43 protein-coding genes, 1 tRNA gene and 1 pseudogene (1 of these 45 running past the window's edge) are annotated in these 46,094 nt (G+C 68.4%); 30 read left to right on the top strand and 15 right to left on the bottom strand.

The window, feature by feature from the left end:
- Positions 1-652: 652 nt before the first annotated feature.
- A complete protein-coding gene (locus Q0480_RS15795; RefSeq protein WP_299134343.1) occupies positions 653-1,258 on the bottom strand; it encodes a TetR/AcrR family transcriptional regulator in 606 nt (201 codons plus the stop codon).
- A 130-nt stretch (positions 1,259-1,388) separates the two neighbouring features.
- Here Q0480_RS15795 and Q0480_RS15790 point away from each other — a divergent pair, with 130 nt between their 5' ends.
- The 11 genes from Q0480_RS15790 to Q0480_RS15740 all read left to right on the top strand — a co-directional run bounded on the left by Q0480_RS15790 (position 1,389) and on the right by Q0480_RS15740 (position 14,506).
- Entirely contained in the window at positions 1,389-2,708 is a 1,320-nt protein-coding gene (locus tag Q0480_RS15790; RefSeq protein WP_299134341.1) for an aspartate aminotransferase family protein, read from the top strand.
- 8 nt (positions 2,709-2,716) lie between these two features.
- On the top strand, positions 2,717-3,727 hold the full coding sequence (locus Q0480_RS15785; protein ID WP_299134339.1) for a phosphotransferase: 1,011 nt from the start codon (positions 2,717-2,719) through the stop codon (positions 3,725-3,727).
- Positions 3,728-3,881: 154 nt separating this feature from the next.
- Positions 3,882-5,060: an MFS transporter gene (locus tag Q0480_RS15780; RefSeq protein WP_299134338.1), complete on the top strand. Its 1,179-nt coding sequence runs from the start codon at positions 3,882-3,884 to the stop codon at positions 5,058-5,060.
- A 27-nt stretch (positions 5,061-5,087) separates the two neighbouring features.
- A complete protein-coding gene (locus Q0480_RS15775) occupies positions 5,088-6,197 on the top strand; it encodes a class II histone deacetylase (RefSeq protein WP_299134336.1) in 1,110 nt (369 codons plus the stop codon).
- Complete coding sequence (locus tag Q0480_RS15770) at positions 6,197-7,282, top strand: helix-turn-helix domain-containing protein (RefSeq protein ID WP_299134335.1); 1,086 nt, start codon at positions 6,197-6,199, stop codon at positions 7,280-7,282. Before Q0480_RS15775 ends, Q0480_RS15770 begins: the two co-directional genes overlap by 1 nt.
- A gap of 51 nt (positions 7,283-7,333) precedes the next feature.
- A complete protein-coding gene (locus Q0480_RS15765; RefSeq protein WP_299134333.1) occupies positions 7,334-8,740 on the top strand; it encodes an aldehyde dehydrogenase family protein in 1,407 nt (468 codons plus the stop codon).
- Positions 8,741-8,932: 192 nt separating this feature from the next.
- Positions 8,933-10,369 carry an APC family permease gene (locus Q0480_RS15760; RefSeq protein WP_299134331.1) on the top strand — a complete coding sequence of 479 codons (1,437 nt, stop codon included), beginning with the start codon at positions 8,933-8,935 and terminating at the stop codon, positions 10,367-10,369.
- Positions 10,370-10,397: 28 nt separating this feature from the next.
- The gene (locus Q0480_RS15755; protein ID WP_299134329.1) at positions 10,398-10,697 is read left to right on the top strand and encodes an aldehyde dehydrogenase family protein; all 300 of its coding nucleotides are present in this window, start codon (positions 10,398-10,400) and stop codon (positions 10,695-10,697) included.
- On the top strand, positions 10,694-12,679 hold the full coding sequence (locus Q0480_RS15750) for a tyramine oxidase (RefSeq protein ID WP_299134328.1): 1,986 nt from the start codon (positions 10,694-10,696) through the stop codon (positions 12,677-12,679). The genes Q0480_RS15755 and Q0480_RS15750 overlap by 4 nt, the downstream gene beginning before the upstream one ends.
- Before the next feature lie 435 nt (positions 12,680-13,114).
- Entirely contained in the window at positions 13,115-13,894 is a 780-nt protein-coding gene (locus tag Q0480_RS15745; RefSeq protein ID WP_299134327.1) for a LuxR C-terminal-related transcriptional regulator, read from the top strand.
- Positions 13,895-14,020: 126 nt separating this feature from the next.
- Positions 14,021-14,506 (top strand): 2,4'-dihydroxyacetophenone dioxygenase family protein, encoded by a 486-nt coding sequence (locus Q0480_RS15740; RefSeq protein WP_299134326.1) that lies wholly within the window; start codon positions 14,021-14,023, stop codon positions 14,504-14,506.
- A gap of 52 nt (positions 14,507-14,558) precedes the next feature.
- Here the strand turns inward: Q0480_RS15740 and Q0480_RS15735 are convergent, their stop codons facing one another.
- Complete coding sequence (locus tag Q0480_RS15735; protein ID WP_299134325.1) at positions 14,559-15,053, bottom strand: 2,4'-dihydroxyacetophenone dioxygenase family protein; 495 nt, start codon at positions 15,051-15,053, stop codon at positions 14,559-14,561.
- 186 nt (positions 15,054-15,239) lie between these two features.
- Here Q0480_RS15735 and Q0480_RS15730 point away from each other — a divergent pair, with 186 nt between their 5' ends.
- From Q0480_RS15730 to Q0480_RS15720, 3 genes are all read left to right on the top strand, one after another.
- Complete coding sequence (locus Q0480_RS15730; RefSeq protein ID WP_299134324.1) at positions 15,240-16,025, top strand: SDR family oxidoreductase; 786 nt, start codon at positions 15,240-15,242, stop codon at positions 16,023-16,025.
- An 11-nt stretch (positions 16,026-16,036) separates the two neighbouring features.
- Positions 16,037-16,810 carry an SDR family oxidoreductase gene (locus tag Q0480_RS15725; protein WP_299134322.1) on the top strand — a complete coding sequence of 258 codons (774 nt, stop codon included), beginning with the start codon at positions 16,037-16,039 and terminating at the stop codon, positions 16,808-16,810.
- Positions 16,811-16,976: 166 nt separating this feature from the next.
- Positions 16,977-17,279 (top strand): hypothetical protein, encoded by a 303-nt coding sequence (locus tag Q0480_RS15720; protein ID WP_299134321.1) that lies wholly within the window; start codon positions 16,977-16,979, stop codon positions 17,277-17,279.
- Between the two features lie 619 nt (positions 17,280-17,898).
- Here Q0480_RS15720 and Q0480_RS15715 read toward each other — a convergent pair.
- Entirely contained in the window at positions 17,899-18,735 is an 837-nt protein-coding gene (locus Q0480_RS15715) for an alpha/beta fold hydrolase (protein WP_299134319.1), read from the bottom strand.
- Positions 18,736-18,952: 217 nt separating this feature from the next.
- Between Q0480_RS15715 and Q0480_RS15710 the strand changes: the two genes are divergently transcribed.
- A complete protein-coding gene (locus Q0480_RS15710) occupies positions 18,953-19,450 on the top strand; it encodes a DUF2975 domain-containing protein (protein WP_299134318.1) in 498 nt (165 codons plus the stop codon).
- A gap of 9 nt (positions 19,451-19,459) precedes the next feature.
- Positions 19,460-19,666 (top strand): annotated as a pseudogene (locus Q0480_RS15705) (helix-turn-helix transcriptional regulator); the annotation flags it as partial.
- A gap of 350 nt (positions 19,667-20,016) precedes the next feature.
- On the opposite strand, the gene Q0480_RS15700 reads toward Q0480_RS15705, so the two are convergent.
- Positions 20,017-20,090: transfer RNA gene (locus Q0480_RS15700), tRNA-Gly, on the bottom strand.
- Positions 20,091-20,125: 35 nt separating this feature from the next.
- Complete coding sequence (locus Q0480_RS15695) at positions 20,126-20,809, bottom strand: HAD-IA family hydrolase (RefSeq protein WP_299134317.1); 684 nt, start codon at positions 20,807-20,809, stop codon at positions 20,126-20,128.
- 140 nt (positions 20,810-20,949) lie between these two features.
- On the opposite strand from Q0480_RS15695, the gene glmU reads away from it, so the two are divergent.
- From glmU to Q0480_RS15675, 4 genes are read left to right on the top strand one after another with little or no spacing between them, the layout of a single operon-like run.
- Positions 20,950-22,305 carry a bifunctional UDP-N-acetylglucosamine diphosphorylase/glucosamine-1-phosphate N-acetyltransferase GlmU gene (gene glmU / locus Q0480_RS15690; protein ID WP_299134316.1) on the top strand — a complete coding sequence of 452 codons (1,356 nt, stop codon included), beginning with the start codon at positions 20,950-20,952 and terminating at the stop codon, positions 22,303-22,305.
- Positions 22,305-24,125: a glutamine--fructose-6-phosphate transaminase (isomerizing) gene (gene glmS / locus Q0480_RS15685; RefSeq protein ID WP_299134314.1), complete on the top strand. Its 1,821-nt coding sequence runs from the start codon at positions 22,305-22,307 to the stop codon at positions 24,123-24,125. Before glmU ends, glmS begins: the two co-directional genes overlap by 1 nt.
- Positions 24,126-24,128: 3 nt before the next feature.
- Positions 24,129-24,686 (top strand): pyridoxamine 5'-phosphate oxidase family protein, encoded by a 558-nt coding sequence (locus Q0480_RS15680; RefSeq protein WP_299134312.1) that lies wholly within the window; start codon positions 24,129-24,131, stop codon positions 24,684-24,686.
- Positions 24,683-25,384 (top strand): DNA alkylation repair protein, encoded by a 702-nt coding sequence (locus Q0480_RS15675; protein ID WP_366940874.1) that lies wholly within the window; start codon positions 24,683-24,685, stop codon positions 25,382-25,384. The genes Q0480_RS15680 and Q0480_RS15675 overlap by 4 nt, the downstream gene beginning before the upstream one ends.
- Before the next feature lie 18 nt (positions 25,385-25,402).
- Here Q0480_RS15675 and moaA read toward each other — a convergent pair whose 3' ends face one another.
- Positions 25,403-26,413 (bottom strand): GTP 3',8-cyclase MoaA, encoded by a 1,011-nt coding sequence (gene moaA, locus Q0480_RS15670; protein WP_299134351.1) that lies wholly within the window; start codon positions 26,411-26,413, stop codon positions 25,403-25,405.
- Between the two features lie 207 nt (positions 26,414-26,620).
- On the opposite strand from moaA, the gene Q0480_RS15665 reads away from it, so the two are divergent.
- The 3 genes from Q0480_RS15665 to Q0480_RS15655 all read left to right on the top strand — a co-directional run bounded on the left by Q0480_RS15665 (position 26,621) and on the right by Q0480_RS15655 (position 29,600).
- Entirely contained in the window at positions 26,621-28,264 is a 1,644-nt protein-coding gene (locus Q0480_RS15665) for an AMP-binding protein (protein WP_299134350.1), read from the top strand.
- A gap of 64 nt (positions 28,265-28,328) precedes the next feature.
- Positions 28,329-29,054 carry a LuxR family transcriptional regulator gene (locus Q0480_RS15660; RefSeq protein ID WP_299134310.1) on the top strand — a complete coding sequence of 242 codons (726 nt, stop codon included), beginning with the start codon at positions 28,329-28,331 and terminating at the stop codon, positions 29,052-29,054.
- A gap of 150 nt (positions 29,055-29,204) precedes the next feature.
- Positions 29,205-29,600 (top strand): hypothetical protein, encoded by a 396-nt coding sequence (locus Q0480_RS15655; protein ID WP_299134308.1) that lies wholly within the window; start codon positions 29,205-29,207, stop codon positions 29,598-29,600.
- Between the two features lie 12 nt (positions 29,601-29,612).
- Here Q0480_RS15655 and Q0480_RS15650 read toward each other — a convergent pair whose 3' ends face one another.
- From Q0480_RS15650 to Q0480_RS15640, 3 genes are all read right to left on the bottom strand, one after another.
- On the bottom strand, positions 29,613-30,455 hold the full coding sequence (locus Q0480_RS15650) for a 1-acyl-sn-glycerol-3-phosphate acyltransferase (protein WP_299134307.1): 843 nt from the start codon (positions 30,453-30,455) through the stop codon (positions 29,613-29,615).
- A gap of 4 nt (positions 30,456-30,459) precedes the next feature.
- Positions 30,460-31,245, bottom strand: a complete 786-nt coding sequence (locus Q0480_RS15645; protein ID WP_299134305.1) for a GNAT family N-acyltransferase — start codon at positions 31,243-31,245, stop codon at positions 30,460-30,462.
- Positions 31,246-31,408: 163 nt separating this feature from the next.
- Positions 31,409-31,591, bottom strand: a complete 183-nt coding sequence (locus tag Q0480_RS15640) for a DUF3553 domain-containing protein (protein ID WP_299134304.1) — start codon at positions 31,589-31,591, stop codon at positions 31,409-31,411.
- A 30-nt stretch (positions 31,592-31,621) separates the two neighbouring features.
- Here Q0480_RS15640 and Q0480_RS15635 point away from each other — a divergent pair, with 30 nt between their 5' ends.
- On the top strand, positions 31,622-32,254 hold the full coding sequence (locus Q0480_RS15635) for a histidine phosphotransferase family protein (protein WP_299134303.1): 633 nt from the start codon (positions 31,622-31,624) through the stop codon (positions 32,252-32,254).
- A 324-nt stretch (positions 32,255-32,578) separates the two neighbouring features.
- On the opposite strand, the gene Q0480_RS15630 is transcribed toward Q0480_RS15635, so the two are convergent.
- The 3 genes from Q0480_RS15630 to Q0480_RS15620 are packed head-to-tail and all read right to left on the bottom strand — an operon-like array spanning position 32,579 to position 34,665.
- The gene (locus Q0480_RS15630) at positions 32,579-33,106 is read right to left on the bottom strand and encodes a gamma carbonic anhydrase family protein (protein WP_299134302.1); all 528 of its coding nucleotides are present in this window, start codon (positions 33,104-33,106) and stop codon (positions 32,579-32,581) included.
- Positions 33,103-33,753 carry a guanylate kinase gene (gene gmk / locus Q0480_RS15625; protein ID WP_299134349.1) on the bottom strand — a complete coding sequence of 217 codons (651 nt, stop codon included), beginning with the start codon at positions 33,751-33,753 and terminating at the stop codon, positions 33,103-33,105. Before gmk ends, Q0480_RS15630 begins: the two co-directional genes overlap by 4 nt.
- A gap of 15 nt (positions 33,754-33,768) precedes the next feature.
- Complete coding sequence (locus tag Q0480_RS15620) at positions 33,769-34,665, bottom strand: YicC/YloC family endoribonuclease (protein ID WP_299134301.1); 897 nt, start codon at positions 34,663-34,665, stop codon at positions 33,769-33,771.
- Positions 34,666-34,863: 198 nt separating this feature from the next.
- Here Q0480_RS15620 and Q0480_RS15615 point away from each other — a divergent pair, with 198 nt between their 5' ends.
- The gene (locus Q0480_RS15615; RefSeq protein WP_299134299.1) at positions 34,864-35,511 is read left to right on the top strand and encodes a PAS domain-containing protein; all 648 of its coding nucleotides are present in this window, start codon (positions 34,864-34,866) and stop codon (positions 35,509-35,511) included.
- Positions 35,512-36,288: 777 nt separating this feature from the next.
- Positions 36,289-36,966 (top strand): sugar transferase, encoded by a 678-nt coding sequence (locus Q0480_RS15610; protein ID WP_299134298.1) that lies wholly within the window; start codon positions 36,289-36,291, stop codon positions 36,964-36,966.
- A 63-nt stretch (positions 36,967-37,029) separates the two neighbouring features.
- Here Q0480_RS15610 and lipA read toward each other — a convergent pair whose 3' ends face one another.
- Together lipA and Q0480_RS15600 are read right to left on the bottom strand one after the other, a co-directional pair.
- Positions 37,030-37,986 (bottom strand): lipoyl synthase, encoded by a 957-nt coding sequence (lipA, locus tag Q0480_RS15605; protein ID WP_299134297.1) that lies wholly within the window; start codon positions 37,984-37,986, stop codon positions 37,030-37,032.
- A 49-nt stretch (positions 37,987-38,035) separates the two neighbouring features.
- Positions 38,036-39,004 (bottom strand): hydrogen peroxide-inducible genes activator, encoded by a 969-nt coding sequence (locus Q0480_RS15600; protein ID WP_299134295.1) that lies wholly within the window; start codon positions 39,002-39,004, stop codon positions 38,036-38,038.
- A gap of 279 nt (positions 39,005-39,283) precedes the next feature.
- On the opposite strand from Q0480_RS15600, the gene katG reads away from it, so the two are divergent.
- Positions 39,284-41,485, top strand: a complete 2,202-nt coding sequence (katG, locus tag Q0480_RS15595) for a catalase/peroxidase HPI (RefSeq protein WP_299134294.1) — start codon at positions 39,284-39,286, stop codon at positions 41,483-41,485.
- A gap of 67 nt (positions 41,486-41,552) precedes the next feature.
- On the opposite strand, the gene Q0480_RS15590 is transcribed toward katG, so the two are convergent.
- Entirely contained in the window at positions 41,553-42,047 is a 495-nt protein-coding gene (locus Q0480_RS15590) for a hypothetical protein (protein ID WP_299134293.1), read from the bottom strand.
- A 277-nt stretch (positions 42,048-42,324) separates the two neighbouring features.
- Here Q0480_RS15590 and ppa point away from each other — a divergent pair, with 277 nt between their 5' ends.
- The 3 genes from ppa to Q0480_RS15575 form a co-directional block, all read left to right on the top strand.
- On the top strand, positions 42,325-42,870 hold the full coding sequence (ppa, locus tag Q0480_RS15585; RefSeq protein ID WP_299134292.1) for an inorganic diphosphatase: 546 nt from the start codon (positions 42,325-42,327) through the stop codon (positions 42,868-42,870).
- A gap of 171 nt (positions 42,871-43,041) precedes the next feature.
- Positions 43,042-44,220, top strand: a complete 1,179-nt coding sequence (locus tag Q0480_RS15580; protein WP_299134291.1) for an outer membrane protein transport protein — start codon at positions 43,042-43,044, stop codon at positions 44,218-44,220.
- A gap of 126 nt (positions 44,221-44,346) precedes the next feature.
- Positions 44,347-46,094 carry the 5' portion of a NahK/ErcS family hybrid sensor histidine kinase/response regulator gene (locus Q0480_RS15575; protein ID WP_299134290.1) on the top strand. Its footprint extends 1,732 nt past the window's final position, so 1,748 of the gene's 3,480 nt are visible here — the first part of the coding sequence; the start codon lies at positions 44,347-44,349; its stop codon lies beyond the right edge, outside the window.

The following is a 46,094-nucleotide window of genomic DNA, read 5'->3' as shown; positions in this document are numbered from 1 at the left end:
CACGACGCTCTTCCGATCTCGTCAGGTCCAGACCGGTGCCGTTCACCGGTTCGACCTTCACCTTGTAGGTCTTCAGATCGCCCGTGGCTGAATGCGGTCCGAACCTGACATGACAATGCTCGTGACTGATCTCGCAATCCGCCGGCGGCACGACGAACATGTCGACATGTTCTGTCCCGTCCGGATCGGTGATGGCGACGTTGAGGTTGGGGCTGTCGGCGCTGGTCGTGACGTCGCCCGGCATCTTGGGCCGGAACGCGGCGATGATCTTGGTTCCATCTTCCATCGTGCCGTCGAAATACCAGACCTCGTTATGGCCGGGCTCTGACGTGTCGCGCCGGCCGTCCTCCCACTGATGCACGATACCGGGCTCGATCCCGATCCGTTTGAAATCCTCGGGGGTGGTCATGAGGCGGGCAGTGGTCATGTGCTTCTCCTCTTGTATGTGTTGGACCGGGTTGACGCCGGTGATCGCCGCCCGCTGATCCTGCGCATGGCCGGGGCCGGGCATGACCGGAAGGTCCTCACCATCGAGAGTCCGGCAGGGCGGCGCGGAGCGTTTCGGGTGGGGACCCGGGGACGGCGCATCAGCGTTGCGGTCAGGCTTCGTCGCCGTCGCGCCCGGTCCGGGAGCGACCGTTCCGCCGGAACGTCATGCGATCGGCCGGCCCGGCGCAAGCACCGCCGCAGCGATCGACCGGATCACGCCGAGCAGGGCCGGAGCCTCGGCGGAGCCGCAGGCCACGGCGACGGCGCACTCGCGGATCGATCCGGTGAGCGCCAGCGCCAGGCGGCCCGCCGCGGCCGGCTCGTGGCCGAGGGTCACGATGTCCGCGCGGATGAAGTCCCGGAAGGCGGAGGTGGCGCGGCCGACCACGGTCTCGAGCGTCGGGCTGATCGCGGGCGACAGCATCATGTAGAAGCGGCCCACCCGCGGTTCGGCGCAGATTTCGAAAAGCACCTCGGCGAGCGCCACGATCCGGTCGACGGGGTCCGCGACCCGTGCACGCCGTGCGCTGGCCTCGGCCACCACCCGCTGCGAGATGCTGAGGTAGAGCTCGCGCAGCATCTCGTCGAGCCCGTCGCCGAAATGCGCGTAGACGGTGGTTTTCGAGGCGCCGACGCGGCGCGCGATCTCCTCCACCGTGCAGGCGGCGAGGCCGTCTTCGTCGACGAGTTCAAGGACGATGCCGAGGATCTCGGTTCGTGTTCGCAAGCGGTTGCGTTCGCGCAGGCTCGGGGCGGTCGCGGTCTCCATGTCTCGTCCTTACCCGCGACCGCCCGCCGCCGGAAGGGGAAATGCGCTGATCGGCCATTATGTGAACGATAAGTATATTTACTGAACGATACGTTCATGTATTATCCCTTCAACGCAGGAGGGATTCGCCATGGCTTCGGAGACAGCAGGTTCCATTCAGGACCCGACCCCGGCAGCGCCGGCAGCGGGCCCGTCGCTCATCGAGCGCCGGCACCGGGTGCTCGGGCACCATTCGCCGATGTTCTTCGACGAGCCGCTGGAACTGGTGCGTGGCCGCGGCGTCTGGGTCGAGGACGCGGCCGGGCGGCGCTATCTCGACGCCTACAACAACGTGCCGCACGTCGGGCATTGCCACCCGCACGTGGTGGAGGCGCTGGTGCGCCAGGCCGAGGCGATCAACATCAACACGCGATACCTGCACGAGGCGCCGGTCGCCTATGCCGAGCGGCTGGTCGCCACCTTCGCGCCGGAACTCTCGGTGGCGATGCTGGTCTGCACCGGCACCGAGGCGAACGAGCTCGCACTCCGCATGGCGCGCTTCGTGACCGGCGGCCGCGGGCTCATCGTCACGAGCTTCAGCTACCACGGCAACTCGCTCAGCCTCGCGGAGGCGACGACGGGGCTTTCCGCGCCCGAGGCGCTGGCGCCCCATGTCCGCGCGATCGACATCCCCGACCTCGCGAGCTGGACCGGCGAGCCAGCGGCGCTCCAGCGGCTGTTCGCCGACCGCGTCGGCGCGGCGGTCGACTCGCTCGTCGCCGCCGGCTTCCCGCCGGCCGCCATCCTGATCGACCCCCTGTTCTCGACCGAGGGCCTGCTCGAGCCGCCGGCGGACTTCGTCGCCGAGGCCGTCGCGCGGGTACGCGCCGCGGGCGGGCTCTACATCGCCGACGAGGTGCAGTCCGGACTCGGGCGGACCGGCGCCCACATGTGGGGCCACGAGGCCTGGGGGGTGACGCCCGATATCGTCACCATGGGCAAGTCGCTCGGCAACGGCCACCCGCTCGCCGCCGCCGTCACCCGTCCGGAGATCCTCGACCGTTTCGCGTCCCGCGCGCTCTACTTCAACACCTACGGCGGCAATCCGGTCTCGGCGGCGGTGGGGACGGCGGTCCTCGAGGTCATCGCGGCCGAGGGTCTGGTAGAGCACGCCGCCGCCGTCGGAGCGCACGTCCGGCGCGAACTCGAGGCGTTGCGCGACCGGCACGACGCCGTCGCGCGGGTGCGCGGCGCCGGCCTGTTCTTCGGCATCGAGCTCGTCGATGCCGAGGGCCGGCCGGACGCGGGACTGACCGCCGGGCTCGTCGACGCCATGCGCCGCGAGGGCATCCTGATCAGCCGCATCGGCCCGACCGGCAACGTGCTGAAGATGCGTCCGCCCATGCCGTTCGGACGGCCGGAGGCCGACCGCCTCGTCTCCACCCTCGACCACCTCCTCGGAACCCTGTGAGGCACACCATGACCGAGACGCCCCTGCCCGACGATTCCCTCGCCGCCATGACCCGCGCCGCCGACGAGGCGATGATGACCTGGGGTTTCGCCGGCGCCGACCGATCGCTGGTCAAGTTCCGCGAGAACGCGGTGTTCCGCGTCACCGGGCCGGACGGGAGGCGCCGCGCCCTCCGGGTGCACCGCCCCGGCTACCACAGCGACGCCGAACTCGCCTCCGAACTCGCCTGGATGGAGGCGCTCGCCGCCGACGGCCTGCCGGTGCCCGCCGTCGTGCCGACACCGGGCGGCGCGCTGATGGCCACGATCGGCGAGCCGGGCAGCGCCTTTCAGGTGGATGTCCTCGAATGGCTCGACGGCGCCCCGATCGGCTCGGCCGGCGAGAGCATGCGCCTCGCCGGACCCGACCTCGCGCGCGTTCAGGCCGAGACCGGCCGGCTCGCGGCGCGGATCCACGCCCACGCCGCCACCTGGGCGAGGCCCGCGGGCTTCACCCGTCATGCCTGGGATTGCGACGGTCTGATCGGCCCGACGCCGTTCTGGGGGCCGTTCCGCGCGCTGCCCGCCATCGCCGAACATCTCGCGCTAGTGGACGCGGTCTGCGAGCGGGCCCGCGCCGACCTCGCCGCCTTCGGCACGACACCGGACAACTACGGTCTCATCCACGCCGACCTCGTGCCCGACAACCTGCTCGAGGCCGGGGGCGCGGTGATGCTGATCGACTTCGACGACGCGGGCTTCGGCTGGCATCTGTTCGAGATCGCCACCGCGCTCTTCTTCCTCCAGGGGACGGAGGGCTTCGAGGCCGCCCGCGACAATCTGGTCGCCGGATACCGCTCGGTGCGGCCGCTTCCGGAGGCCGACCTCGCGCGGCTCGACCTCTTCCTGGCGCTGCGGGGTCTCACCTACCTGAGCTGGCTCGCCTCGCGCCAGGACACCGAAACCGCCCGCGAACTCGCCCCGGTGCTGGTCGGCCTCGCCGTCCGCGCCTGCCGCGCCTACCTCGACGCCGACGCCTGACCACAGCCCGACCGACGCCGACGCCCGGCCGGTCCCGCCACCCGCGGGACCGGACGGCGGCCCCGTGCCCGGTCCGACCGTCCGACCCGATCCCCTGCCAGAGGAGCCCATCGACCATGATCGCCATCGACCTGCCCGCCGGGGGGATCCCGGCATGACCTATGCCGCGTCCCGCGCCACCCGCCGCTTCGATCCGACGCTGGTCGCGCTGGTGACCTTCGCCGCGATCACGCCGCTCGTCCTGCTCGTCGCACCCGCCGTCGCATCGCAACTCGCGGTGGAGCGCGGCCTCGACCCGGCGCAGATCGGCACCTACTTCACCGTGGAACTCGGCGCCTTCAGCTTCGCGACCATCCCCTCCTACTACTGGCTCGGGCGGCTGAATGCGCGCGTCGTGGCCGTCGCCGCCCTCGCGGTGTTCTGCGCCGGCAATCTCGTCACCGCGCTCTGGATGCCGGACTATCCGCTGTTCCTCGGTCTCCGCGCCATCGCCGCGGTCGGGGGCGGCACGCTGATGGTGCTCTGCATGACCTCCGCCGGCGAGAGCGAGAACCGCGATCGGGTCTACGGCCTCTGGGTCGTCGGCCAGCTCGTCGCGGGCACCGTCGGGCTCGCCGTCCTGCCGCGCCTCTTCGACCATTTCGGCCTGCCGGCGTTCTACGTCCTGCTCGCGGCGCTCGGCGCGCTGGCGTCGCCCCTCTGCCGCGGCTTCGACGGCGACCTCGGGATGCGGGGCAAGTCCGCCGGCGTCGCCGGGGCCGCGACGCCGCGCTGGCTCGCGGCGCTGGTGATCTGCGGCATGCTCGCCTTCTACCTGTCGATCGGCGGCATCTGGACCTTCGTGAGCGGGGCCGCCGAGGCCGCCGGGATCTCCGCCGCGGCGACCGGCACCGTCCTCGCCGTCGCCACGACGATGGGGATCGTCGGCGCCGGCCTCGCCTCGTGGCTCGGCGGCCGGGTGTCCCGCCGCGGGATGGTGATCCTCGGCTACGCCATCCTGGCCGCCTCGCTGGCGCTGCTCGCGACGGTACAGGGGGTCGGCGCCTATGTCATCGCGCTGTGCGGCTTCAAATTCGCCTGGACGTTCGTGCTGCCCTTCATCCTCGCAATCGTCGCCACCCACGACGCCACCGGACGCCTGGTCGCCTCGCTCACCCTGGTGATCGGCGTCGGCCTCGCGGTCGGACCGCTCATCGCGGGCAACATGCTCAACATGGGCGCCTCGCTCACCACCGTCATCCTCACCGGGCTCGTGGTGGTCATCGCCTCCGCGGCGATGATGCTGCGGGCCGAAGCGACCCCCGCGGCCGCGACCCTCGCGAACGACGCCTGAAGCAACCCCGAGAACAGGACGCGCATCATGACCAAGACCGGCCTCTTCACCGACGAACGGACATTCTGGCACACCGGCGGCCTCCAGGCCCTCTTCATGCCGGTGGGGGGCTGGGTCCAGCCGCCGAACGCCAGCGGTTACGCCGAATCGCCCGACTCCAAGCGGCGGATCCTCTCGCTCATCCAGGTTTCCGGGCTCGCGGCGTCGCTCGACGTACGCTCGGCGCCGATGGCGACGCGCGAGGACCTCGACCGCGTCCATCCGGCCAGCTACCTCGACCGCTTCAAGGCGCTGAGCGACGCCGAGGGTGGAGATCTCGGCCAGCTCGCCCCCTTCGGGCCGGGAAGCTACGAGGTCGCCTCGGTCTCGGCCGGCCTCGCCATTGCCGCCTGCGAGGCGGTCGTGACGGGCGGGCTCGACAATGCCTTCTCGCTGTCGCGGCCGCCGGGGCACCATTGCCTGCGCGACACGCCGATGGGTTTCTGTCTGCTCGCCAACATCCCGATCGCCGTCGAGGCGATGCGCGCCCGCCACGGCATCGAGCGTGTCGCCATCATCGACTGGGACGTCCACCACGGCAACGGCACCCAGGCGATCTACTACGAGGACCCCGACGTCCTGACGATCTCGGTTCACCAGGACCACTGCTTCCCGCCGGGCTTCAGCGGCGAGGAGGAGCGGGGCGCGGGCGCGGGCGTGGGCGCGAACATCAACATCCCGCTGGTGGCGGGCTGCGGTGAGCAGGCCTACCTGCACGCCTTCGACCGCATCGTCGCCCCGGCGGTCGAGGCCTTCCGGCCGGAGCTCATCGTCATCGCGAGCGGGCTCGACGCCAACATGGTCGATCCGCTGGCGCGGATGCTGCTGCACAGCGACAGCTACCGGGCGCTGACCGGTCGGGTGATGGCGCTCGCCGACCGCGCCTGTGGCGGGCGGCTCGTGGTGGTCCACGAGGGCGGCTATGCCGAAGCCTACGTGCCGTTCTGCGGTCTCGCGGTCGTCGAGACGCTGTCCGGTGTCCGCACCGCGGTCGAGGATCCGATCCTCGGCATGGGCGTTGCCTGGCAACCCGACCCGCGCGTCGTCGCCTTCCAATGCGGCCTCGTCGACGAGCTCGCGGAGAGCTTCGGCCTCTGATGGTCGGATCCGCGACGGTGGCGCTGGTCACCGTCGCGGATCGCAAGCAAACTACTCGGGCGCCACCTGTTTCGGACGCCGAAGGGAGAGCCGCCGTGCATTTCCTGACCCCCGATACCCGAAACCCGCGGCCGGTCGAGGCCCTTCAGGACGAATTGCGGTCCGTTTGCGGGATGTTCTCGATCGAACCGCGCGAGGAGGCCCGGGGCATCGTCGCCGGCAGCGTCAACCGGCATCGCTTCGGTGGCATCGACACGGCGGTCGTCTCGCTCGACGCGGAGCGGGTCGTACGGGACGGCGGCATGGTCCGCGCGGCGCCCGGGGAGCATCTTTTCCTCCTCGTCCAGGTGGCAGGCGGCAGCCGGGTGGAACAGGGCAACATCTCGGCGGATCTCACGGTCGGGGACATGTATCTCGTCGACTCGGTCCTCCCGTCGGGGTTCCGCTACCCCGGCACTTCCACGCAGGTCTCGCTGCACCTTCCACGCAGCGAGATGCTCGGCCGCTTCGGTCGCATCTGCACCGGCGGCACGATGATCGGCCGCGACGATCCCCTGCTCGCCGCCATGCGCGCCGTGGTCGTGAAGATGGCGGACGAGCGGGCCGCCGGCTGCGCCACTCTCGGCGAGGCCTTCCTCGGGCTCCTCGGCGCCTACTTCCACTGCCGCCAGTCGCAGATGTCGTCGCAGGAACGCGCGGCGAGTGCGATCCTCGCGCGCGCGCTCGCCACGATCGACCGCCGGTTCCGCGATCCGGCGTTCGGGCCGGCGGAGCTGGCCGGACGTCTGAATGTCTCGGAACGGACGCTCCAGCGGCATTTCCAGCCGCTCGGCGAGACCGCCAGCCGACGCATCCTCGCGGTTCGCCTGAAAGCCGCGCACGCCGCGCTCGTCAGCGCCCGGGCGGAGGGAGCGACCAACGTCGCGGCGATCGCCTTCGGGAGCGGCTTCAACGACCTCTCCCATTTCTACCGCCAGTTCAGGATGACCTATGGCGTCCCGCCGGGGGCCGCGATGCGCGGGCTGGCGCTGGAGTCCAAGTCCGCTGGCGGCATACGCCAAGATTTCCCCCGCCGCGACCCGTAACCTGCCTCCTGATGCGCCGGAACACAGGGCGCCGGCAACGGAGGAAGCAGCATGATCGACGCCTGCCTGACCATCGACGGCCGCCCCGTGGGCACGGACGAAACCTTCGCCGTCCTGAACCCCGCGACCGGCGCCGCAGCCGGCCGCGCCCCGCGGGCTGGCCAGGCCGAACTGGACGCGGCGGTCGCCGCCGCCAAGCGGGCCTTCCCTGCCTGGTCCGCCCAGGACGACGCCACCCTGCGCGCGGCCTGCGAGGCGGTGACCGCGAAGCTTCAGGAACATGCCGAGGAGCTTGCCCGCGTCCTGACCCTCGAACAGGGCAAGCCGCTCAACGGTCTCGGCTCGCGCTGGGAGATGGGCGGCGCCGCCGCCTGGGCCGGCTACACCGCCAGCCTGTCGCTGCCGGTCCAGGTGCTGCAGGACACCAACGAGGGCCGGGTCGAGCTGCATCGCAAGCCGCTCGGTGTCGTCGGCTCGATCACGCCGTGGAACTTCCCGGTGATGATCGCGATCTGGCACGTGTTGCCGGCGCTGCGCACCGGCAACACCGTCGTCCTGAAGCCCTCGCCCTACACGCCGCTCGCGACGCTGCGCATGGTCGAAATCCTGAACGAGGTGCTGCCGGCGGGCGTGCTGAACGCGGTCAGCGGCGACGACGCGGGCTTCAACATCGGCGCGGCCATGTCCTCGCATCCCGACATCGCCAAGATCGTCTTCACCGGGTCGATCGGCACCGGTCGCCACGTCATGCGCTCGGCGGCGGAGACGCTGAAGCGGCTGACGCTCGAGCTCGGCGGCAACGACGCCGGCATCGTGCTGCCCGACGCCGACCCGGCGAAGATCGCCGAGGGCCTCTTCTGGGGCGCCTTCATCAACAATGGCCAGACCTGCGCGGCGATGAAGCGGCTCTACGTGCACGACTCCATCCACGACGCGGTCTGCGAGGCGCTCGTCGCCTATGCGCGGGCCATCCCGGTCGGCGACGGCCTCGACGAGGCGAGCGCGCTCGGCCCGGTGCAGAACCGCATGCAGTTCGACAAGGTCGCGCGGCTCGTCGCCGACGCGGCGGGACGCGGCAAAGTGCTTTGCGGCGGCGCGCCGGGCGACGGCCTCTTCTTCCCGCCGACGATCGTCGCGGGGCTCACGAACGGCGACCCGCTGGTCGATGAGGAGCAGTTCGGCCCGGCGTTGCCGGTGATCCGCTACTCCGACGTCGAGGAGGCGATCGCCGCCGCCAACGACAGCCCGAACGGGCTCGGCGGCTCGGTCTGGTCCTCCGACATCGACGCCGCGAAAGCCGTGGCGAAGCGCATGGAATGCGGCTCGGTCTGGATCAACAAGCACGGCGCGATCCAGCCGAACGCGCCCTTCGGCGGCATCAAGTCCTCGGGCCTCGGGGTCGAGTTCGCCGAGGACGGCCTCAAGGAATACACCTCCGCCCAGGTGATCTTCAGCTGACGACAACAGGGGAAAAGCAAGCATGACGTTCACGCGATGCCTCGCCGGCACGCTGACGACCAGCCCGCTCCCGGCGCATCCGCTCGACGGGACCACCCCGGTGTTGCTCCCGCTCAACCGGACAGCCCGGCGGGTTGAGCGGCCCTGGCCGCCGATACGCCCTGTTCCTGCTTTTGTCGCGGGGAACCACGAATGACCGCGCTTGATATTCCGGCTACGAGCAAGGAAAGCCTCGGCTCCGACCTGGGAACCATGCGGCTGATCTTCCTGATCGTGGCAGCGGCGGCTCCGATGGCCGCGGTTCTCGGTGTCGTCCCCGTGGCCTTCGCTTTCGGCAACGGCGCCGGCTTGCCCCTGACCTTCCTGGTCACGGCCGGGATCCTGGGGCTGTTCGCTGTCGGCTATTCGGCAATGAGCCGCGAGATCGTGTCGGCGGGCGGTTTCTATACCTATATCGCGCGCGGGCTCGGAGCCGCGCCGGCCCTGGGGGCGGCCTTTCTGGCAATCGTTTCCTACCTTGCCTTCGCCTGCGGTGTGATCGGATATTTCGGCTTTTTCGGGCAGCTTGCGTTGGCCGAGGTGTTCGGGATCGACGTCCACTGGATCGTCACCGCCGGCTTCTCGATCCTGTTCTGCGCCTGCCTCGGTTATCGGCAGATCGATTTCAGTTCGCGACTGGTGGCCTTGCTGCTGATCGTCGAATTCGTGCTGTTGACGGCGCTGGCGCTGGCGATCGTCGTTGACCTCGGCCTGGATGCCTTCCCGGTCGCGGCGCTGAACCCTGCCTTGATGCTGGACGGCGCACCCGGAATCGCGCTGATGCTGTGCTTTACCTGCTTCATCGGCATTGAAGCCGCCGCGCTTTACTCCGAAGAGGCGCAAGCACCAGAACACAGCATCGGCCGCGCGACGATGGGGGCGATCGTGCTGGTGGTGGCTTTCTATTTCTTCATCACCTGGGTGACTATCGGCGCGGTGGGCATGGATATCGGCGCCGTCTCGCGCGAGCAGCTCGCCGATCTCTATTTCAACCTCTCGAGCACCTATCTGGGCGGGCTGGCAACGAAGATGGTCATCGTCTTCCTTGCCACCAGCATGCTGGCCACCGGGCTGGCGGTCCACAATGTCGCGGCACGGTATCTGCTTTCGCTCGGACGCCAGGAGTGCCTGCCGGGCTTTCTGGCCCGCGTCCATCCGCGGCATCGTTCGCCACATCTGGCCAGTCTGACGGTGACGGCGATCAGCGTCGCGGCGACGTTGATCTTCCTGACGACCGGACTCGACCCTTTGCTCGGCTTCGGGGCCGTGGGCGTCGGTCTGGGCACCATCGGGATCATCGCCTTGCAGGCGCTGACCAGCCTCGCGGTGATCGGCTACTTCCACCGGCGCGGCCGCAGCAGGCTGTGGGCGACGATCATCGCGCCGCTGCTGGCGTTCGCGGGTCTCTCGCTGGCGACAGGGCTGGCCGTGGTGAATTTCGACCTGCTGGCGGGATATGAAACCGCCCTGATGCGGGCGCTGCCCGTCCTGCTTCTGCTGACGCTGGTGGCTGGCTTTGGCTATGGGCGCTGGTTGCGAGCGTATCGGCCCCATGCCTGGGAAGCGGTGTCCCGTGAATTGTCCGCCTGAACTCTTCAACCTTTCCAGAGATTTCCCAATGACCACGCAAGACCGAAACTTGCTCCAGTGCTCGCGGTTCGGCCCGGCGCTGCCGGTGATCCGCTGCTCGGACGTCGAGGAGGCGGTCGCCGCCGCCAACGACAGGCCGAACGGGCTCGGCGGCTCGGTCTGGATCAACAAGCACGGCGCGATCCAGCCGAACGCGCCGTTCGGTGGCATCAAGTCCTCGGGTCAAGTCCTCGGGCCTCGGGGTCGAGTTCGCCGAGGACAACCTCAGGGAATACACCTCCGCCCAAGTGATTTTCAGCTGACGACAACAGGGGAAAAGCAAGCATGACGTTCACGCGCTACCTCGCCGGAACCGCGCTCGCCGCCACACTGACGGCCGGCGCGCTCTCGGCGCACCCGCTCGACGGGATCACCGCCGAGGAATACCAGAAGATCAACGAGATCCTGCGCTCCACCGGCACGGTCACCGACGAGACGCTCTATCCGCTGATCGAACTCAAGGAGCCGCCGAAGGCCGAGGTCTACGCCTTCGGGGCGGACGGCCCGACGCCCGACCGCAAGGCGACCGTGCACTACACCGGCGCCGACAGTTTCCGCGAGGCGATCGTCAACATCACTCAGGGCACCGTCGAGGCCGACGCGCCCACCCCCGGGCAGCCGATGGTGCTCTTCACCGAATTCATGGGCGCGATGACCGGCGCGCTCGGTCATCCGGACATGGTCGCCGGCCTCGCCAAGCGCGGCCTGACCCCCGAGCAGGCCTTCTGCCTGCCGCTGACCGCCGGGAACTTCTTCACCGAGGAGTATCAGGGCACCCGGCTGATGCGGGTTCCCTGCTATCAGGCGCCCTCCGGCTCGAACTTCTACGCCAAGCCGATCGAGGGATTGTTCGCCGTCTACGACCTGGGGAAGAAGGAGGTGGTCCGCGTCGTCGACAACGGGGCGGCGATCCCGCTCCCGACCGACCCCTGGGGCTACACCGAGGAGGAGGTGGCCGCCCGCGCGCCCCTGCGCCCGGAGTCCAATCCCGCCACCCTCTCCCAGCCGGGCGGCCCGAACTTCAAGCTCGACGGCAGCCATCTCGAGTGGGACATCTGGCGGCTGAACTTCCGCGTCGACAAGCGGCCGGGCCTCGTCATCTCCAATCTCGACGTCAAGGACGGCGACGACTGGCGCACCGTCATCTACCAGGCGCACCTGTCCGAGGTCTTCGTGCCCTACATGGACCCTTCCGAGGGCTGGTACTGGCGGACCTACATGGACTCGGGCGAGTACGGCTTCGGCCTCTTCATGACGCCGCTGACGCCGAACGTGGACTGCCCGTCCTACGCCACCTACCTGCCCGCCCTGATCGCCGACGACTTCGGCAAGCCGCTCGAGATTCCGAACGCGATCTGCATCTTCGAGCGCGACGTCGGCGACCCGGCCTGGCGTCACTTCGAGGTCTTCGCCCAGACGCCGGAGAAGCCGCTGCCCGCCGAGGGACGGCCGGCGACCGAGCTCGTCGTGCGCACCGCCTCCGAGGTCGGCAACTACGACTACCTGATCGACTACCGCCTGAAGCAGTCGGGCCAGATCGAGATCAAGATCGGCGCGACCGGCCTCGACGCGGTCAAGGGGGTCGCGGCGATGTCGATGGACGATCCCACGGCCAAGGCCGACACGGAATACGGCACGCTGATCGCGCCGAACCTCGTGGCGGCGAACCATGACCACTACTTCAACTTCCGTATCGACTTCGACGTGGATCAGCCGAAGAACCATTTCGGCACGATGAACATCGTCCCGGCCAAGGTCCCCGACGACTTGCGCCGCCAGTCGTTCTGGAAGGTCGAGGAACGGGCGCCGCATTCTGAGCTCGATGCGCGCTACCGGCTCTCGGCCGCGGAGCCGAAGTATTTCCATATCTCCGACCCGGCCCGGAAGGGTTATCTCGGCCACACCCCCGGCTGGATGATCCATCACGGTGACGTCGCCTACGGTCCGTTCGACTTTGCCAAGGACCCGCCGTTCAAGCGCAACGCCTACATCGACTATTCGGTCTGGGTCACCCCCTACGATCCCGCCCAGCGCTACGCCGGCGGCGGCTTCGCGATGCAGAGCGACGGCAGCGACACCCTGGCCGAGTGGGTGAAGGCCGACCGGCCGCTGATGGACGAGGACATCGTCACCTGGTTCTCGGCCGGCTTCCACCACATCCCGCGCATGGAGGACTGGCCGGTGATGTCGACCGAGTGGAAGACCGTCCACATCAATCCGCACAACTTCTTCGCCAATAACCCGGCGATGACCATCCGCTCCAACCAGTGAACACGCGGGCCGGCCCCGACGGCCGGCCCCTCCCCTCCCACAACGCCTGGAACCCGGCCTCGTCGGCCGGCCGCGGCGACATGATGGGTTCGCCGCGGTAGCCGCCCAGCGTCACCGCCGGCCCCGCGGCTCCGCGCCGCATCGGAGGCTCCGCGCGCGGTCTCCTGCACCACGTCAAGGGACGCGACCGAGGCTTCTCGCCTCGCCCCGATGTCGCCGCCGCCGCGTCCGCCGACAGAACCTCGAAGAGGTCGCACCTATCACATCATCCGATGTCGGTCAGGCGGCTCTCCGCGAGTTACCGTTGCTCAGAGCCCGTGATGGATTTAGGCTTGGAGCAACAAGGGCGATCGGAAACGAATGATGCCTGTCGGGGGTTGGAAAGCCGGAAGTTGGGGTGAGACCGTGCCCGTGAACGCGAGGAGACTCGTTTCCGTGCAGAACGAGATCCTCTCCTGCACTCACGTCGATCAGATCGCGAGGAGCGTCCTCGACCCGATCGCGCACTTCGTCGGTGCCGAGAGCAGCGTCTATCTGCACTTCCGCGGCGCCGAACACGACAATCGGCTCGTTCGCTACATCTACCAGGGGCCACGACCTGACGCACCCGAGGCCTATCGCAACAGGCTTTACGACCTGGACCCGGTGGTGCGCCCTTCGCTTGACCGGACCTGCCACGTCGACAGCTTCGAGGAAACCGAGACCGGAATTCTCTCGATCCACGAAGGAATCCGCGCTTCGCGCTACTATCAGATCTTCCTGCACCCCTTCGATCTCGGGTCGATGGTCGTGCTGACGATTCCGATCGGGGCGCCGGCCGCGCGCGACCTGATCTGCCTCGGTTTCCACCGCTCGCTCAATTCCCGAGCGTTTGCCCCGACCGAACGCCATGCGCTGGCGGCGGTAGCCGCGGCGGCGAGGGCCGCCCTCGGTGTGATCTACTATCGCGACGCGGCGATCGGCAAGGCGAGCAAGATCGCCATCCCGGGAAGCGGCATGCAGGGACCGGCATGGCATTACGGGCGCAGGCTGGGGCTGACCGAACGCGAGGTCGAGGTCCTGCACGCGCTCACGACCGGACGAACCAACCTCAATATCGCCCACGCGCTCAACATCTCGATCCGGACGGTCGAGAACCACCTGAGGTCGATCTACTCCAAGGCAAACGTGAACAGCCGGACCCAGATCCTCTCGCGCATCCTCGCCAAGGACTGACCGGCCCGGCGCATCACCGGCGTTAGGTAGTCCCCGTCATTCCTCCGCGCGGCGCGCCGTGCGAAACCGGCGTTTCTTCGAGAAGCCGCCGATCGACGGCGGCCAGCCAGCAAGGGAGATGCCAGCTTGAACAATCTGCTTCCCGTTACCGAACGCGACGCCAAGGTGAACGACCTGATCACCTACCCCTATCCAAAGTTCCACGACATCGATTCGATCGACTGGAAGCCCTGGGTCATGGAAGGGGTCGAGTACAAACTCGTCAGCGTCAACACCCGCAGCAACGGCTTCACGATCTATCTGAAGGTCGCGCCGAACACGATCGCGCCCGTCCACCACCATCTCGGCTCGATCGAGCTGCTCGTGCTCGAAGGCGACATCACCTACGACGGCAAGGACATCGGCCGCCCCGGCTCCTACATGTTCGAGCCCGCCGGCGACATCCATCAGCCGCGCACCACCAAGGGATGCATCCTGTTCTGCGTCTTCGAGGGGCCGATCGCGGGCCTCGACGACGACGGCGTCATCCTCGGCATCGTCGACGGCAAGACGATGCGCGCCATGGCCGAGGGGCACGGCTCCGGCGCCATTCTCGACCAGACCAGCGTCTGACCGACGCGCGGTACCCCCCCGGCCCGAGACCCGGGCCGGGGGGCAGGCGGGATCAGCTCACGGTATAGTCGATCACCCGCGTCAGCGCGGCCGCGTCGTTGGCCTGCGCCAGCTTGAGGTGCAGATGGGCGTCGGCCACGACGGCGAGCTGCCCGTCGTCGGTGTAGCCGCCGATCGGACCCTGCGAGATGACGAACATCAGGCATCCCTCCGGCGCGAACGGCTCGTGCACGGTCCCCGCGGTTTCGCAGGTGTAGTAGCCGGCATGGCCCTGATCGTCCTCCTCGTAGTAGAAGCCGCCCTTGAGGATCAGGACCTCGAGATTGGCGACGTGCCAGTGCGGGGTGGCCTTGGTCCCCGGATCGACGTTCAGCAGGAAGGTGAACGCCCCCGTCGCCAGGTTGCAGCTGAACAGCTTGAACTGCGTTCCCGGCATGAGCCAGTTCGTCCAGGGAATGAGGTCCGGGTCGATGAATTCCTTCCGGTCGCCCTTGGCGGTGATGCCGGGGTTTTTCATCCAGTAGTCGGGACCGATCATCTTGGTCATGCTTTCCTCCTGAGTGCCGTGGCGATTCGCAAACCGCCTTGGTGCCTGCCTTCGTGGCGCGGGCGAGCGTAGTCGCCGGGGAGGTCCGGCGGCATAGGTGCTTTCCGCTATGGCGCCGGTCCCCGCCTCGGGCGATCCAGCCCCGAGCAGATGAGGCTCGACGCCTCTGGAGCGAAGGGGGGAGCGATGGTTGGTAGACTCGACGGGAAAGTTGCCTTCGTCACCGGCGGGGCCTCGGGCATCGGCCGCGCCGTCTGCCGGCGTTTCGTCGCCGAGGGCGCCCGCGTTGTGATCGCGGACATCAACCGCGACGGCGCGGCCGCGCTCGCCGCCGAGCTGGGCGAAGCGGCGCGCGGCCTGCGCATCGACGTGACGGCGGAAAGCGACTGGATCGCCGCGCTCGCGGTCGCCGTCGAGGCGTTCGGCCGGCTCGATATCCTCTGCAACATCGCCGGGATCGGGCGTGGCGGCGACATTGAGAATTTCGAGCTGGCCGACTGGCAGGCCATGGTCGACGTCAACCTGACCGGCGTGATGCTCGGCACCAAGCACGGCATCCGCGCGATCGTCGCGAGCGGCGGCGCCGGCGCGGTCATCAACATGTCCTCGATGCTGGGCGTGTCGGCGACGGCCGACCTGCCGGGCTATGCCGCGGTCAAGGCAGGGGTCGTGCTGCTCACCAAGTCGGCGGCGCTGCACTGCGCGCAGAAGCGCCATCCGGTACGCTGCGTGTCGATCCTGCCGACTTATGTCGACAGCGAGATGCTCGACCCGCTCGCCGACAGCGAGGAGGGCCGCCGCGCGCTCAAGGCGCAGATGGCCGCGCTGGTGCCGGTAGGTCGGCTGGCGACGGTCGACGACGTGGCAAACGTCATCCTCTTCGCCGCTTCCGACGAGGCGGCGATGGTCACCGGCTCGGGGATCCTGGTCGACGGCGGCCAGACCTCGGGCCTTCCTTCGGCGCATTTCTGAGGAGAGCGCGAATGAGCAGGACGGTTCTCGTCACCGGCGGCGCCCAAGGCATCGGCCGCGGCATCGTTGAACGTTTCCTCGAGAGCGGCCATCGGGTCTTTCTCACCGACATCAACGCGGCCGCCGGCGAGGCGGCCGCCCGCGAGACGGGGGCGGGCTTCTTCGCCCAGGACGTTGCCGACGAGGCGAGCTGGTTGGCCGTGATCGAGGCGATCGGACGCGAGGCCGGGGGCCTGCATGTCCTCGTCAACAACGCCGGCACCGAGGGCAAGGGCACCGCCGCCAAGGACGTCGAAACGGCGCCCGCCGACGACTGGCGCCGCATAATGGATGTGAACACGTCGAGCGTGTTCCTCGGGTGCAAGCACGCCATTCCGCTCATGGCGAAGTCGGGGGGCGGGGCGATCGTCAACATGGCGTCGGTGGCCTCGCTCGTCCCGACCCCGTTCCTCGCGGCCTACGGTGCCTCGAAGGCGGCGGTGGAGCACCTGACGCGGTCGGTCGCGCTGCACTGCGGCCGGGCCGGCCACGCCATCCGCTGCAACTCGGTGCACCCCGGCCATGTCATGACGCCGATGCTCACCGCGATCATGGAGCGGCTCGGGGGCGAGAACGGCATGAGCGGTCCCGACTTCGCCGAGAAGTTCCGCCAGTCGCTTCCGCTCAGGAGCTTCCAGGACGTGCGCGACATGGCCAATCTGGTCCACTTCCTCGCCTCGGACGACGCCCGCTTCATCACCGGCCAGTCGATCGCCGTCGACAGCGGCTTCGTGCTCGCCAACTGACCTGACGCCGCCGCGGCTCGGGAGCGAGCGCATGTGGCGGATGGTGAGGACGGCGTCCTTGCCGCCGCCCTTGCCCGAACGACCAAGTAAACCTTCAAGCGATTCCCCTGGGCCCGGCGACCCGCGGCGCTTGTGGCGCGACCCGCCGGGCGCTAGGACCGGTGGCATGGCGACGCTGCTTTCCCCCGCGCGCGCGGCGCTCGCCGCCGCGGCGCTCATCCTGGCGGGTTGCGCCCCGCCGAAGGAGGCGGACATTCCGATCTCCGACGCCGCCGCCGCGCGCCCCGCGCCGAAGCTGGCCGAGACCGCGCGTTTTACCCGGGCGATCGACGCCGCCGTCCCGGCGATCGCCGCGCTCGAAGACCAGCGCGCCACGCTCGCGGCGGGCGCCGCCGCGCTCAACCAGCGCGCCGCCGCCCTCTCGGGTCCGGTGATTCCCCCCGCCGAAGGCGACCGCCTCGCCGAATGACCGGCGGTCAGAGGCTCTCGCCGAAGAGGCCGATGTCCACGAGAAAGGCGGAGCGTATCCCGTCGCGCCGCCCTCTGAAGGTGCGCCCGAACGGGCGGATCGTCTCGGTGGCGGTGATCGTCGCGACCGGAGTGAGCCGACGCCGATTGACCCGCCGGAATGTCCGTTCACGCTGGCCGACCGCCGCGCTCCCGACGGATTGGCCCCGTCGGTCCGGATTCGCATCCCGACGCGCTTCGGCGAAGCATCGGTGGAGAAGGAGGTATGTGGCTTGCTCGTCGGCTGAGTTGCTGCGCGCTGGCCTGACTGGTCGCATTCACCTTCTTCGTGGGCTATCTCGGCGGCTGTGGTGGACGGGAGGCGTTCATGCCGTCGTGCCGAGCGAGATCCGCCGTTCGCCGCAGGTCGTCACCCCGCATGGTAGGATGAACCATCGTCGCCGGATTTCGCATCGGTCGGCCTCCGGACATCTCGGATCAGCAAGATCAGCGCGAGGCACAGGATGGCGACCAGCATTCCAAGATCAAATATCTATCTGTATTCAGTCAAAACTCACTCCTTCAATCCTCAAATTTCGAGACCTTCAGTCAAAAGCAGGTTGCATCCGATTCATGGAAGATCAATTCGATGACTTATCATGGTCCGATAGCACCTCCCGAATGGCCTCGATAACCACCTCGGGGTGCTCCACCTGAATATTGTGACCACTGTCGACTTCGCGGACAATCGCATGGGGATACAGATTCGCGAAATCCGCGAGCTTGGCATTGTCGAACGCGGCGATCGGTGTTCCCGCTTCGCTCGGCGCGATCAGGATGACCACCGGCATGGCGGCGGGCAGTTCGGGCGCGGCGAGCACGGCCCGACCCGTCTCGGCAAGGGCGTCGAACTCCGCCCTCGCAGGCCCGAACAGACCCGCGGCGGTCATGGCCGCCGACACCAGGCCGCCGCGATTTTCCAGTGCGCCGGCACCTTCGAACTGGGTCGGGTGGGTCGGGTCGACGAGCACGAGGCCGGCGACCTCGGTCGGGTAACGTCGGGCATAGAGTTGCATGTAGAGGCCGCCCGCCGAATGCCCCACCAGAACGTAGGGCGGTCGCAGGTCGCGGCTTCTCAGGAGGGCGCGAAGGTCGGCGACGATCGTACCGCCATCGCGCGGCCGCGTCGTGCTCGCGCTCCGGCCGATGCCGGGCCGGTCGTATGCAAAGACGGTATTGGTCGTCGCGACGGCCTGAAAGACTTCGCCCCACGATTCCTTGTACCCCGCCAGCCCCGACTCGAACACGACTGCCGGCTCCGCCCGCGCGATTTCCGCCGTTTCGACACGTCCCGCGGGGGGATCGAGGACGGCGGTGCCCGGCAATGACACGCAGCCTGCGAGAGCCAGACCGACGCCCAAGGCGCGGAGCGCCGGACGCATCAACGCCCCCGATCCAACAGGAACCGCCATCGGCATGGGGGCGCCCTCATGGCAGGATCAAGCATGGGCATTGCCGGGGCAGAGAACGCCTTGAGCATGATTGACTTATCCCACTCGACGTATTAATTATTGTTACACATTAATTTTTTCATGTCAACGCGGGAGGCGCGGTCGCATGAGCATTCCGGATGTCGCCGCGGACGGTCCGTCCACACGACTGCGCGGGCCCTCGCCGCGGCGCACGGCCCGCGGCATGTGCCTGCTCGTCGCTTTCGGAGCCGTGGCGACTCAGGGTCTGCTCGCATGGGCGTGGATTTCGTCAGACCATGCTTCGGCTCTGGTCGCCGCCCGGCTGGGCCTGGCCGATGTTTCGCTGTCATTGGACGGATGGTCGCGGGGCCTCGGTTTGGCGGTTTCGATGATCCCGCTCGCCGTTCTTTTCCGTGCGCTGCGTCAGGTCTACCAGATCTGCGACGACATCCGGGAAGGATCGGTTTTCTGGGGTCTGTTCGCACCGCGGCTCCGGCGGATCGCCTGGGCGATGCTGGCGCTCGCCGCGCCGCGGCCGCTGACCGACGCGGCGCTGTCGGTCATTCTCACGGCGGGGAACCCGCCGGGCGCGCGACACCTCGTTCTGGCCTTCTCCACGGACGACACCATGATCGCCATCCTCGGCGGACTGATCTTCGTCCTCGGACTCGTCATGCGCGAGGCGGCTCTGATCGCGCAGGAAAACCAGCAGATCATTTAAGGCGATCCCATGGCCATCATCGTCAATCTCGATGTGATGCTTGCGCGGCGCAAGATGCGCTCGAAAGAACTCGCCGCGCGCGTCGGCATCACGGAGCAGAACATATCCTTGTTGAAGTCAGGAAAGGTGAAGGGAATCCGGTTCGAAACGCTCGACAAGATCTGCGACGTTCTGGACTGCCAACCCGGGGACATCCTCGAGTATCGCCACGACGAGGAGCCAGGCCGTGGCCACGTCGGGCCGCGGCGCATCGATCTCGCGGGTAGCGATCCGGAGCAACTCTTCCATGGTTTCGACGGGAAGCGACAAGGAAACAGCCTCCTAGAACAGGACATTGAGCCGCCCCGCCCGTCGCGCCGCTTCGCGCGGATCGCGCGTCCGCGGGCCGACGACGGCGCGGCGGACGGTGTGCAATCCCCCGGATCCTGACGAAGCATTCGCCGGCGGGCGGCGGCGCCGGACGAAGGCGTCGCCGTGTCGGGTGAGGTAGCGGACTTGGGCCACGGGTTGGGCTACGCCGGTCCCGGCGCCCCGGAACCCATTTTTTCCGCTTGAATTCAGGGATTTGGAGCGGGTGAAGGGAATCGAACCCTCGTATTCAGCTTGGAAGGCTGCTGCTCTACCATTGAGCTACACCCGCGACGCCCCGCTTATAGCCGCCGCGCGACCGGCTCTTCAAGTCGGGATCGGTCGGGCGGGCACCAGCCGCTCCAGCATCGCGGGCAGGTCGGGATAGGCGTCGAGCAAGGCGGCGGGCGCCATCCGAGCCACGGCCGCCCCCTCGGGACCGAAGGTGACGAGCACGCAGGGCACGCCGGCCGCCCGCGCCGCCTCGCGGTCGGTCACGGTGTCGCCGACCAGCACCGCCCGCTCCGGCGCGCCGCCCGACCGCGCGATCGTCTCGAGAAGATGCAGGGGATCGGGTTTCCGCACCGAGAGGCTGTCCGCCCCCAGTACCGCCTCGAACCGACCGCGCACCCCGAGCCGCGCCAGCAGCGTCTCGGCCAGTGCCAGCGGCTTGTTGGTGCAGACTGCGAGCCGCCAATCCGCGGCTTGCAGGCGATCGAACGCCGCTTCCACGCCGGGATAAAGCCGCGTCTCCCGGTCGATCCCGTCGCGATAGAGTTCCAGCAGCCGCGGATAGGCGCGCGTCACCTCCGCCTCGGCATCCGCCAGCGCATGCGCGGCGAGCCCCGCGCGCAGCATCGCCCGCCCACCGGCGAAGGCCTCCGCCCGATGCGCCAGGCGATCGAGCGGCGATCCGTAGCCCGCCTCGGCCAGCGCGCCGTTCGCCGCCGCGATCAGATCGGCGGCTGTGTCGGCCAGCGTTCCGTCAAGGTCGAAAACCGCAACCCGCATCGCCCGCTCCCTGTCCGACGCGGGCCTATGTCGCGTATTTCGGTAAGGAATTGAAACAGAAACTGATCGAACGCGACCTTTTCGCGCGGACCGCCCGCTGCTAGAAGCACCGGAACTGTCTCAGCGGAGCCGCGCGCCTCATGTCCACCGCCGTGATCCTGCTCGCCGCCGGCCAGGGCAGTCGCATGAACTCCGACCTGCCGAAGGTGCTGCACCGCCTCGCCGGCGCGCCGCTCATCGCCCACGCGCTCGCCTCGGCCCGCGCGGTCGAGCCGGAGCGGATCGTGGTCGTCACCGGGACCGGCGCCGACCAGGTCGATCCCGCGCTGCGCGCCCTCGATCCCGACCTGCGGATCGTGCATCAGACCGAACAGCGCGGCACCGGCCACGCCGTCGCCCAGGCCGTGCCGGAGCTCGCCGGATTCGAGGGCGACGTGATCATCCTCTATGGCGATACGCCCTTCATCCAGCCCGAGACGCTGCGGGCCATGCTCAAGGCGCGCCGCGACGGCGCCGCCGTGGTGGTGCTCGGCTTTGACTCACCCGCGCCCGGCGGCTACGGTCGATTGATCACCGACGGCGCCGGCCGGCTCCTCGCCATTGTCGAGGCACAGGACGCGACCCCGGCACAGCGTGCGATAACCCTCTGCAACTGCGGCGTCATCGCCACGGAGGCGGCCCTGCTGTCCGACCTGCTGGCGGAGGTCGGCACCAGCAACGCCAAGAACGAATATTACCTTACCGACATCGTCGCCATCGCCAACGCCCGCGGCCTTCACGCCAAGGCGATCGCCTGCGACCCGTCCGAAACCATGGGTGTCAACAGTCGCGTCGATCTGGCCGCCGCCGAGGCCGCGTTCCAGGCCCGCGCCCGCCGCGCCGCGCTCGACAACGGCGCCACCCTCACCGATCCGGACAGCGTCTGGTTCGCGCTCGACACCTATATCGGGCGCGACGTGCTGATCGGCCCGAACGTGGTGTTCGGCCCCGGTGTCACCGTGGAATCCGGCGCCGAGATCATCGGCTTCTGCCATTTCGAGGATTGCCATATCAGCCGCGGCGCGCGCGTCGGCCCGTTCGCGCGGTTGCGCCCCGGCGCCGAACTGGCGGAGGATGTCCATATCGGCAATTTCGTCGAAGTGAAGAACGCCATCATCGACGAAGGCGCCAAGATCAATCATCTGGCCTATGTCGGCGACGCGCATGTCGGCGCGAAGACCAACATCGGCGCCGGCGCCATCGTCTGCAACTACGACGGCGTCTTCAAGCACCGCACCGAGATCGGCGCCCGCGCCTTCATCGGCTCGAACGTAGCACTCGTCGCCCCCCTCGCCATCGGCGACGAGGCCCTCATCGCCGCGGGCTCGGTCGTCACGGAGGACGTGCCGGCCGGCGCCCTCGCCGTCGGCCGCGCCTCCCAGACCAACAAGCCCGGTCTGGCCACGAAGCTCATGGCCCGGCTCCGCGCCCGCAAGACCGAAAAGGTACCCGGCTGATGTGCGGTATCGTCGGCATCCTCGGCCGCCACGAGGTCGCGCCCCTGATCCTTGAGTCGCTGAAGCGCCTCGAATACCGCGGCTACGACAGCGCGGGCATCGCGACGCTGCAGGACGGGCATCTTGCCCGCCGCCGCGCCGTCGGCAAGCTCATCGCCCTCTCCGACCTGCTGGTGCAACAGCCGATCCGCGGCCATGTGGGCATCGGCCATACCCGCTGGGCGACACACGGCGCCCCGAACGAGCGCAACGCCCATCCGCATCAGGCCGGCCGCGTCGCCGTCGTGCACAACGGCATCATCGAGAACTATCGAGAGCTCCGCGCCGAGCTCGAAGCCGAGGGCGCGGTGTTCGAGACCGACACCGATACCGAAAGCATCGCTCGCCTCTGCGACCGCGAGATCGGGCGCGGCAAACCGCCCGTCGAAGCGGCGCGTGCGACGCTCGCCCGACTGCGCGGCGCCTTCGCCCTGTGCTTTCTCTTCGACGGCGAGGACGATCTGCTCATCGCGGCGCGCCGCGGCTCGCCGCTCGCCATCGGCTACGGGTCGGGCGAGATGTACGTTGGTTCCGACGCGCTCGCCCTCGCCCCCCTCACCCACCGCGTCGCCTATCTCGACGAAGGCGACCACGCGATCCTGACCCGAGAGAGCGCCGAGATTTTCGACGCATCCGGCGCGCCGGTCGAGCGCGAAATCCACGCGGTCTCGACGAAGAATCTCTATGCCGAGAAAGGCCCCTACAAGCACTTCATGGCGAAGGAGATGCACGAGCAGCCGTCGGTGATCTCGGACGCCCTCGCCCGCTATGTCTCGGCCGACCGCGCGGCGGTTCACCTGCCCGCCGGGGTTGATTTCACCACCATGGACCGGCTGGTGCTCGTCGCCTGCGGCACCGCCTACTACGCCTGCCACGTGGCGAAATACTGGTTCGAGAGCATCGCCCGCCTGCCGGTGGAGATCGAGGTCGCCTCCGAATTCCGTTACCGCGAGCCGCCGCTCGGGCCTGGAACGCTCGGCATCTTCGTCAGCCAGTCGGGCGAGACCGCCGACACGCTCGCCGCCCTGCGCTATGTCCGCGCGCAAGGTGGCGGCGTGCTCTCGGTGGTCAATGTCGAGACCTCCTCGATCGCGCGGGAGAGCGACGTGGCGCTTCCGATCCTCGCCGGCCCGGAGATCGGCGTCGCCTCGACCAAGGCCTTCACCTGCCAGCTCACCATTCTCGCCACCCTCGCGCTCCACGCCGCCCGCCAGCGCGGCGTGTTGTCGGCGGAGCAGGAGGCGCATCTCGTCTCCGCGCTCTGCGCCGTGCCCGGCCTCATGTCCCGCGCCCTCGCCATCGAGCCGCATGTGATCGAGATTGCGAAAGACCTTGCCCGCGCCCGCGACGTGCTGTTCCTCGGTCGGGGCACCATGTATCCGATCGCATTGGAAGGCGCGCTCAAGCTGAAGGAAATCAGCTATATCCACGCCGAAGGTTACGCTTCTGGCGAACTGAAGCACGGCCCGATCGCGCTCATTGACGAAAACGTGCCGGTGGTGGTGCTCGCCCCGTCCGACGCGCTTTTCGACAAGACGATCTCGAACATGCAGGAGGTGCTGGCCCGAGGCGGCCGCGTCATCCTGATCAGCGACGCCGGCGGCCTCGCGCAGGCCGAGGCGGGCGCCTGGCGCACGCTCCGCATGCCGGCGGTCGATCCCTTCGTCGCGCCGATCCTCTATGCCGCGCCGGCGCAGCTCCTCGCCTACCATGCCGCGGTACTCAAGGGCACCGACGTCGACCAGCCCCGCAACCTCGCGAAATCCGTGACGGTGGAATAGAGCATGGCCAAGCAGTTTTCCGGCTTCGAGCCCGAACATGAGTGCTTCGTGGCCGAGCAGCATATCTTCTTCGTCGCGACCGCCGCGCCCGAGGGTCGCGTCAATCTCTCGCCGAAAGGCATGGACAGCCTACGCGTGCTCGGACCGAACCGGCTCGTCTGGCTGAACCTCACCGGCTCCGGCAACGAGACCGCCGCGCATCTGCGCGAGAGCCCGCGGATGACCGTCATGTGGTGTTCCTTCACCAGGCGCCCGCTGATCCTGCGCGCCTATGGCGCCGCGACGGCGATCCACCGCGACACGCCTGGCTGGGCCGAGCTCTACGCGCATTTTCCCGACGAGATCGGCGCGCGACAGATCTTCGACATGACCGTCGATCTGGTGCAGACCTCATGCGGCTACGCCGTGCCCTTCATGGATTTCCGCGAACCGCGCGAGACCTTGCACAACTGGGCGGAAAAGGCTGGCCCCGACGCCATCGCGACCTATTGGGCCGAGCGGAACGCGGTTTCGATCGACGGCAAGCCGACGGGAATTCCCGCGGATCTCCCCGTCTCGTGAAACTGGACGCGGCCGAGGCGATTTCCCAGCTCCGCGCCGCCGCCGATCCCGGCAAGGCGGCGGAGATGGCCGCCTATCACAAGGCGCCGCGCGAATATCTCGGGCTCGCGGTTCCCGCGGTCGAGGCCGCCGTCGCCGGCTGGCGCGACGAGGCGGACCTCCCCGCGCGCGTCGTCCTCGCCGGGGGACTCTGGGACAGCGACATCCACGAAGCCCGAATCGCCGCGGCGAAACTGCTGACCCAGGCCCGGCTTGGCGATGGCGACCCTCTGGTCTGGGCCGAGTTCCTGCGCTGGGTGCCGGATTTCGATGCCTGGGCCATCGCCGATCATGCCTGCAAGGCCGGCGAACGCCGCCTCGGCGCCGTCCCGGACCGGCTCGACACGGTCGAGACCTGGATCCGCGATCCGAACATGTGGGTGCGCCGCGCCGCCATGGTCGCCACCCTGCCCTGGACCAGGCAGAACCACCCGACCCCGGCCGAGGAGGCCGCGCGCGACCGGATCCTTGGCTGGGCCGCGACCCTGGCGCCCGACCGCGACTGGTTCATCCAGAAAGCCATCGGCTGGTGGCTGCGCTCGCTGTCGCTCCACGATCCGGAGCGGGTCGCCACCTTCCTCGCCGGCCCCGGGGTCGCCCTGAAGCCCTTCGCCCGTCGCGAGGCGATCCGCCGGATGCCGCCCAGCCAATCTTGCTGAGTCAGAAAGACCAAGCCCCTACCCGCCGGTATGGCTCATGTGGCGTGAGACGCGGCCCGCGACCGTCTGGCGCGAATAGTCGAAATCGTGGCCCTTCGGTTTCCGCGCGATCGCGGCCTCGATGGCGCGGACCACCGGTGCGTCGTCCCCCGGATGCGCGCGCAGCGCCGAGCGCAGATCCGCGTCCGCGTCCTGCCCGAGGCACATGAAGAGCTGCCCGGTACAGGTCAGCCGCACGCGGTTGCAGCTCTCGCAGAAATTATGGGTCAGCGGCGTGATGAAGCCGACGCGGCCGCCGGTCTCCAGCACCCGTGCATAGCGCGCCGGGCCGCCCGTCCGCTCGGTCGTGTCGACAAGCGTCCAGCGGCTCTCGAGATCCCGCCGCAGGGCCTTCAGCGAATAATACTGGTCCAGCCGGTCCTCGTTGCCGAGATCACCCATCGGCATCACCTCGATGAAGGTGAGGTCATGCCCCCGCGCCCCGCACCAGGCGACGAGATCATGGATCTCGCCGTCGTTCACGCCCCGCAGGGCCACGGCGTTGATCTTGACACCGAGGCCGGCCGCGGCGGCCGCCTCGATCCCGTCCAGCACCTGCCCGAACCGTCCCCAGCGCGTGATCGCCCGGAACTTCGCCGGGTCGAGCGTGTCGAGCGAGACATTGACCCGCCGCACCCCGCACGCCACGAGGTCCGCGGCGAAGCGCGAAAGCTGGCTGCCGTTGGTGGTCAGTGTCAATTCGTCGAGCGCGCCGCTCTCGACATGGCGGCGCATGGCGCGGAAGAAGGTCATGATCCCCTTGCGCACCAGCGGCTCGCCGCCGGTGATCCGGAGCTTGCGGACCCCGAGGCCGACGAAGACCGAACAGAGCCGGTCCAGCTCCTCGAGGCTGAGCAACTCCGCCTTCGGCAGGAAGGCCATATGCTCGGTCATGCAATAGACACAGCGGAAATCGCAGCGATCGGTGACCGACACCCGAAGATAGGTAATCGCGCGCTGGAAGGGATCGACAAGACTTGGCGTTGCGATCACGGGCCGCGCCCCTCCCTCGGGCGATTGCCTTGAGACTAGGCGCCGGAGTCCGACTCTTCAAGCCGACCGCGACTTTGGGAGGAGGTCTCGACAGGCGGGGCCGCCCCGTGCGATCCTCGGGGTCGGCGGATGAACGGGGGCGACGAGAGTGGAAATGGGGTCGATCCCCGACGCTTGGCGGATCGGGTGATGGGCGCGGCGGCGATGCGTGTCGCCGGACGCCCGACGCTTGCTCCGGGCGACGACTGGGACGCGGTCGCGGCCCGGTTCCGCTGGCCGCGACCGGCGACCTACAACATCGCCGAAGCGGCCTGCGACGCCTGGGCGCGACTGGCGCCGGACCGCCTCGCCCTTCGCCATCTCGGGCCGGAGGGCGTCCGGGACTGGTCCTATGGCGATCTGGCGCAAGCGTCCCGGCGGCTCGCCAACACCTTCGCGGCGCATGGCGTCGGGCGCGGCGACCGGGTCGCCGTTCTGCTGCCACAGTCTCCCGAGGCGCTGCTCACCCATTTCGCCGCCTATCGGCTCGGCGCCGTCGTGGTGCCGCTCTTCACTCTCTTCGGCGAGGACGGTCTGCGGTTCCGCCTCATCGACAGTGGCGCGGTGGCGCTTGTCACCGACGCGGCGAACCTGCCGAAGGTTCTCGCGATCCGCGACGAGACACCGGAATTGCGCGCGGTCTTCTCGATCGGCCCCGGCACGGCGCCTTCCGGCGTGCTCGATTTCGTCACTTCGCTCGCGGCCGGGTCCGCGGATCACACGGCGGTCGCGACCGGACCGGACGATCCCGCCTTTCTCTCCTACACCTCCGGCACCACCGGTCCACCCAAGGGCGCGCTGCACGGCCATCGCGTGCTGATCGGCCATATGCCGGGTGTGTTTCTCGCGCACGAGGGGCTCGGCCAGCGCGGCGACCTGATCTGGACACCTTCGGACTGGGCCTGGATGGGCGGGCTCACCAACGTGCTGCTGCCGGCGCTGGCGCTCGGCGTGCCGGTCGTCGCCCACCGCATGGCGAAATTCGATCCCGAGATGACGGCGCGGCTGATGCGCGATCTCGGCATTCGCAACGCCTTCTTCGCGCCGACCGCGCTCAAGCTGATGCGGCAGAGCGGCCCGGCGACGATCGACGGCCTGCGCAGCGTCGCCTCGGCCGGCGAGGCGCTCGGCGCGGAGCTTCTCGACTGGGGCCGTGGCGCTTTCGGCCTCACCATCAACGAATTCTACGGCCAGACCGAATGCAACGCGGTGGTCGGCAATTGCGCCGGGCTGATGCGAACGCGTCCCGGGTCGGCCGGCCGTGCGATCCCCGGCCACAGCGTCGCGATCCTCGGCCCCGATGGCGTTCCGGTCGGCCCCGGCGAGATCGGCGAGATCGCGGTCGCCGCGCCCGATCCGGTGATGTTCCTCGGCTACTGGAACAATCCCGCGAAGACGGCGGAGAAATACGTCGGCCGCTGGCTCCTGACCGGCGACGAGGGACGGATCGACACCGACGGCTATGTCTTCTTCCGCGCCCGCGTCGACGATATCATCACCTCCTCGGGCTATCGCATCGGCCCGGGCGAGATCGAGGACTGCCTCGTCGGCCATCCCGACGTCCTGCTCGCCGCCGTGGTTGGCGTGCCGGATCCAATCCGCACCGAACTCGTCACCGCCTTCGTCGTGCCTCGCGCCGGGGCCACGCGCGAAGGTCTCGAGGCGACGCTGATCGCCTGGGTGCGTACGCGCCTCTCGGTGCATGTGGTGCCGCGGCGGGTGATCTTCGTCGACGACCTGCCGATGACGACGACCGGCAAGATACAGCGGCGCTCGCTGCGCGGCTGGCCGGACACAAGCGACCGTTGAGGCCGCGCGATGGGATGGGTTTGGACGAGCGGATCGGACTCCGCGCCGGAAATAGGGTTGGGGAATGGACGTCCACCAGTTCGAACGGCGGATCGAAACGCTGGAGGAGGTGGAGCCGCTGTGGCAGCTGCTCGTCACCTTCGCGCGGGAGCGCCGCGGGCGGTATCTCGGCTATCAGCATCTGGCCCCGATCGGCGCGCCGGACGCCCATGTCCAGCGGGTGGTCAGCGCCGGCTTTTCCGATGACTGGATCGCCTTCTACCTCGCCGCCCGGGCAAACGGAACGACGCCGGTCGCCACCCACGCCGAGCGGCATGGCGAGCCGGTATACTGGACCGACATCGAGACGCTGAAGGACCTGACGCCGGAGGAGGAGCGCCATCTCGCGGCGCTGCGCGCGGCCGGGCTGACCGACGGGCTCTGCATCCCGGTTTTCGGGCCCGCGGGACGCAACGGACTGTTCGCCCTCACCTTCCAGCCGGGCATCGCGCGCCTTCCACCGGAGGATCTCGGCGCGATCCACTGGGCATGCCAGACCGCGCATCTGCGCTATTGCGCGCTGCTGCGTCCGACGATCGGCGAGCCGCCTACCCTGTCGCGGCGCGAGGCCGAGGTGCTGGCCTGGGTGGCGCGCGGCAAGTCGAACGCCTGCATCGGCGCGATCCTCGGCATTTCGGCGCATACCGTCGATGCGCATCTGCGGCGAATCTATCTCAAGATGGGCGTCTTCGACCGGATCAGCGCCGCCCTCCGCGGCCTCGGCTTCGGTCTCATCCATTCGGACGTCTGAAACCCGCCCGTCGCTCCGGCCCATCGCCGCGCAATTGTCGCGAACAGGCGGATCAGTCTTCCGACTCCCGCGTTCCCGTAGGTCCTCTGTCGGGATTGTCTCGCCCAACTGCTTGGGCCTACCCCGCCCGACGGACCTGGGAGATGACGGATGAATGACGGCGGACTTCTCGATGGCAGCTTTGTGCGCGCGCTGTCCGACGGCCCGTCGGCGCTGCCGGGCAGTCTCGATGCGCTGATCGGCTACCTGCTCCTGATCGAAGGACTGCTCGGCGAGAAGGCGGTGGAGCTTGAGCCGAGTTGGGATCTCGCCGAGGCCAACGGCGCCGAGATCGAGACGTTGCTGCGGCTGCGGGAACTGATCGTCGAGCGGGCGATCGGCATCCGCGCGGACGAGATCGACGGCGTGCTCGCCAAACTCGCCATCTGGCGCATGCTGTCGGACGGCGAGGAAGGCGAGATCCGCGCCGACGAGCCGCCCGTGCTCAACCGCCTCGTGCTCTCGATCGAGACGGACCTCCTGCGCCAGCGCGCCAACGCCCGCTGAGGCGCGCCCTCCTCAGCTATCGGCGATCAGCCGTGCGAACCCGTCCGCGACGGCCGAGCCCGCCGCCGCCGCCAGCGCCTTGCGATCGGCGAAATCGGCGACGCGCAGCGGCGGATGGAAGGTCGCCTCGACCACGCCGCCGCGCGACCGCGCCATCACCGTGACGAGATGCGCGCCGAAATCCATGTCGCCCCACCAGCCGTAGAAGGCCTTCGGCAGGCCCGCGCGCGGCCGGTAGGCGATGCTGACCGGCTGAACCCAGACGAGGTTCCGCAATTCCGGTTCGAAGAAGGCTTCGAACAGCGACGATTTGAAGGGCAGCACGCGCCGGCCATCCGTGCTGGTGCCCTCGGGGAACAGGCAGAGCCGGTCGCCTCCGAGCAGTCGGTCCCGGATCACGGCGTTCTGGCGCCTGGCCTCGGTGGCGCGGCGCTCGATGAAGACCGTGCCGATCGCCCGCCCGATGAAGCCGATCACCGGCCAGCCTGCAACCTCCGCCTTGGAAACGAAGAACCCGCGCGTCGACCGCTGCAAGGTCACGATATCGAGCCAGCTCGCATGGTTCGCCACCAGCGCGCCGGGGTGCTCCATCGGCGCGCCGACCGGTTGAAACCTGAGCCCCAGGAGGAAAAGCACGACCGTCGCCCAGGCCTGGATGATCCGGGGGGCGAGCGCCGGCGGATCGGCGAGTGCCAGCCGCGCCAGCCGATCGACGCCCTTCAGGATCAGAAACAGCCCGAAGAGCCCCAGCGTCGCCAGCAGCGCCAGCGGAGCGCGCCAGGCGACCCAGACCCAGTCTCCTGACCGGAGCCTCGGCGGGGCCGGAGTCTCTACCTCGTTCCAGCCGATGCTCACCTTTTCATACCGCCTCGCGGCCGCGCTGGTAGAACTTCAGATAGCGCTCGGTCATCCGCGCGGTGTCCATCACCACGCACACATCGATGGTATTGAAGTCCCGATCGAGATAGGCGCCCTCGCCGACGAAGCCGCCGAGCCGCAGATAGGCCTTGATCAGCGGCGGAACCATGCCCGCCGCCCGAGCTTCCTCGATCGCCGTCGCCGGCATCCGGTCCATGGCGAGGAAATGCTCCGGCCGCGCCCGGACGCGCAGGTCGGGTGGCGCCAGGTGGAAATGGTGCAGATAGCTCAGCGCCTCGGCCAGCGGTTCGGGGTCGGTACCGGGAAAGCTCGCCACGCCGAACAGGATCTCGATCCGCCGGGTCAGCACATATTCGGCGAGTCCGTTCCACAGAAGATGCATCGCCGGACCGCCGCGATGTTTCGGCGCGACGCAGGACCGGCCGAGTTCGACGCTCGGGCGGCCGCAGGCGAGGATCGGCGTCAGATCGTATTCCGACGCGCCATAGAAGCCCTGACCCGCCAGCGCCGCCGCGTCGCGCATCAGCCGGTAGACCCCGACCACGCGATCGAGCGGATCGACGATCGACCGATCGAGGTCGAGCAGGATCAGATGGTCGAAATAGGGATCGAAGGCGTCCCATTCCCGCCGCGCCGCCTTCTCCTCGGGATCGGCCAGCGCGCCCATCTCCTCGACGAAGACGCGGTAGCGCAGCCGCTGCGCGCCCTCGCGCTCGACCTCCGTCTCGGCGAGCTTCACGCGATAACGGCTTGTATCGAGCTTCATGCTGGTCCTTGCGCCTCCGCGCCGTCCGAGGCGCCGGCGCCTTCCCTGTAGCGCCGGGGCGCCGGTTAGGCAAACGCCGGAGCCGCGGGGGCGCCGACGGGGCGCGGTGAAGGCGGGGCTTTGCCGGCGGATTTACCTTGCCTTAACATATTCGGGTGTTTTCTTACTCCAAGGATCGGCCGAACTCCGGCCAGAGCTGAACCCGGGAACCATTTATGACCACCTTGCCGGCATGCTCGAAATTGACGGTGATCTTGTCGCCGATCACCGATTGCACCTGCCCCAGACCCCAATCGGGCTGTTCGGGATGTCGCACCAAGTTGCCGGGTTCGAGAAATTCGTTCATCGCGGCCTCCGCGTCCGGAGCGAGACGGACGTGAGCGCGCCCCGTATCGACGCGCACGATCTCAGCGCACTCGTTGCCGCCCGGCTCTGTCATGACCTGATAAGCCCGATGGGTGCTATCGGCAATGGCATGGAGCTGCTCCAGATGACCGAAGGGCGCGGCGCGGCCGAGCTTGAGCTCATCTCCGACAGCCTCGCCACGGCGCTTGCCAAACTGCGCTTCTATCGCCTTGCCTTCGGCCCGGCGGACGCCCAGGCCCGCCAGTCGATCGACGAGGCGCGCCAGATCACCGACGCCATGTTCCACGGTCGCTTCACCGTCGCCTGGGATGCGCGGGGCGCCGGCATGCGGCGCACCACCGCGCGGCTGGTCTATCTCGCCATCCTCTGCCTCGAGAAGAGCCTGCCGATGGGCGGCTCGGCGCGGGTGCTGATCGAAGACGAGGCCGTCGGCCTGGCCGTCGAGGGCTGCCGCGTCGCGCCGCATTCCAACCTCTGGCTGCATGTGACCCATGGCGTGCCGGTGCTCGATCTCGGTTCCGGCGGCGTCCAGTTCGCCCTGCTCCGCCAGGGGCTGGAAGCGAGCGGTCACCGGATCGAGGTCGATTTCGGCGAAACGGACGTCACGGTGCGCATGACCGCCCCGACGCCGATCCTGGCCTGAACGCCAGCCGAGCCCAGGCCTTCCCTGACTGATTCCGGGGTACGCCAGAGCGGAGTCCGGTCCGGCAGAGCCGGTTCGTCCACTCCAGACTCTTGATTTAACGCAATATCTTGACCACCAGACGATTCCGTCCGGTTGGATATTGCGCTGGTTGGGGTCTGTCAGTCCCCGGCAGGCGCGCTGCCGCGCCCTCCCCGCCAGCGGGCGGCCTGCGGTTCGGCCATGGCGAAATCCGAACCCCTCGCGCCCTTCGCCCGGGCTCCGGAGACGGAGCGGGACGACCGTCACCGGACGCCTGTTCCGGTCCGGGGCGCGCGCCCCGGATCACGCGTCCGCGAGACCCGCCCGGAACCGCCGCATATTGGCGCGGTAGCTGGCGGCGGAGCGCAGAAGATTTTCGATCTCGTCGAGCTCCAGCATCCGCGCCACCTTGCCCGGCCGCCCCATCACCAGCGCGCCGTCGGGGATCCGCTTGCCCTCGGTGATCAGCGCGCCGGCGCCGATCAGCGCGCCCCGCCCGATCTCGGCGCCGTTGAGCACGGTCGCGCCCATGCCGACGAGGCTGCCCTCGCCGATCACGCAGCCATGCAGGATCGCCGTGTGGCCGATGGTGCAGCGCGCGCCGATGGTCAGCGGAAAGCCGATGTCGGTATGCAGCACGCAGCCGTCCTGCACATTGCTGTCCTCGCCTACCGTGATCGGTTCGTTGTCGCCACGCAGCACCGCGTTGAACCAGACCGAGGCGCCGCGTTCGAGGATCACGTTGCCCATCACCCGCGCGCCGGGCGCAACCCAGAAATCGCCGTCCTCGGGCACGCTCGGCGCCACACCATCCAGAGCATAGAGACTCATTTCAGACGTTCCTCGAATTCGCGGTTCAATTGATTGACCGTGCCCATCAGCTCCGGTCGCCGGTCGCGGCGCAGCCGCTCGGCCCGGATGACAGCACTGAGCTCGGCCTCGCAGCGCACCAGGTTCTCATTGACCAGCACATAGTCATACTCCGCCCAATGGCTGATCTCATCGCGCGACTTCGCCATCCGCTCGGCCACCACCGCCGGGCTGTCCTGCCCGCGCGCGCGCAGACGGCTCTCGAGCTCGGCGATCGAGGGCGGCAGGATGAAGATCGAGACCACCGCGTCGCGCAAGCTGGAATTGCGGATCTGCTGGCCGCCCTGCCAATCGACGTCGAACAGCACGTCGCGGCCACGCGAGACCATCGCCTCGACCGGCGCTCTCGGCGTGCCATAGAGATTGCCGAACACCTCCGCGTACTCCAGCAGCTCGCCCGCCGCCGCCATCGCCTCGAACTCGCGCCGGCTGCGGAAGAAGTAGTCCCGCCCCTCCTGCTCGCCCGGCCGCGGCGGCCGCGTTGTCGCCGAGATCGAAAAGCCTACCTCGGAATCCGCCTCCAGCAGCCGCCGCGACAGGGTCGACTTGCCGGCGCCGGAGGGCGAGGAAAGGATGATGAGCAGACCGCGGCGCCGCTCGGCCGCCATTTCCAGTGTCACGGCCTATTCCACATTCTGCACCTGCTCGCGCATCTGGTCGATCACCACCTTCATTTCGAGCCCGATCGCGGTCAGGTCACTCGCCCCGGCCTTGGAGCAAAGCGTATTGGCCTCCCGATTGAACTCCTGGGTGAGAAAATCGAGCTTGCGGCCGACCGGCCCCTCCCCCGCGATCAGCTGGCGCGCCGCCGCGACATGCGCCTCCAGCCGGTCGAGCTCCTCGGTCACATCGGCCTTGACCGCGATCAGCGCCAGTTCCTGCGCGAGACGCGCCTCGTCCACCGCCGCGGTCGCCGCGAGTACCGCCTCGACCCGCGCGCGCAGCAGGGTCCCGCTCCGCGCCGCCCGCGCCTCCGCCGTGATCCGCGCCGCCTCCACCAACACCGCGATCCGGTCGAGCTGAGCGGCGATCAACCGGCCCAGCGCCGCCCCCTCGCCCGCCCGCGCGTCGCGCAGCCGCGTGGCCAGCGCCACCGTCTCGGCGGTCAGCGTCGCGATCACCTCCGCGTTCTGCGACGGCAAAACCAACTCGGTCTCCAGCACGCCGCGCAGGGTCAGAAGATCGGCGGCGGACATCGGCGCGAGCCCAAGGCCGAGCCGCGCCGCGACATCGCTCGCCGTCTCCGCCGCCTGGATCGCTGCTTCGAGCGCGGCTTCATTCAGCCGCGGGATGGCCGTCGACGCACCGCGCAGCAGGCGCAATCCGATCGTCACGGAGCCCCGGCTGAGCGTTCCGGTCATCGCCGCGCGCACGGCCGCATCCACCGTCTCGAACCCCTCCGGCAGCCGGATCCGCAGGTCGAGGCCGCGCCCGTTGACGCTGCGCGCCTCCCAGACCCAGGTCACGTCCCCGACCCCTCCGGTCAGGTCGGCGAAGCCCGTCATGGAAATAAGCGTCATAATCGTGCCTCAATTCTCCCGGAGGGTGAATCTCCGCTTAACTTTTCACCGGATTTGCGGCAAATTAACGTAGGAAGCGCAAGAGCCACGACTCCGGGGAAAACCTGCGCTAGCCTATGAAGAAATCATTTACCAAATGGCCGCCCGCGCCTCGCGGCCCGAGGTAAACAGGCGGCTTCTCGCGGGTCAAGTTTCGAAATGAATGATCTCATGCTCTCCTCGCTGAAATCCTACTGGGAGCGGCTGCGCGCCGGACGGATCGCGCCCTACCGGGCCGAGATCGACCCGCGCCAGTTCGAGGCGGCGCTGGAAAACATGTTCATCCTCGAAAAGGTCAGCGCCGACAACATGCGCATCCGTCTCGCCGGCATGAAGGTTTGCGAGATGATGGGGATGGAGGTGCGCGGCATGCAGCCGGGCTATCTCATCGACGAGGACGACCGGCTGCGGTTCGACCGGCTGCTGAACGTGGTAATGAACGAGCCCGCGGTGGTCGAACTGCGGCTCGAAGCGCGCAACCGCGCCGGGACCTATCACGCCACCATGCTGCTGATGCCGCTGCGCAGCGACTTCGGCGACATCAACCGCGTGCTCGGCTGCGCCAGCGGCGAGGGCGAGCTTTATGCGCCGCCGCTCGCCTTCACCATTCAGGACGTGTCGGTAACGCCGATCGAGCCCAGCCAGGCCGCCGATGCCAAGCGCGCGCTCCCGGGTTTCGCCGAGGAACAGACCTCGTTCGCCGGCCCGTCGGCCGCGCCGAAGCTGCGCTCGATCGAGGGCAATCCGAACGCCCCCTCCAAGACCCGCTCCGTCCCCCCCCACCTTCGCGTCATCGACGGAAAATAGCGCGCCTCGGGTGCGACAAGGTGGGCGCATTTTCTATCGGGTTTGTCGGCTCGGTTTCAGGACGAATTGATCGTCCGGCTTGAACCAGCCGTGCGCGCCATCCGGCGCGGCGTCGTCGACGCTCCCGAATTCCTGATATGGGCCGGCCCGCCGACCGCGTTCTTCGCGGTCGCCTCGACGAACCACGGAAGGATCGTGGCTCTCTCGCCAGTTCCCCACGCGCCTTTCTCGCAAGACAATATCCCGTCAGCCTTGAAGGCCGTCCCACGAGCGCTACCGGACAAATTTCCTGGAGACGAGACGCATCTCCCCAATGTCCCGACCGAGGTCTCGGGGTTCACGGGATACCGGCGCGAACCCGGAGGCCTCGAATCAAGGAAAAGAGGCGTATCGCCTGCAATATAACGCAGTCGCCCTGGAATGGTTCCACGGAATTTCGCGTTTCGGTTACCGATCTTCCGCCGCTCACTCCCGCGCGGAATTCGCCAGGCTCGCGAGGCTCGCCGCCAATGCCTTCGATTTCACCAGAGCCTCACACAAATCAACCAAACATATTTTCCGGTATTTTAATAATTAACTTCACATATCTTTAACCACTCTTTGCGATAGAATTGTATTAACTTTAAATATGGTTCTACTCATATTGACACGAATCCGATAATTTGAGATTTCATTTATACGTTTCGGCATGATCTTGTTAATCAATTGAATCAACTGGATCAAATACGCGCAGAAGAACTGGTGGTTTAGAGTGTTTCGTTCGACGGGAGAGTCACGATGAGAATGGAAGCGGCGAATACTTTTGTTCCGGGCGAACTCTTTCGCTCCCCGCTGGCCAGCCTCCGTCTCGCAGTGAAGCGCAGTCTGGATATATTCGTCGCTTCCCTGATGCTGCTGACCCTCTGGCCGGCGCTCCTCGTCTTCGCCGCGCTGGTCTGGCGCCGGACCGGAGGCGCGGTTCTGTTTCGCCACCGCCGCGTCGGGCGCAACGGCCAGCCGTTCGACTGCCTGAAGTTCCGCACCATGGTCCTCGACGCGGACGCGATGCTGCGCGACCTGCTCGAATCCTGCCCCGATGCGCGCGCCGAATGGGCCGAGACCGGCAAGCTGCGCGACGATCCCCGCGTGCTCGGTCGGGTCGGCCGCCTGCTACGTCGCTACAGCCTCGATGAATTACCCCAGATCTTCAATGTGATGCGCGGCGACATGAGCCTTGTCGGCCCGCGGCCGGTGATCCATTCCGAGCTTGCCCACTATGATGTGAACCTGCGCTGGTATCTCGCCGCCCGCCCCGGCCTGACCGGCCCGTGGCAGGTCAGTGGCCGCAACGACATCGGTTATGGCGAGCGTGTCGCGCTGGATGTCGAATATGTCCGGAATCTCAGCCTGCGGCGCGACGCGCTGATCCTGGCGCGCACGCCGATCGCCATGCTGAGCGGCAGGGGCGCCTACTGAGCGGACACGCGTCGTCCCGAGCAACCGGACCGAGCCGGGCGCGCGCTCCGCGGGTCCGGCTTTTCAGATCCGCCCCAGTTTGACCAGACGCGCCTCGCGCAACCGCGCGAAATCGCTGCCGGCGTGGTAGCTGGACCGGGTCAGCGGTGTCGCCGAAACCATGAGGAAGCCCTTGCCGAAGGCCGCTTTCTCGTAGGCGGCGAATTCGTCGGGCGTCACGAAGCGGCGGACCGCGTGATGCTTCGGCGTCGGCTGCAGATACTGGCCGATCGTCAGGAAATCGACATCCGCGGCCCGCATGTCGTCCATCACCTGTGTCACCGCCTGCCGATCCTCGCCGAGCCCGACCATGATCCCGGATTTCGTGAACAGCGTCGGATCGAGTTCCTTCACCCGTTGCAGGAGGCGCAGCGAATGGAAGTAACGCGCGCCCGGACGAACCTCGGGATAGAGGCCGGGCACGGTTTCGAGATTGTGGTTGAACACGTCCGGCCGCGCCGCCACCACCACATCCAGCGCCGAGGGCGGGCATTTCAGGAAGTCCGGAGTCAGCACCTCGATCGTGGTCTCGGGGTTCTTGCGCCGCACCGCGCGGATCGTCTGGGCGATATGCTCGGCCCCGCCATCCTCGAGATCGTCCCGGTCGACCGAGGTGATGACGACATGGTTCAACCCGAGCTTCTCGACGGCCACGGCGACGCGCGCCGGCTCGAACACGTCGAGCGCGTTCGGACGGCCGGTCGCGATGTTGCAGAAGGTGCAGCCCCGCGTGCAGATGTCGCCCATGATCATCATGGTCGCGTGGCCCTGGCTCCAGCATTCGCCGACGTTCGGACAGCCGGCCTCCTCGCAGACCGTGACGAGCCGGTTCTCGCGCATGATCTCGCGCGTCTTGCGATAGCCTTCGGAGGTCGGCGCCTTGACGCGGATCCAGTCCGGCTTGCGCAGGATCGGCGTGTCGGGTCGGTGCGCCTTCTCCGGATGGCGCTGCGCGCGATCGCTGAGGTCTCGGTCCGCCATTGTTCCCTCCCGCGGCCCCGTTCGGCCCCGCGCCCAGTAGAAGCAATCTCTAGCGGAGCGAAACCGCCTTGTCCGCGGCGATCTCGCGCGGCGGCGGCGGAATCGCCGCCTCGGCGTGGCGGATCTCCTCCCGCCCCGCCTGGGCCAGAACCGAGGCGAGCTCGGTGAACCAGCCGTCGTCCACCGACAACCGCCGCCGGGCGACGCCGATCACCCTCCGCGGCTCCGGCGCGTCGAAGCGGACCAGCGACAGGCCGGGGGCCGCCGACCGCTCGACGCGCAGCGCGAGTTCCGGCACGAAGGTCAGACCGAACCCCTCCTCCACCAGCCGGCAGAGCGTCGAGAGACTCGAGGCGCGCAGATCGAGCCGCGCCGTGTCGCGCCCGAGCGCGCAGGCGGCCAGCGCCTGATCGGTCAGGCAATGGCCGTCCTCGAGCAGGAGCAGGCGGTCGGGTCGCATCTCGTCGGGCCGAAGCCCCGGCCCGAGACCGGCGATCTGCCGCTCCGATCCCGCGAGCAGGAAGCGGTCCTCGAACAACGGCGCCTCGACCAGATCGGGCGCCTCGACCGGCAGTGCGACGACCACCGCGTCGAGCGCCCCCTCGCGCAGTTCCTCGATCAGCGCCTGGGTCCGGCCCTCGCGCACACCGAGGTCGAGACCAAGGTCGCGACCGCGCAGGAGCGGCAGCGCCGCCGGCAGCAGATAGGGCGCGACCGTCGGAATGATGCCGAGCCGCAAGCGGCCGCCGAGGCCGCGCTGCCAGCGGGCGGCCTGCTGCAGCTCGCGAATCTCGTCCATCACCCGCCGCGCGTGCCACAGGATGTCCCGTCCGGCGGGCGTGACCACCACCTCGCGCGCCCGCCGCTCGAAGAGCTGGGTGCCGAGCGTGGTCTCCAGCTCGCGGATCTGGACGGAGAGCGCCGGCTGGCTGACATTCACCGCCGCCGCCGCCCGGCCGAAATTGCCCTCCTCGGCCAGCGAGATCAGATACCGGAGCTGTCGCAGGGTTACGTCCATAATCCAATCCTATGGTTTCCAGAAGGAAATACAACTTCCCCTTATGCCAGCTTGGGATTATCCCGATGCTCGTACCAAGCCAACCGCCAAGGGAAAGATCGATGCCCGAGAGATCACCCGTCGAAAGATCACCCGTCATGGCCACCGCGCCGGTCGCGGTGCGCGTGGCAGGCCTAAGGTTGGACGCGACGGCCGCGGGGTCGTGACCGTCGCAGGGTATCCCGGCGCGGCGCGCGTCCGGGTCGAGGAATGCAACCGACGATTGGACGGAGTGGGGACATGGACGCGATAGTCGACGAGAAGGCGGGCAAGTGCCCGGTGGTTCATGGCGCGGCGACCTTCGGGGCGCGCTCGAACCGGGACTGGTGGCCAAATCAGCTCAACCTGCGGGTGCTGCACCAGAATTCCGCCTTGTCGGATCCGATGGGGCCGGACTTCAACTACCCCGCTGAATTCAGGAAACTCGACCTCACCGCGCTGAAGGCCGATCTCACGGCGTTGATGACCGACTCTCAGCCCTGGTGGCCGGCGGACTTCGGCCACTACGGCCCGCTCTTCATTCGCATGGCCTGGCACAGCGCTGGCACCTACCGCATCAGCGACGGGCGCGGCGGCGCCGGCGCCGGGCAGCAGCGGTTCGCGCCACTGAACAGCTGGCCGGACAATGCCAATCTCGACAAGGCCCGCCGCCTGCTCTGGCCGATCAAGCGCAAGTATGGCGACAGGATCTCGTGGGCCGACCTCCTGATCCTGACCGGCAACGTCGCGCTCGAATCGATGGGCTTCAAGACCTTCGGCTTCGCCGGCGGCCGCGCCGACGTCTGGGAGCCGGAAGAGGACGTCTACTGGGGCGGCGAGGACGTCTGGCTGGGCGATGCCCGCTATACCGGCGACCGCGAGCTCGACAATCCGCTGGCGGCCGTGCAGATGGGCCTGATCTACGTCAATCCCGAGGGACCGAACGGCAACCCCGATCCGCTCGCCTCCGCCCGCGACATCCGCGAGACATTTGCCCGCATGGCGATGGATGACGAGGAAACCGTCGCGCTGATCGCCGGTGGCCACACCTTCGGCAAGACTCACGGCGCCGGCGACGCGGCGCTGGTCGGTCGCGAGCCGGAGGCCGCGGATCTCGCCGCGCAGGGCCTCGGCTGGGCCTCGGGCTACGGTTCGGGCTCCGCCGGCGACGCGATTACCAGCGGGCTCGAGGTGATCTGGACCTCGACGCCGACCCGGTGGTCCAACAACTTCTTCTGGAACCTGTTCGGCTATGAATGGGAACTGACCAAGAGCCCGGCGGGCGCCCACCAGTGGACCCCGAAGAACGGCGCCGGCGCCGGCACCATTCCCGACCCGTTCGAGAAGGACAAGCGCCGCGCCCCGACCATGCTGACCTCGGACATCGCGCTGCGGACCGATCCGGCCTATGAAAAGATCTCGCGCCGCTTCTTCGAGGATCCGGTCGCCTTCGCCGACGCCTTCGCCCGCGCCTGGTTCAAGCTGACCCACCGCGACATGGGTCCGCGCCCGCGTTATCTCGGGCCGGAAGTCCCGGCCGAGGAACTGATCTGGCAGGATCCGGTGCCGCTCGTCGACCATCCGCTGATCGACGCCGCCGATATCGCGGCGCTGAAGGCGAAGGTCCTCGCCTCGGGCCTCACGGTGTCGCAGCTCGTCTCGACGGCCTGGGCCTCGGCCTCGACCTTCCGCGGCTCGGACAAGCGCGGCGGCGCCAACGGCGCCCGGATCCGGCTGGCGCCGCAGAAGGATTGGCCGGTGAACGAACCCGGCAAGCTCGCCGTGGTGCTCGACACGCTGGAGGGCATCCGCGCGGAGTTCAACGCGGCGCAACCGGGCGGCAAGGAGGTCTCGCTCGCCGACCTGATCGTGCTCGCCGGCTCGGCGGGCGTCGAGCAGGCGGCGCGCAACGCCGGTCTCGACATCGAAGCGCCCTTCACGCCGGGACGGACCGACGCGACGGACGAGCAGACCGACGCCGCCTCCTTCTCGGTACTGGAGCCGGTGGCGGACGGGTTCCGCAACTATCTGAAGGCGGATTTCTCGGTGCCGGCCGAGCAACTCCTCGTCGACAAGGCACAACTGCTGACGCTGACGGCGCCCGAGCTGACCGCGCTGCTCGGCGGGCTGCGGGTGCTCGGCGTCAATCACGGCGGGTCGCACAACGGCGCCTTCACCGATCGGCCCGAGGCGCTGACCACAGACTTCTTCGTGAACCTGCTCGACATGGGCACGGTCTGGAAGGCGACCTCGCCGGACGACGTGATGTTCGAGGGCCGCGACCGCGCGACGGGCGAGCTGAAATGGACCGGCACCCGGGTCGATCTCGTCTTCGGCTCGCATTCGCAACTGCGCGCGCTGGCCGAGGTCTATGCGACCGACGAGGCCCAGTCGAAATTCGCCAGGGATTTCGTCGCGGCCTGGACCAAGGTGATGAACGCCGACCGATTCGACCTCATCTGAGCGACTCGGGGAGGCCGCCTGGCATCAGGCGGCCTCCCTGCGATCCGCCGCCGTTCCCGGCGCGCGATCAAGGGATCGGCGCCGTCACCCCGTCGAACGACATGACAACCTCGAGCGTCCCACCGTCCTGCTCCACTGTCATCCGCCTCGGCAGACCGTCCTCGCCGATCCACACCTTCTGCGGCCCGGTGTCCGGGACCCCGTCCATCGGCGGCGGCTGGTAGCTGTAGATCGTGGTTCCGATCCCGCCCAGCGTCTCGCTCCCGAGCTCCGAGCAGTCCTTGAGGGCCGAGGCATCGGGCACGATCGACGCCATCATCTGCTCGCGCATGCCGGGTCGCAGCGGCAGCTTGGTCCAGCCCGTTCCCTCCTTCATGTAAAGCGTGTCGCCCACCGTGACGAGCTCCATGGGCGCCTCGCCCGGCGTGGACATGGTCTGCCGATAGGCCGGCGCCTTCGACAGCGCGGTATAGGCATCGAGCACCGTCTGGCACGCGTCCGCCGAGGCCGAACCCGCCCCGAGCAGCAGTCCGGCGGCGGCGAAAAAACAAGGTCTCCGCATCCACTCCCCCTTTGGTCAGGATCGGAGGATAGCTCGCACCGGGCAGTACCGCCAGCCGGGCGGCTCGCGGAGACCGGCGAAAGGCCGCGTTGCTCGCACCCTGAGCGAAAGCTCCCGTCCGCTACCCGTCGGCGCGCCGGTCATCATCGGGCCCGATCCCGTCAATCCGCGATCAGCGTCACGGTATGCCCCTGCTGCGACCTGACCCCTTTTGCCAGGCCCGCCGCCGTGCTAGGCGAGCGCAAGGTTTCGACGACGCAACGACGAGGAGACGCCCATGAATATCGACAAGATCCCCGCGGGAAAGAACCCGCCCGAGGACATCAACGTCGTCATCGAGATCCCCGGCGGCGCGGCCGGCGGCGCGCCGGTGAAATACGAGCTCGACAAGGCGTCGGGCGCGGTCTTCGTCGATCGCGTGGTCAATACGCCGATGTTCTATCCCTGCAACTACGGCTTCGTGCCGAACACGCTGCATGCCGACGGCGATCCGACCGACGTTCTGGTGGTCTGCGACTTTCCGCTGCAGCCCGGCGTCGTCATCAAATGCCGCCCGGTCGGCGTGCTCAAGATGGAAGACGACGGCGGCATGGACGACAAGCTGATCGCCGTGCCGCTGGCCAAGGTCGATCCGTTCCAGGCGCATATCAAGGAACTGACCGACGTACCGCAGAAGACCCGCGACCGAATCAAGCATTTCTTCGAACACTACAAGGATCTCGAGGAAGGCAAATGGGTGAAGGTCATCGGCTGGGGCGACAAGGCCGAGGCCGAGACCATCCTGCGCGCCTCGCTGGACGCGATGAAGGCTCCGAAGAAATAGTCTCCGGCGCGACCGGACCCGCGCGCACCCGCGGCATTCCTGCCACGGGTGCGCGGCGTTCTGATCGCCATGCTCGCGTGGCGCGGCGTCGCGCTTGACGCATGTCCCCCAATGCCAATGCTTGATCGCAATAGGATTGCGACAGCAATGACTTTGGGGAGAGGACAGACCATGGCCGATCGCGCGCGCGCTTTTGCCCCGCTTTTCGGAACGACGTCGGTGCTCTGCCTCGTCGCCGGCCTGGCGCAAGGCGCGGCGCTGGAACAGGTGGTGCCGAACACCATCCGCCTGCTCTATCAGGAGGGCAGCTACGCCGAACTCGGCGTCACCTATACCGACCCGTCGCAAAGCGGCGACGGCGCGAACCTGGCCGCCATCGGCATCCCGCTCACCTATCCCGGCAATACCGGCGACATCTTCGAGTCGAGCTGGCAGGTCAGCGGCGCCTGGAAGGCCGATATCAACGACCGATTGTCCTATGCGATCCTGCTCGATCAGCCGCTCGCGGCCAATACCGACTATGGCGCCGGCAGCTTCCCCGGTGGCGTGCCGCCGGCCGGCTTCAGCTATCAGGGCAGCTACGCCGACCTTGCCACCTACCAGATCAGCGCGGTGCTGGCCTATGACGTCCGGCCGGACGTCAAGCTCTTCGGCGGGGTGCGCGGCCAGCGGCTGAAGGCCTCGGCCGGCATCCCGCTCTTCCAGGGCTACGATGTCGACGCGGACGCCAAATGGGGCTTCGGCTTTCTCGCCGGCGCGGCCTACGAACGGCCCGATGTCGCGCTGCGCGTCGCACTCACCTACTTTTCCAGGATCAGCTACGAACTCGACACCGCCGAATCCACGACGGCGGGCGGGACGACCGATACCCAGAACACCCAGACGGACGTCGATACGCCGCAATCGGTCAGCCTCGATTTCCAGACCGGCGTGGCGCCGGGCACGCTGATCTTCGGCTCGATCCGCTGGGTCGACTGGTCGGAATTCGCGATCGAGCCGCCGGTCTACGCCGCGCTGACCCAGGCGATCACCGGCGCTCCGCGACCGCTGGTGGAATATGCCGACGACTGGTGGACCTATTCGCTCGGCATGGGGCACCAGTTCACCGAGACCCTGGCCGGCTCGCTCTCGGTCACCTACGAGCCCGACGTCGGCGGCGTGATGACCACCCTCGGGCCGTATGACGGCCGAACGCTCGCCACGGCGGCGCTCAGCTACGACCGCGGCAAGGTCAATCTCACCGGCGGCGTCACCTATGGCCGGCTCGGCGACACCACCAACCTGCTGGCCACCGACTTCAACGACGGCTCGGTCTGGGGCGCGGGCCTCAGGGTTGGCTACAGCTTCTGACGGCTCCCGCGAGCGGCCCCGCGGCGTGAGGCGCGGATTTTGTCGCGTTGCGCTGGACAGGGGCGGGTTGGCCGCGCAGGATCGGAGGCAAGAAAAAGCGCGGAAATCGGCGTCGGGGGAGGGCGGATGCGAGACTGGGCCGTGCTGGCGTTGTCGCTCGCCTATCTGGTGGCGCTCTTTGCCATCGCCTGGATCGGCGACCGACGGGCCAAGGCCGCCGCGCCGGCGCGGGCGCCTGCCACCTACGCGCTCAGCATCGCGGTCTATTGCAGTTCCTGGACGCTCTATGGCGCCGTGGGCGCGGCCAGCGCCGACGGCTTCGACTATTTCGCCATCTATGTCGGGCCGATCCTGGTCATGGGTCTCGGCTGGCGGCTCATCCAGCGCATGGCGCGGGTGGCGCGCGCCGAGAACGTGGCCTCGATCGCCGATTTCATCTCCGCCCGCTACGGCAAGAGCCGGTCGCTCGCCGCGCTCGTCACCCTGACGGCGATGGTCGGGCTGATGCCCTATTTCGCGCTGCAGCTGAAGGCGATCACCATCAGTTTCGAGGCCCTGACCGGGTCGGGCGGCGGCGGGCTGCCGGGAGGCACCACGCTGCTCGCCGCGGTGGCGATGGCCGCCTTCGCCGTGCTCTTCGGCGTGCGCAGCGTGAATGCCAACGAGCATCATTCCGGCCTGATGCTCGCCATCGCCACGGAATCGGTGGTGAAACTGGTCGCCGCGGTGCTGGTGGGTGGCGTGATAGCCTTCCTCGCGCTCGGCGGGCCGGGAGAGATCACCACGGCGCTGGCTGATCCGCGGATCGCGCCGGTCATCGCCCTCGACGCGAGTGATCCGGTCTGGTGGGGCACCTGCCTGCTCTCGGCGCTCGCCTTCCTCTGCCTGCCGCGCCAGTTTCACGTCGCCGTGGTGGAGAATGTGCATCTCGACGATGTGCGCGTCGCCGCCTGGGCATTTCCGGCCTATCTTGTCGCGATCAATCTGTTCGTCATGCCGGTGGCGATCGTCGGGCTGCTGCTGTTTCCCGGCGGCGAGACCCAGCCGGACAGTTTTCTGGTCGCCATCCCGCTCGCCATGGACCTGCCCTGGCTCGCGCTCATCGCCTTCATCGGCGGGCTCTCGGCGGCGACCGGGATGATCATCGTCTCGACGCTGGCGCTCGGCACCATGCTCTGCAACGATGTCATCATTCCGTCGCTGGCCGTGTTCCCGGCCGCGCGGCGGCGGTGGGAGGCCAATCCCGCCGCCGTCGTGCTGCTCGCCCGGCGCCTCGCGGTGGTCGGGATCATCGCGCTCGCCTATCTCTGCTACCTCGCGATTGGCCCGGCCTTTCCGCTGGCGCAGATCGGGTTGATGTCCTTCGCCGCGGTGGCGCAGTTCGCGCCAGCGTTGCTCGGTGGCATGTTCTGGCGGGGGGCGACGCTCGCCGGCGCCTTCGCCGGCATCGGCGCGGGCTTTCTTGGCTGGACCTGCGCCGTGGCGGTACCGGCCTTCATCGCCGCCGGCTGGCTGCCGGCGTCCTGGGCGATCGACGGCCCGCTCGGCATCGCCGCGCTGAACCCGCGCGCCTTCGGCGGCTGGCGGCTCGATCCGCAGCTGAGCGGCATGCTCTGGAGCCTTGGGCCGAACATGGTTCTGTTTTTCCTCGTTTCGCTGCTGACGCGGCCGGGGCGCGAGGAGCGGCTGCAGGCGGAGCGGTTCGTGGCCGCGCTGCCGGCCCGGGCCGAGCGCGAGGGAACCGGCCGGGCCGCCTCGCTCGCCGATCTCCACGAACTCGCCACGCGCTTCGTCGGCCGCGTCCGGGCGGACGAGACGTTCAACGCGCTGGCGCTGGCCCGGCACGGGCCGCTGGCCGGCGTCGAGGACCTGCT

The organism is uncultured Amaricoccus sp., assembly GCF_937891315.1.
Taxonomy (GTDB): Bacteria; Pseudomonadota; Alphaproteobacteria; order Rhodobacterales; family Rhodobacteraceae; genus Amaricoccus.
The sequence above is the reverse complement of the archived record's forward strand: the minus strand, read 5'-3'. Positions and strand labels throughout refer to the sequence as shown.

Excerpts from the sequence above, each read along its gene's own strand:
- Q0480_RS15795 (WP_299134343.1), bottom strand. The coding sequence starts at position 1,258 with ATGGAGACCGCGACCGCCCCGAGCCTGCGCGAACGCAACCGCTTGCGA.
- Q0480_RS15790 (WP_299134341.1), top strand. The coding sequence starts at position 1,389 with ATGGCTTCGGAGACAGCAGGTTCCATTCAGGACCCGACCCCGGCAGCG.
- Q0480_RS15785 (WP_299134339.1), top strand. The coding sequence starts at position 2,717 with ATGACCGAGACGCCCCTGCCCGACGATTCCCTCGCCGCCATGACCCGC.
- Q0480_RS15780 (WP_299134338.1), top strand. The coding sequence starts at position 3,882 with ATGACCTATGCCGCGTCCCGCGCCACCCGCCGCTTCGATCCGACGCTG.
- Q0480_RS15775 (WP_299134336.1), top strand. The coding sequence starts at position 5,088 with ATGACCAAGACCGGCCTCTTCACCGACGAACGGACATTCTGGCACACC.
- Q0480_RS15770 (WP_299134335.1), top strand. The coding sequence starts at position 6,197 with ATGGTCGGATCCGCGACGGTGGCGCTGGTCACCGTCGCGGATCGCAAG.
- Q0480_RS15765 (WP_299134333.1), top strand. The coding sequence starts at position 7,334 with ATGATCGACGCCTGCCTGACCATCGACGGCCGCCCCGTGGGCACGGAC.
- Q0480_RS15760 (WP_299134331.1), top strand. The coding sequence starts at position 8,933 with ATGACCGCGCTTGATATTCCGGCTACGAGCAAGGAAAGCCTCGGCTCC.
- Q0480_RS15755 (WP_299134329.1), top strand. The coding sequence starts at position 10,398 with ATGACCACGCAAGACCGAAACTTGCTCCAGTGCTCGCGGTTCGGCCCG.
- Q0480_RS15750 (WP_299134328.1), top strand. The coding sequence starts at position 10,694 with ATGACGTTCACGCGCTACCTCGCCGGAACCGCGCTCGCCGCCACACTG.
- Q0480_RS15735 (WP_299134325.1), bottom strand. The coding sequence starts at position 15,053 with ATGACCAAGATGATCGGTCCCGACTACTGGATGAAAAACCCCGGCATC.
- Q0480_RS15730 (WP_299134324.1), top strand. The coding sequence starts at position 15,240 with ATGGTTGGTAGACTCGACGGGAAAGTTGCCTTCGTCACCGGCGGGGCC.
- Q0480_RS15725 (WP_299134322.1), top strand. The coding sequence starts at position 16,037 with ATGAGCAGGACGGTTCTCGTCACCGGCGGCGCCCAAGGCATCGGCCGC.
- Q0480_RS15720 (WP_299134321.1), top strand. The coding sequence starts at position 16,977 with ATGGCGACGCTGCTTTCCCCCGCGCGCGCGGCGCTCGCCGCCGCGGCG.
- Q0480_RS15715 (WP_299134319.1), bottom strand. The coding sequence starts at position 18,735 with ATGCCGATGGCGGTTCCTGTTGGATCGGGGGCGTTGATGCGTCCGGCG.
- Q0480_RS15710 (WP_299134318.1), top strand. The coding sequence starts at position 18,953 with ATGTGCCTGCTCGTCGCTTTCGGAGCCGTGGCGACTCAGGGTCTGCTC.
- Q0480_RS15695 (WP_299134317.1), bottom strand. The coding sequence starts at position 20,809 with ATGCGGGTTGCGGTTTTCGACCTTGACGGAACGCTGGCCGACACAGCC.
- glmU (WP_299134316.1), top strand. The coding sequence starts at position 20,950 with ATGTCCACCGCCGTGATCCTGCTCGCCGCCGGCCAGGGCAGTCGCATG.
- glmS (WP_299134314.1), top strand. The coding sequence starts at position 22,305 with ATGTGCGGTATCGTCGGCATCCTCGGCCGCCACGAGGTCGCGCCCCTG.
- Q0480_RS15680 (WP_299134312.1), top strand. The coding sequence starts at position 24,129 with ATGGCCAAGCAGTTTTCCGGCTTCGAGCCCGAACATGAGTGCTTCGTG.
- Q0480_RS15665 (WP_299134350.1), top strand. The coding sequence starts at position 26,621 with ATGCGTGTCGCCGGACGCCCGACGCTTGCTCCGGGCGACGACTGGGAC.
- Q0480_RS15660 (WP_299134310.1), top strand. The coding sequence starts at position 28,329 with ATGGACGTCCACCAGTTCGAACGGCGGATCGAAACGCTGGAGGAGGTG.
- Q0480_RS15655 (WP_299134308.1), top strand. The coding sequence starts at position 29,205 with ATGAATGACGGCGGACTTCTCGATGGCAGCTTTGTGCGCGCGCTGTCC.
- Q0480_RS15645 (WP_299134305.1), bottom strand. The coding sequence starts at position 31,245 with ATGAAGCTCGATACAAGCCGTTATCGCGTGAAGCTCGCCGAGACGGAG.
- Q0480_RS15640 (WP_299134304.1), bottom strand. The coding sequence starts at position 31,591 with ATGAACGAATTTCTCGAACCCGGCAACTTGGTGCGACATCCCGAACAG.
- Q0480_RS15630 (WP_299134302.1), bottom strand. The coding sequence starts at position 33,106 with ATGAGTCTCTATGCTCTGGATGGTGTGGCGCCGAGCGTGCCCGAGGAC.
- gmk (WP_299134349.1), bottom strand. The coding sequence starts at position 33,753 with ATGGCGGCCGAGCGGCGCCGCGGTCTGCTCATCATCCTTTCCTCGCCC.
- Q0480_RS15620 (WP_299134301.1), bottom strand. The coding sequence starts at position 34,665 with ATGACGCTTATTTCCATGACGGGCTTCGCCGACCTGACCGGAGGGGTC.
- Q0480_RS15615 (WP_299134299.1), top strand. The coding sequence starts at position 34,864 with ATGAATGATCTCATGCTCTCCTCGCTGAAATCCTACTGGGAGCGGCTG.
- Q0480_RS15610 (WP_299134298.1), top strand. The coding sequence starts at position 36,289 with ATGAGAATGGAAGCGGCGAATACTTTTGTTCCGGGCGAACTCTTTCGC.
- lipA (WP_299134297.1), bottom strand. The coding sequence starts at position 37,986 with ATGGCGGACCGAGACCTCAGCGATCGCGCGCAGCGCCATCCGGAGAAG.
- Q0480_RS15600 (WP_299134295.1), bottom strand. The coding sequence starts at position 39,004 with ATGGACGTAACCCTGCGACAGCTCCGGTATCTGATCTCGCTGGCCGAG.
- katG (WP_299134294.1), top strand. The coding sequence starts at position 39,284 with ATGGACGCGATAGTCGACGAGAAGGCGGGCAAGTGCCCGGTGGTTCAT.
- Q0480_RS15590 (WP_299134293.1), bottom strand. The coding sequence starts at position 42,047 with ATGCGGAGACCTTGTTTTTTCGCCGCCGCCGGACTGCTGCTCGGGGCG.
- ppa (WP_299134292.1), top strand. The coding sequence starts at position 42,325 with ATGAATATCGACAAGATCCCCGCGGGAAAGAACCCGCCCGAGGACATC.
- Q0480_RS15580 (WP_299134291.1), top strand. The coding sequence starts at position 43,042 with ATGGCCGATCGCGCGCGCGCTTTTGCCCCGCTTTTCGGAACGACGTCG.